58 protein-coding genes and 2 pseudogenes (1 of these 60 only partly in view) are annotated in these 54,342 nt (G+C 70.1%); 34 read left to right on the top strand and 26 right to left on the bottom strand.

The window, feature by feature from the left end; all coding sequences use genetic code 11:
* Positions 1-269, bottom strand: partial view of an alpha/beta hydrolase fold domain-containing protein gene (locus tag HNR40_RS58155; protein ID WP_246510838.1) — the 5' end (the start) only. It extends 724 nt beyond the left edge of the window; only the first 269 of its 993 coding nucleotides appear in the window; its start codon is at positions 267-269; the stop codon falls past the left edge of the window.
* Positions 270-274: 5 nt separating this feature from the next.
* A complete protein-coding gene (locus HNR40_RS50890) occupies positions 275-1,477 on the bottom strand; it encodes a Bcr/CflA family efflux MFS transporter (RefSeq protein ID WP_184975400.1) in 1,203 nt (400 codons plus the stop codon).
* A gap of 51 nt (positions 1,478-1,528) precedes the next feature.
* Between HNR40_RS50890 and HNR40_RS50885 the strand changes: the two genes are divergently transcribed.
* From HNR40_RS50885 to HNR40_RS50865, 5 genes are all read left to right on the top strand, one after another.
* Positions 1,529-2,014: a MarR family winged helix-turn-helix transcriptional regulator gene (locus HNR40_RS50885; RefSeq protein ID WP_221341838.1), complete on the top strand. Its 486-nt coding sequence runs from the start codon at positions 1,529-1,531 to the stop codon at positions 2,012-2,014.
* Between the two features lie 140 nt (positions 2,015-2,154).
* Positions 2,155-2,613 (top strand): Chromate resistance protein ChrB, encoded by a 459-nt coding sequence (locus tag HNR40_RS50880; protein ID WP_221341837.1) that lies wholly within the window; start codon positions 2,155-2,157, stop codon positions 2,611-2,613.
* Entirely contained in the window at positions 2,610-3,041 is a 432-nt protein-coding gene (locus HNR40_RS50875; RefSeq protein ID WP_184975394.1) for a chromate resistance protein ChrB domain-containing protein, read from the top strand. The genes HNR40_RS50880 and HNR40_RS50875 overlap by 4 nt, the downstream gene beginning before the upstream one ends.
* A 42-nt stretch (positions 3,042-3,083) precedes the next feature.
* Positions 3,084-4,439 carry a chromate efflux transporter gene (gene chrA / locus HNR40_RS50870; RefSeq protein ID WP_184975392.1) on the top strand — a complete coding sequence of 452 codons (1,356 nt, stop codon included), beginning with the start codon at positions 3,084-3,086 and terminating at the stop codon, positions 4,437-4,439.
* A gap of 366 nt (positions 4,440-4,805) precedes the next feature.
* Positions 4,806-5,537 (top strand): alpha/beta hydrolase family protein, encoded by a 732-nt coding sequence (locus HNR40_RS50865; RefSeq protein ID WP_184975389.1) that lies wholly within the window; start codon positions 4,806-4,808, stop codon positions 5,535-5,537.
* Positions 5,538-5,873: 336 nt separating this feature from the next.
* On the opposite strand, the gene HNR40_RS50860 is transcribed toward HNR40_RS50865, so the two are convergent.
* On the bottom strand, positions 5,874-6,821 hold the full coding sequence (locus HNR40_RS50860) for a GlxA family transcriptional regulator (RefSeq protein ID WP_221341836.1): 948 nt from the start codon (positions 6,819-6,821) through the stop codon (positions 5,874-5,876).
* A 134-nt stretch (positions 6,822-6,955) separates the two neighbouring features.
* Between HNR40_RS50860 and HNR40_RS50855 the strand changes: the two genes are divergently transcribed.
* Positions 6,956-7,594, top strand: coding sequence for an HD domain-containing protein (locus HNR40_RS50855; RefSeq protein WP_184975381.1), 639 nt, complete (start codon positions 6,956-6,958; stop codon positions 7,592-7,594).
* Here the strand turns inward: HNR40_RS50855 and HNR40_RS50850 are convergent, their stop codons facing one another.
* A complete protein-coding gene (locus HNR40_RS50850) occupies positions 7,595-8,149 on the bottom strand; it encodes a dihydrofolate reductase family protein (RefSeq protein WP_184975378.1) in 555 nt (184 codons plus the stop codon).
* A gap of 75 nt (positions 8,150-8,224) precedes the next feature.
* Here HNR40_RS50850 and pdxR point away from each other — a divergent pair, with 75 nt between their 5' ends.
* A complete protein-coding gene (gene pdxR, locus HNR40_RS50845) occupies positions 8,225-9,676 on the top strand; it encodes a MocR-like pyridoxine biosynthesis transcription factor PdxR (RefSeq protein WP_184975374.1) in 1,452 nt (483 codons plus the stop codon).
* Here pdxR and HNR40_RS50840 read toward each other — a convergent pair.
* Positions 9,648-11,003, bottom strand: coding sequence for an FAD-binding oxidoreductase (locus tag HNR40_RS50840; RefSeq protein ID WP_184975371.1), 1,356 nt, complete (start codon positions 11,001-11,003; stop codon positions 9,648-9,650). The genes pdxR and HNR40_RS50840 overlap by 29 nt on opposite strands.
* On the opposite strand from HNR40_RS50840, the gene HNR40_RS50835 reads away from it, so the two are divergent.
* Complete coding sequence (locus HNR40_RS50835; protein WP_184975368.1) at positions 11,002-11,307, top strand: hypothetical protein; 306 nt, start codon at positions 11,002-11,004, stop codon at positions 11,305-11,307. The genes HNR40_RS50840 and HNR40_RS50835 overlap by 2 nt on opposite strands.
* A 16-nt stretch (positions 11,308-11,323) precedes the next feature.
* Here HNR40_RS50835 and HNR40_RS50830 read toward each other — a convergent pair whose 3' ends face one another.
* Positions 11,324-11,827: a nitroreductase/quinone reductase family protein gene (locus HNR40_RS50830; protein WP_184975365.1), complete on the bottom strand. Its 504-nt coding sequence runs from the start codon at positions 11,825-11,827 to the stop codon at positions 11,324-11,326.
* An 89-nt stretch (positions 11,828-11,916) separates the two neighbouring features.
* Between HNR40_RS50830 and HNR40_RS50825 the strand changes: the two genes are divergently transcribed.
* Both HNR40_RS50825 and HNR40_RS50820 read left to right on the top strand, forming a co-directional pair.
* Positions 11,917-12,555 carry a TetR/AcrR family transcriptional regulator gene (locus HNR40_RS50825; RefSeq protein WP_184975363.1) on the top strand — a complete coding sequence of 213 codons (639 nt, stop codon included), beginning with the start codon at positions 11,917-11,919 and terminating at the stop codon, positions 12,553-12,555.
* 35 nt (positions 12,556-12,590) lie between these two features.
* Positions 12,591-13,100 carry a DM13 domain-containing protein gene (locus HNR40_RS50820; RefSeq protein WP_312896852.1) on the top strand — a complete coding sequence of 170 codons (510 nt, stop codon included), beginning with the start codon at positions 12,591-12,593 and terminating at the stop codon, positions 13,098-13,100.
* 65 nt (positions 13,101-13,165) lie between these two features.
* Here the strand turns inward: HNR40_RS50820 and HNR40_RS50815 are convergent, their stop codons facing one another.
* A complete protein-coding gene (locus tag HNR40_RS50815) occupies positions 13,166-13,636 on the bottom strand; it encodes a cell division FtsX domain-containing protein (RefSeq protein WP_184975360.1) in 471 nt (156 codons plus the stop codon).
* A gap of 269 nt (positions 13,637-13,905) precedes the next feature.
* Here HNR40_RS50815 and HNR40_RS50810 point away from each other — a divergent pair, with 269 nt between their 5' ends.
* Positions 13,906-15,468 carry an FAD-binding protein gene (locus tag HNR40_RS50810; protein WP_312896851.1) on the top strand — a complete coding sequence of 521 codons (1,563 nt, stop codon included), beginning with the start codon at positions 13,906-13,908 and terminating at the stop codon, positions 15,466-15,468.
* An 11-nt stretch (positions 15,469-15,479) separates the two neighbouring features.
* Here the strand turns inward: HNR40_RS50810 and HNR40_RS50805 are convergent, their stop codons facing one another.
* Positions 15,480-15,845, bottom strand: coding sequence for a winged helix-turn-helix transcriptional regulator (locus tag HNR40_RS50805; protein ID WP_184975497.1), 366 nt, complete (start codon positions 15,843-15,845; stop codon positions 15,480-15,482).
* Between the two features lie 115 nt (positions 15,846-15,960).
* Here HNR40_RS50805 and HNR40_RS50800 point away from each other — a divergent pair, with 115 nt between their 5' ends.
* A complete protein-coding gene (locus HNR40_RS50800) occupies positions 15,961-16,911 on the top strand; it encodes an NADP-dependent oxidoreductase (protein ID WP_184975354.1) in 951 nt (316 codons plus the stop codon).
* A gap of 13 nt (positions 16,912-16,924) precedes the next feature.
* Here the strand turns inward: HNR40_RS50800 and HNR40_RS50795 are convergent, their stop codons facing one another.
* The 7 genes from HNR40_RS50795 to HNR40_RS50765 form a co-directional block, all read right to left on the bottom strand.
* Entirely contained in the window at positions 16,925-17,206 is a 282-nt protein-coding gene (locus HNR40_RS50795; RefSeq protein ID WP_184975351.1) for a hypothetical protein, read from the bottom strand.
* A 156-nt stretch (positions 17,207-17,362) separates the two neighbouring features.
* The gene (locus HNR40_RS50790) at positions 17,363-18,607 is read right to left on the bottom strand and encodes an RNA polymerase sigma factor (protein ID WP_184975348.1); all 1,245 of its coding nucleotides are present in this window, start codon (positions 18,605-18,607) and stop codon (positions 17,363-17,365) included.
* Positions 18,604-18,942: a YciI family protein gene (locus HNR40_RS50785; protein WP_184975345.1), complete on the bottom strand. Its 339-nt coding sequence runs from the start codon at positions 18,940-18,942 to the stop codon at positions 18,604-18,606. The genes HNR40_RS50790 and HNR40_RS50785 overlap by 4 nt, the downstream gene beginning before the upstream one ends.
* A 30-nt stretch (positions 18,943-18,972) precedes the next feature.
* Positions 18,973-19,371 carry a VOC family protein gene (locus HNR40_RS50780; protein ID WP_184975340.1) on the bottom strand — a complete coding sequence of 133 codons (399 nt, stop codon included), beginning with the start codon at positions 19,369-19,371 and terminating at the stop codon, positions 18,973-18,975.
* A 115-nt stretch (positions 19,372-19,486) separates the two neighbouring features.
* Entirely contained in the window at positions 19,487-19,639 is a 153-nt protein-coding gene (locus HNR40_RS50775) for a hypothetical protein (RefSeq protein WP_246510832.1), read from the bottom strand.
* 333 nt (positions 19,640-19,972) lie between these two features.
* On the bottom strand, positions 19,973-20,587 hold the full coding sequence (locus HNR40_RS50770) for an HAD family hydrolase (RefSeq protein WP_184975337.1): 615 nt from the start codon (positions 20,585-20,587) through the stop codon (positions 19,973-19,975).
* A gap of 30 nt (positions 20,588-20,617) precedes the next feature.
* Positions 20,618-21,802: an MFS transporter gene (locus HNR40_RS50765; protein ID WP_184975334.1), complete on the bottom strand. Its 1,185-nt coding sequence runs from the start codon at positions 21,800-21,802 to the stop codon at positions 20,618-20,620.
* Positions 21,803-21,880: 78 nt separating this feature from the next.
* Here HNR40_RS50765 and HNR40_RS50760 point away from each other — a divergent pair, with 78 nt between their 5' ends.
* Together HNR40_RS50760 and HNR40_RS50755 are read left to right on the top strand one after the other, a co-directional pair.
* Positions 21,881-22,642, top strand: a complete 762-nt coding sequence (locus tag HNR40_RS50760; protein ID WP_184975331.1) for a DeoR/GlpR family DNA-binding transcription regulator — start codon at positions 21,881-21,883, stop codon at positions 22,640-22,642.
* A gap of 306 nt (positions 22,643-22,948) precedes the next feature.
* Positions 22,949-23,686, top strand: coding sequence for a hypothetical protein (locus HNR40_RS50755; RefSeq protein WP_184975328.1), 738 nt, complete (start codon positions 22,949-22,951; stop codon positions 23,684-23,686).
* Positions 23,687-24,354: 668 nt separating this feature from the next.
* Here HNR40_RS50755 and HNR40_RS50750 read toward each other — a convergent pair.
* Positions 24,355-25,851 carry a serine hydrolase domain-containing protein gene (locus HNR40_RS50750; protein ID WP_246510831.1) on the bottom strand — a complete coding sequence of 499 codons (1,497 nt, stop codon included), beginning with the start codon at positions 25,849-25,851 and terminating at the stop codon, positions 24,355-24,357.
* A 230-nt stretch (positions 25,852-26,081) separates the two neighbouring features.
* Here HNR40_RS50750 and HNR40_RS50745 point away from each other — a divergent pair, with 230 nt between their 5' ends.
* The 4 genes from HNR40_RS50745 (at position 26,082) to HNR40_RS50730 (ending at position 30,354) form a co-directional block, all read left to right on the top strand.
* Positions 26,082-27,392 (top strand): alpha/beta hydrolase, encoded by a 1,311-nt coding sequence (locus HNR40_RS50745; RefSeq protein WP_221341835.1) that lies wholly within the window; start codon positions 26,082-26,084, stop codon positions 27,390-27,392.
* Positions 27,393-27,632: 240 nt separating this feature from the next.
* Positions 27,633-28,253, top strand: coding sequence for a TetR/AcrR family transcriptional regulator (locus HNR40_RS50740; RefSeq protein ID WP_184975325.1), 621 nt, complete (start codon positions 27,633-27,635; stop codon positions 28,251-28,253).
* A 29-nt stretch (positions 28,254-28,282) separates the two neighbouring features.
* The gene (locus HNR40_RS50735; RefSeq protein ID WP_184975322.1) at positions 28,283-29,473 is read left to right on the top strand and encodes a cytochrome P450 family protein; all 1,191 of its coding nucleotides are present in this window, start codon (positions 28,283-28,285) and stop codon (positions 29,471-29,473) included.
* 149 nt (positions 29,474-29,622) lie between these two features.
* Positions 29,623-30,354: a dioxygenase family protein gene (locus tag HNR40_RS50730; RefSeq protein WP_184975319.1), complete on the top strand. Its 732-nt coding sequence runs from the start codon at positions 29,623-29,625 to the stop codon at positions 30,352-30,354.
* A gap of 774 nt (positions 30,355-31,128) precedes the next feature.
* Here HNR40_RS50730 and HNR40_RS50725 read toward each other — a convergent pair.
* A complete protein-coding gene (locus tag HNR40_RS50725; RefSeq protein WP_184975316.1) occupies positions 31,129-31,491 on the bottom strand; it encodes a hypothetical protein in 363 nt (120 codons plus the stop codon).
* Positions 31,492-31,915: 424 nt separating this feature from the next.
* On the opposite strand from HNR40_RS50725, the gene HNR40_RS56945 reads away from it, so the two are divergent.
* From HNR40_RS56945 to HNR40_RS57735, 3 genes and pseudogenes are all read left to right on the top strand, one after another.
* A complete protein-coding gene (locus HNR40_RS56945; protein WP_281395884.1) occupies positions 31,916-32,038 on the top strand; it encodes a hypothetical protein in 123 nt (40 codons plus the stop codon).
* Positions 32,039-32,393: 355 nt separating this feature from the next.
* Entirely contained in the window at positions 32,394-33,053 is a 660-nt protein-coding gene (locus HNR40_RS50720; protein ID WP_184975313.1) for an alpha/beta hydrolase, read from the top strand.
* A gap of 54 nt (positions 33,054-33,107) precedes the next feature.
* Positions 33,108-33,949: pseudogene (locus HNR40_RS57735) on the top strand (IS630 family transposase); the annotation flags it as partial.
* Here HNR40_RS57735 and HNR40_RS50710 read toward each other — a convergent pair.
* Both HNR40_RS50710 and HNR40_RS56940 read right to left on the bottom strand, forming a co-directional pair.
* On the bottom strand, positions 33,949-34,326 hold the full coding sequence (locus tag HNR40_RS50710) for a nuclear transport factor 2 family protein (protein ID WP_184975490.1): 378 nt from the start codon (positions 34,324-34,326) through the stop codon (positions 33,949-33,951). The pseudogene HNR40_RS57735 and the gene HNR40_RS50710 overlap by 1 nt on opposite strands.
* An 81-nt stretch (positions 34,327-34,407) precedes the next feature.
* On the bottom strand, positions 34,408-34,542 hold the full coding sequence (locus tag HNR40_RS56940; RefSeq protein ID WP_281395883.1) for a hypothetical protein: 135 nt from the start codon (positions 34,540-34,542) through the stop codon (positions 34,408-34,410).
* Between the two features lie 686 nt (positions 34,543-35,228).
* Between HNR40_RS56940 and HNR40_RS50700 the strand changes: the two genes are divergently transcribed.
* On the top strand, positions 35,229-36,545 hold the full coding sequence (locus HNR40_RS50700; protein WP_184975309.1) for a coiled-coil domain-containing protein: 1,317 nt from the start codon (positions 35,229-35,231) through the stop codon (positions 36,543-36,545).
* 100 nt (positions 36,546-36,645) lie between these two features.
* On the opposite strand, the gene HNR40_RS50695 is transcribed toward HNR40_RS50700, so the two are convergent.
* The gene (locus HNR40_RS50695; RefSeq protein WP_376773613.1) at positions 36,646-37,671 is read right to left on the bottom strand and encodes a GbsR/MarR family transcriptional regulator; all 1,026 of its coding nucleotides are present in this window, start codon (positions 37,669-37,671) and stop codon (positions 36,646-36,648) included.
* 167 nt (positions 37,672-37,838) lie between these two features.
* On the opposite strand from HNR40_RS50695, the gene HNR40_RS50690 reads away from it, so the two are divergent.
* Together HNR40_RS50690 and HNR40_RS50685 are read left to right on the top strand one after the other, a co-directional pair.
* On the top strand, positions 37,839-38,078 hold the full coding sequence (locus HNR40_RS50690) for a hypothetical protein (RefSeq protein ID WP_221341834.1): 240 nt from the start codon (positions 37,839-37,841) through the stop codon (positions 38,076-38,078).
* Positions 38,075-39,445 carry a serine hydrolase domain-containing protein gene (locus HNR40_RS50685; protein ID WP_184975304.1) on the top strand — a complete coding sequence of 457 codons (1,371 nt, stop codon included), beginning with the start codon at positions 38,075-38,077 and terminating at the stop codon, positions 39,443-39,445. The genes HNR40_RS50690 and HNR40_RS50685 overlap by 4 nt, the downstream gene beginning before the upstream one ends.
* Here HNR40_RS50685 and HNR40_RS50680 read toward each other — a convergent pair.
* Complete coding sequence (locus tag HNR40_RS50680; protein ID WP_184975301.1) at positions 39,437-40,006, bottom strand: TetR/AcrR family transcriptional regulator; 570 nt, start codon at positions 40,004-40,006, stop codon at positions 39,437-39,439. The genes HNR40_RS50685 and HNR40_RS50680 overlap by 9 nt on opposite strands.
* Before the next feature lie 66 nt (positions 40,007-40,072).
* Between HNR40_RS50680 and HNR40_RS50675 the strand changes: the two genes are divergently transcribed.
* A complete protein-coding gene (locus HNR40_RS50675; RefSeq protein ID WP_184975298.1) occupies positions 40,073-40,570 on the top strand; it encodes an FBP domain-containing protein in 498 nt (165 codons plus the stop codon).
* On the opposite strand, the gene HNR40_RS50670 is transcribed toward HNR40_RS50675, so the two are convergent.
* The gene (locus HNR40_RS50670; RefSeq protein WP_184975295.1) at positions 40,557-40,979 is read right to left on the bottom strand and encodes a MarR family winged helix-turn-helix transcriptional regulator; all 423 of its coding nucleotides are present in this window, start codon (positions 40,977-40,979) and stop codon (positions 40,557-40,559) included. The two genes, HNR40_RS50675 and HNR40_RS50670, sit on opposite strands and share 14 nt — an antisense overlap.
* Positions 40,980-41,062: 83 nt before the next feature.
* On the opposite strand from HNR40_RS50670, the gene HNR40_RS50665 reads away from it, so the two are divergent.
* From HNR40_RS50665 to HNR40_RS50650, 4 genes are all read left to right on the top strand, one after another.
* Positions 41,063-41,425, top strand: a complete 363-nt coding sequence (locus HNR40_RS50665; protein WP_184975292.1) for a hypothetical protein — start codon at positions 41,063-41,065, stop codon at positions 41,423-41,425.
* 23 nt (positions 41,426-41,448) lie between these two features.
* The gene (locus tag HNR40_RS50660; RefSeq protein WP_184975288.1) at positions 41,449-42,663 is read left to right on the top strand and encodes an amidohydrolase family protein; all 1,215 of its coding nucleotides are present in this window, start codon (positions 41,449-41,451) and stop codon (positions 42,661-42,663) included.
* Positions 42,664-42,753: 90 nt separating this feature from the next.
* Entirely contained in the window at positions 42,754-44,460 is a 1,707-nt protein-coding gene (locus tag HNR40_RS50655) for a DJ-1/PfpI family protein (protein ID WP_184975286.1), read from the top strand.
* Positions 44,461-44,554: 94 nt separating this feature from the next.
* Positions 44,555-45,826 (top strand): FAD-dependent oxidoreductase, encoded by a 1,272-nt coding sequence (locus tag HNR40_RS50650; protein WP_184975283.1) that lies wholly within the window; start codon positions 44,555-44,557, stop codon positions 45,824-45,826.
* A gap of 9 nt (positions 45,827-45,835) precedes the next feature.
* Here HNR40_RS50650 and HNR40_RS56935 read toward each other — a convergent pair whose 3' ends face one another.
* Positions 45,836-45,967: a hypothetical protein gene (locus HNR40_RS56935; protein WP_281395882.1), complete on the bottom strand. Its 132-nt coding sequence runs from the start codon at positions 45,965-45,967 to the stop codon at positions 45,836-45,838.
* 131 nt (positions 45,968-46,098) lie between these two features.
* Between HNR40_RS56935 and HNR40_RS50645 the strand changes: the two are divergent.
* Both HNR40_RS50645 and HNR40_RS50640 read left to right on the top strand, forming a co-directional pair.
* Positions 46,099-46,545, top strand: a pseudogene (locus HNR40_RS50645) (response regulator transcription factor); the annotation flags it as partial.
* Positions 46,542-47,702, top strand: coding sequence for a sensor histidine kinase (locus HNR40_RS50640; RefSeq protein ID WP_184975277.1), 1,161 nt, complete (start codon positions 46,542-46,544; stop codon positions 47,700-47,702). The pseudogene HNR40_RS50645 and the gene HNR40_RS50640, both read left to right, overlap by 4 nt.
* Here the strand turns inward: HNR40_RS50640 and HNR40_RS50635 are convergent.
* Positions 47,674-48,120 carry a MarR family winged helix-turn-helix transcriptional regulator gene (locus HNR40_RS50635; RefSeq protein ID WP_184975274.1) on the bottom strand — a complete coding sequence of 149 codons (447 nt, stop codon included), beginning with the start codon at positions 48,118-48,120 and terminating at the stop codon, positions 47,674-47,676. The genes HNR40_RS50640 and HNR40_RS50635 overlap by 29 nt on opposite strands.
* A 91-nt stretch (positions 48,121-48,211) precedes the next feature.
* Between HNR40_RS50635 and HNR40_RS50630 the strand changes: the two genes are divergently transcribed.
* A complete protein-coding gene (locus HNR40_RS50630; RefSeq protein WP_184975271.1) occupies positions 48,212-49,576 on the top strand; it encodes an FAD-binding oxidoreductase in 1,365 nt (454 codons plus the stop codon).
* Here HNR40_RS50630 and HNR40_RS50625 read toward each other — a convergent pair.
* Positions 49,573-51,849: an ATP-binding cassette domain-containing protein gene (locus tag HNR40_RS50625; protein ID WP_184975268.1), complete on the bottom strand. Its 2,277-nt coding sequence runs from the start codon at positions 51,847-51,849 to the stop codon at positions 49,573-49,575. The two genes, HNR40_RS50630 and HNR40_RS50625, sit on opposite strands and share 4 nt — an antisense overlap.
* A gap of 83 nt (positions 51,850-51,932) precedes the next feature.
* Complete coding sequence (locus tag HNR40_RS50620) at positions 51,933-52,535, bottom strand: TetR/AcrR family transcriptional regulator (RefSeq protein ID WP_184975265.1); 603 nt, start codon at positions 52,533-52,535, stop codon at positions 51,933-51,935.
* A gap of 54 nt (positions 52,536-52,589) precedes the next feature.
* Here HNR40_RS50620 and HNR40_RS50615 point away from each other — a divergent pair, with 54 nt between their 5' ends.
* Positions 52,590-53,030 carry a hypothetical protein gene (locus tag HNR40_RS50615; protein ID WP_184975262.1) on the top strand — a complete coding sequence of 147 codons (441 nt, stop codon included), beginning with the start codon at positions 52,590-52,592 and terminating at the stop codon, positions 53,028-53,030.
* Between the two features lie 11 nt (positions 53,031-53,041).
* Entirely contained in the window at positions 53,042-54,244 is a 1,203-nt protein-coding gene (locus tag HNR40_RS50610) for a cytochrome P450 (protein ID WP_184975259.1), read from the top strand.
* Positions 54,245-54,342: the final 98 nt, after the last annotated feature.

The following is a 54,342-nucleotide window of genomic DNA, read 5'->3' as shown; positions in this document are numbered from 1 at the left end:
CGCCGGGCCGAAACGAACCCGCCTCCGGGCACGTAAAGCACCAGCGGGTGCGGGCCGGGCGCCCGCGGGGTCAGGATGTCCATCCGCAGCTTGCGCCCGGGTGTGGCGTAGACGATCCCGCGCTGGGTGTCGATGCCGCGACCCGGTTTGACCTGGCTGTCGGCCTCGACCTCCAGCCGGATGCTGTCGGGGTCGTCGTCCGGCGCGGGAACGCTGGACAGGCGGATCGGGCGGCCGCTCAGCGCCGCGAGCACTCTGATCAGGCGCATGGTGTTCACGCGAAGCTCCTCTCGGTCACTGGACGCCACGGCCGCGCGACCAGCAGCGCCAGTACGGCCAGCGCCATGGCGGCCAGCACGACGACCGCCATCGCCCCCACCGTGGTGCCGCTCAGCGGGGCGGCCAGCGCGCCGAACAGGTAGGCGGCGCTGCCCGACAGCGCGGAGGCGGCACCGGCGCGGGCCCGGCCGATGATCTGGGTGACGGTGGTGACAGCGGGGAAGACGCCGCCGATGCCGAACAGCATGACGGCCAGGCAGGCCCACGTGCCGGCCAAGGTGGGCGCGAGCAGCGCCTGGACGGCCAGGCCGAGCGCGCCGAGCGCGCCGACGGCGAGGTAGCCCGACAGCAGCGCCGGCACCGCCACCCGCTTGGAGGCCAGCCCGAAACTCGCGCCGGCGACCAGCATGGCGGCGGCGTTGACGGCGAACACCAGCCCGTACTGGACGGCGCTCAGCCCGAAGCCGTCCTGGAAGATGTAGCTGGAGGCGCCGATGTAGACGAACATCGCGCCGGCGGCCAGGCCCAGCGCCAACGTGTATCCGGTGAACGCGCGCTGGCGCAGCAACTCCGCCATGGACCCGAAGGCCTGCCGCGGCCCGCCGGGTGATCGCCGCTCGGGCGCCAGCGACTCCGGCACCGCCAGCCAGGTCGCGGCCAGCATCACCAGCCCGATGCCGCTCAGCACCCAGAACACCGCACGCCAGTCGAAGACGGTCACGATCACGCTGCCCAGCAGCGGCCCCACGACCGGCGCCACGCCCAGGATCATCGCCAGGACGGAGAAGTAGAGCGGCAGCCGGGGCCCGGCCAGCCGGTCGGTCAGCACCGCGCGGGCCAGCACCAGCCCGGCCGCCCCGGCACAACCCTGTAGGAATCGGCCGGCCACCAGCAGCGGCGCCGTCGGCATCAGCGCGCAGAACGCCGACAGCAACGCGAAGGCGGCGGTGCCGGGCAGCAGCAGCCTGCGCCGGCCCAGCCTGTCGCTGAGCGGACCGATCACCAACTGGCCGGCGACCAGTCCGACCAGGAAGGCGCTCATCGACAGCTGCACCGCCGGCTCACCCGCGGCCAGCTCCCGGCCGAGTTCGGGAAAGCCGGGCACGTACATGTCGATGGCCAGCGGCGCCGCGGCGGTGAGCAGGCCCAGCACACCCAGCAGCGGGGCAGGATGTCGGAGGGTTGTGGTCTCTCCCATGCCATTAAAGGTAACCTAGTAATCAACTAGTTAACAATCCTGGAGGATGACGTGAGCCGCAGCACCGATCGGGTCCGTGCGCAGTGGGCCGCTGCCAGGCCCGACCTCGACACCTCTCCCATGGAGGTGATCGGCCCGCTCAAACGCGTCATCGCCCTGCTGGGGGAGGCGTTGGATCCGCTCTACGTCGACGCCGCGCTCACCGGCGCGGAACTCGACGTGTGCCTGCGGCTTCGGCACGACACCACCCCGACCATCGCCCGCCATCTTGCCGACCAGATGCTCCACTCGCGCGCGGCGATCAGCAAGACGCTCACCCGGCTGGAGAAACGCGGTCTGATCGCGAGAGAGCCCAGCCCGTCCGATCGGCGCGCCGCGCTGGTACGGCTGACGCCCGCCGGTGAGGCGGCCGTCGACGCGATCTTCCCTCGGCAACTGGCCAGGGAGGTCGAACTGCTGGAAGGGCTGGGGGAGGACCGGGACCGCGTGATCGACGCGCTCAACCTGCTGGCCGAAGTCCTCGGCAAGCGCGTCTGATTTCAGCTGTCGATGGCCAGAAGTCGAGTGACGCTTGGTACGTAGCAACACCGAATAGTGCCTTCGATGCGCAACCATGGTTACTGTAACTGTGGTTGCTGTTTATGAGGTTGGAGACGGCATTGACGGCAGGACAATGGGTGCTGCTGGCGTATCGCATCCCGCGCCAGCCCTCGACGCCGCGGATCTCGATCTGGCGCAAGCTGGACCGGCTCGGTGTGGCACGGCTGGGTGATGGGCTGGTGGCCCTGCCCGCCGACGCGCGTACCCGGGAGCAGATCGACTGGATCGCCGAGGAGATCGGCGAGATGGGCGGCAGCTCCACGGTGTGGCTGGCCGCCGCCGGCAGCGCGGCGCAGGAGAAGGACATCGCCGCCGAGATGCGTCAGGCTCGGGCGGCCGAATACCGGGCGGTGCTCCAGCAGGCCGAGACCGCGGCCGGGGCGCGGCCCGGTGAGCGCAGCCGCACGCTGAAGCGGCTGCAGGCCGAGTTGCGCAGGATCGGTCGTCGGGACTACTTTCCGCCCGCCGAGCGTGAGGCCGCACAGCGCGCGGTGCGGGCGCTGGCCGAGGACAGCCCGAGCGAGGTAGCGCGATGAGGTGGGCCACCCGCGCCGGCGTGCACATCGACCGGGCCGCGTGCGCCTGGCTGATCCGCCGCCACGTCGATCCCGAGCCGGAGTTCGTGTTCGTCGACGATCCCGCCTCGGTGCCCGGCGACGCGACGCCGTTCGACATGCGCGGGGCTGATCTGTCGCACCACGGCGACGACTGCAGCTTCGAGACGATCCTGCGCCGCTACGAGCTCGGCGATCCGGTGCTGTGGAAGCTCGCCGAGATCGTGCACGAGGCCGACATCGACGACGAGCGGTTCGACGCGCCGGAGGCCCGTGGCGTGGACGTGATCCTGCGCGGGCTGTCGATGATCTGCTCCGACGAACGGGTGCTGGAGATCACCGGGCCGATCTTCGACGGCCTGTACGAGTTTCACCGGCGGGCACTGCTGCTGGGGCGGGAACCGGCATGAGCCAGGCCAACCTTCGGACTTGCGCACCCCAACGAGGTCAACATGACGACTGACGTAACCCGCGATGTGATCCCGTTCCGGCAGGCGGTGCGGGCCTGGTTCGCCATCTCGCTGCAGACGTTCGGCGGCCCGGCCGGGCAGATCGCCGTCATGCAGCGCACGCTGGTGGAGGACAAACGCTGGATCGGCCAGCGACGTTTCAACCACGCGCTGAACTACTGCATGCTGCTGCCCGGACCGGAGGCTCAGCAACTGGCCATCTATGTCGGCTGGCTGCTCAACGGGGTTCGCGGCGGCCTGGTCGCCGGGACGCTGTTCGTGCTGCCCGGCATGCTCGCGATGCTCGCCCTGTCGGCGGTCTACGTGCTGTGGCAGGACACCGCGATGGTGAGCGCCCTGTTCGCCGGGATCGCCCCAGCGGTGCTGGCCATCGTCGCCCAGGCCGTCATCCGGGTCGCCAGGCGTTCCCTCACCCACCCGCTGTTCGCCGCCGTGGCGGTGGCCGCCTTCGCCGCGCTGGCCTTGTTCGCGGTGCCGTTCCCCATCGTGATCGCCGTCGCCGCCCTCATCGGCTGGACGGTCCACAAGCTCGCCCCGCAGGTCCTCGCGAAAAGCAACGGCCACGCCGACGACGGCGGCACGCCCCCGCTGATCCCCGACGACGCCCTGCACCACGCCCAGCCCAGCCGGCGCTCGGCGACCAAGATCCTCGCCGTCGGGCTGGCGGCCTGGTGGCTGCCGGTGGCCGCGGTGGCGCTCTTCCTCGGCACCGACAGCGTCTTCACCACCCAGGGACTGTTCTTCTCCGGCACCGCGCTGGTCACCTTCGGCGGCGCGTACGCCGTGCTCGCCTTCGTCGCCCAGCGCGCCGTGGAGGACTACGGCTGGCTCAGCCCGGGGGAGATGGTCCGCGGCCTCGCCCTCGCCGAGACCACCCCCGGCCCGCTCATCATGGTGGTCCAGTTCATCGCCTTCCTCGGCGCCTACCGCGACCCCGGACTCCTGACATCATGGGGCGGCGCGCTGCTGGGAGCGTTGCTGACCACCTGGGTCACGTTCGTGCCGTGCTTCCTGTTCATCTTCCTCGGCGCCCCCTATGTCGAACGGCTGCGCCACAACACCGCCATCAGCGCCGCCTTAACCGGCATCACCGCCTCCGTGGTCGGCGTCATAGCCAACCTGGCGCTGTACTTCGCCGAACACACCCTGTTCGAACGCACCTTCACCTGGGCATGGGGCCCGCTGACCATCCAGCTCCCCTCCCTGGACACGCTCAACCCCATCGCCGGCGTGATCACCTTGACGGCGCTCGTGATGACGTTCGTGCTGAAATGGCCGATGCTGCGCGTCCTCGGCATCTGCGCCCTACTCGGCGCCGGCACGATCCTGCTGCCATAGGGCTTTACCCGAACAGAAGTCAGTCGTGGCCCTTAGCGGGTGGGTGTGTCGCCACCTGGCGCATGTCGGGGTCGAGTCGCGCCCACCGTGCGGCGATGTCTTCCAGCCGCAGCACGTTCCTGCTGAAAACCTTCGACATCAGGCGAGTTGTGGGCTACACGGCCTTGGTCCTTAGGTGAGTGGCTCCGTCCGCGAAAACCCGTTGGCGCGCCACAGTGGCCGCTGCTAGTTTTCGGGAGGCCGTGCGAGAGAACGAGGAGGTGGTACCCGTGAACATTTCGACATGGGTGCTTCCCTCCGGGGTCACGGTCGGGCGATAGGTCGTCCGGGAGCGCCGTTTCAAGAGCACTCCCGAAAGGCACGACCATGCGCTTCACTTCTGAACAGCGTCTCGACGACGGCGTCCTCGAACGCGAATTCACCCTCGGCGAGATCCCCGGCATCCTGTGGACGCCCGGATCCGCCTCCGCACCGGCGCCGCTGATCCTGGTCGGCCACCCCGGCGGACTGCGCGAGATGCGTCCCCGGCTGGCGCGGCGGGCCCGGCACTACGCGGCGGAGTACGGCTTCGCCGCGGCCACCATCGAGCTGCCCGGAGCCGGCGACCGCCCCCGTTTGGCCGCCGCCGAGCAGGCCCGTAGCGACCTGCGGCGGGCGATCGAGGCCGGCGAACCGGTCGACGAGATCGTCGACGCACTCGTCCTCCCGCTGGTCGAAAGGGCGGTCCCGGAATGGCAGACCACCCTGGACGCACTCCTCTCGCTGCCCGAGATCGGCGGCCCCGTCGGGTACGAGGGCGGAGTGATCTCCGTCGGCATCCGGCTGGCAGTGGTCGAGCCGCGCATCTCGGCCGCCAACCTGTTCGCCGGGAGTTTCGTACCCGCCGCCCTGTTCGAGGAGGCCCGCCGGGTCACCATTCCGCTGCAGGTCCTGCTGCAGTGGGATGACGAAGGGAACGACCGGCAGGCGGCCCTGGACCTGTTCGACACATTCGGCACCAAGGAGAAGACGCTGCACGCCAATCTCGGCGGGCACACCGGCGTCCCGTCGTTCGAGATCGACGCCGGGGCCCGGTTCTTCGCCCGGCACCTGAGCTAGCCGCCGGCCGGCGCCGCCGTCAGGCCGGGAGCAGACAGTAGGCGGTGCCGGCCGCTCACCGAAGCTAGGTCCCGGCCCTTCTCGATGGCGTGGGCGGCAGACGCGCAACCGCCTCGATCGCGCGGGTACGGCCATCGGCGGTACCGGCCGGTCGGGGCAACGCACGGCATGATCCAGCCACCGGCCACGCCTGGGCGGTGAACGCGGCCGGCCAGATCGGCGCGGACGCTGCCCGCTCGTGGCATGCGTTGCCCAGCACATTGACGTCGGCGCGGACCTGGCTCGACCTGCCCGGCCGGTTCTGAAGGGCGGCTGTCCACTCGGCCGCAGGGCTTTCTAAACCGCTCGAGTTGTCGTGGCGAAGCGCTGCTGGTAAACGCTCGGCGGCATCCCGAGCCGGCTGACGAATACGCGACGCATGGTCTCCGCGTTCTGGAATCCCGCCCGCTGCGTGGTGACGGCGACCGATTCCCCGCGCAGAAGGAGCACCTTGGCCGTCTCCAAGCGGACCTGCTCGACGAACTTGACCGGGCTCATCCCGATCTCGGCTTCGAAGAGGCGGGCGAGGTGCCGAGGGCTGACCCCGGCGATCATCGCCAGCCCAGCCATGTCGTACGGCGCCGCCGGCCTGGCGGACACCGCGTCCACGACCCGTTTCACGCCGGCCTGGCTGCTGGGGGAGACGCGCAGCATGGTGGAGAACTGCGATTGCCCGCCCGGGCGCCGCATGTAAACCACGAGCTGCTGGGCGACCTCCCTGGCCAGCTCGGGACCGTGATCCGCTTCGACGAGCGCGAGCGCGAGATCGATCCCCGACGACACCCCGGCGGAGGAATGAACCTTCCCGTCATGAACAAACAGCGCATCGGGGATGACCTCCGCGCTAGGGCAGATCCGTGCGAGCAGAGCCGCGTGCGCCCAGTGCGTGGTCGCCCGCCGGCCGTCCAACGCGCCGACGGACGCGAGCAGGAACGCACCGGTACAGACCGATGCGACCCGATCTGCGACGCTCGTCAGATGCGCCGTCGCAGCGCGCAGTTCAGCGGAGATGGGCGCCGTCGGCAGCGCGTCACCACCAGGGATGATCACCGTGTCGGCGTGCGCGACACGCTCAGCGATGCCGCCCACCTCGACCCTCGTCCCGATCGACGTGCCGACCGGATCGCCCGTGGACGACACATATGCGAGCTCGTACGGCGCGCCGAGCCGCGCGGCCTCCGCGAACACCTCGGCGGGACCCGCCACGTCGAGCTGCTTCATCCCCTCGAACGCGAGAAACACCACCCGATGAACTCCCACACCAGAGCATGTCCATATTCGTGGGCAAGATGTCAAATTGGACACTCACACTGTCCCGCCCGCCGCCGAGATCCTGGAGTTGACCCACCCGAGGAACCCGACCAGGCAGGAGACACCCCATGTCCGAGACCATCGCCGGAATCGCGATTCCCGACACCGCACTCGTGCGCGACATCACCGACCACATCCGCGAGCAGGAGAACGACCTGCTCTACCACCATTCACGGCGCGTGTTCCTCTTCGGAGCGCTCATGGGGCAGCGCCGTGGCCTCGACGTCGACCTCGAACTCCTGTACGCCGGGGCGATGTTCCACGACCTCGGCCTCACCGACGCCTTCCACGACTCGAAACTGCGCTTCGAGGTCGACGGCGCCAACGCCGCCCGCGACTTTCTCACGTCCCGGGGCATCCAGGCGAACCGCGCCGACGCCGTGTGGACGGGCATCGCGTTGCACACCACTCCGGGGGTGCCCGAGTTCATGATCCCCGAGGTCGCCCTCGTGACGGCGGGCGTCGAGACCGACGTACTAGGCATCTGGTACCACGAGCTCAGCGACGCCCAGCGCGACGCCGTAACCACCGCGCATCCGCGCCCCGACTTCAAGAAGCAGATTCTCGCCGCGTTCAAGGAGGGCAACATCCGCCGCCCCGAAACCACCTTCGGCAACGTGAACGCCGACGTCCTCGCCCACTTCGCACCCGGCTACCGGCGCGAGGACTTCGTGGAGATCATCCTCAACAACGCCTGGGCCGAGTAGTCACTTGCTGATGGGGCGGTAGCGGACGTTGACGGTTGCCACGGGGTCGCTCTGGCCGACGTGGTGAAGGTAGATCGGCTCGCTGCCCGGATTGTCGTAGAGCCGGATGCCGTGACCGAGCATGACCGGCATGATGTGCAGGTCGATCTCGTCGATCAGCCCCAGGTCGAGTAGCTGACGCCCGATGGTCGGGGAGAACACTTCGAGGTTCTTGCCCCCGGCCGCCTCCAGCCCGATCCGCACGGCCTCGGCGACGTCGCAGTTCAGGAACGTGATCCCGGCGGCGGGCGGGGCGTCTTCGGGATGGTGGGTGAGCACGAAGATCGGTCCATCCCAGTCGCTGGAGTAGGGGCGGGCCCCGGGCAGGGCGTCATACCCGTCCCGGCCGCCCAGGATGGCTCCGGTGGTCCGCTCGTATTCGCGCTCCATGCCCGGTCTGTCCGTACCGGCCATCCAGCCCATCTCGTGGTTGGGGCCCGCCACGAACCCGTCGAGGGACATCGCGAAGTGAAAGAGCACCTTCCCACTGGCGGTCTGCGGCTCGGTGTCGTTCATCTGTGGCCTCCTGTGAGCTGCTTGCGGGTCACTCAGCCTGGCAGGAATCGGTACACGCCGATAAGGTCCGATCCCATGGGCCGTTCGAGTACCAATTCCGGGCCGGCCGAGGACCTGCTCATCGAACTGGACCGCGACGCCGGGGTGCCGCTGCACCGGCAGATCGGGGCGTCCATCCGCGCGAGCATCCGGGCCGGCCGGCTGCGGTCGGGCGCGTCGCTGCCGCCCACCCGCACGCTCGCCGCCGGGCTCGGGGTCTCCCGCGGGGTGGTCGTCGAGGCCTATCAGCAGCTCGTCGCCGAGGGCTACCTCGCCAGCCGATCGGGCGGATACACCCAGGTCGCCGTGGCGCTGCCGCCGACCGCCGCCGCGGGCTCCGCGCCGCCGACGCCGGTCGCGCGCCGTGCCGCCTTCAGGGTCGATTTCGGGTACGGCCGCACCGACGTGTCCCAGTTCCCGCGCTCGGCCTGGCTCCGTTCGGTACGCACCGTGCTCACCACCACGCCCAACGACCGGTTCGCCTACCTCGACGGGCGCGGCGTACCGGAACTGCACGAGGCCCTGTGCGACTACCTCAACCGGGTCCGCGGCACCTCGGCCGTCCCCGGCAACGTGGTGATCTGCAACGGCTTCGGGCAGGGTATCTCGCTCCTCATCCAGGTGCTGGTCCAGCGCGGCGCCAGGCGGATCGCCCTGGAAGACCCGTCGTCCGACGACGACGCCCGGGTGCTGGCCGCCGCGGCCGGTCTGGACGTGGTCGGCATCCCGGTCGGCCCGGCCGGAGTTCAGGTCGACGCGCTCCACCGGGCCGACGCCGACGCCGTCGTACTCACGCCCTCACACCAATGGCCCACCGGGGGAGTGCTGTCGGCCGCGGCGAGAGCCGAAGTGATCGGCTGGGCGCGCCGCCGAGGCGCGCTCGTGATCGAGGACGACTACGACGCCGAGTACCGCTACGACCGCTCGCCCGTGGGCGCCATGCAGGGCCTGGCGCCCGATCACGTCGTCTATTGCGGTACGGCCAGCAAGACGCTCGCCCCCGGCCTCCGACTCGGCTGGATGGTCGTGCCTCGCCACCTGGTCACCGACGTGGCGGCGGCGAAGGTGCTCGCCGATCGCGGTTCGCCGGTCATCGACCAGTTGACGTTCGCCGACTTCCTGGCACGCGGCGAGTTCGACCGCCACCTGCGCCGGATGCGTCCGGTGTACCGCCGTCGCCGCGACGCGTTGCTGGACGCTCTGCGCACACACCTGCCCGAACTGGAACCGGCCGGGATCGCCGCCGGTCAGCACGTGGTCGCCTGGCTCCCGCCCGACCTCGACGAGACGGCGGTGGTGACGGCCGCCGCCCGGCACGGGCTGGGCATCCACGGCGTCGGCCCGTACCGGATCGCCGGACCCGGACCTGGTGGCCTCATCTTCGGCTACGCCATCCTCGGCGAGCGCGCCATCACCGAAGGGGTCGCACTGCTGGCGACGGCCATCCGGGAGATACGCGTCACTGCGCCGGGCGGATGTTCTGATTGAGATGGAACACGTTGGCCGGGTCATAGGCGGTCTTGACCGCGGTCAGCCGGGCCAGCTTCGCCGCCGAGTACGCGCGCCGTACACCAGACTGCCCATCAGCCAGTTCGTCGGCCGTCAGCGCGTTGACATACACCCCGCTCGCGTACGGCGCGAGCGCCGCACCGGCGGCACGGGCGGCGTCCATCCTGGCGTCGTCTTCATGCGGGTCGGTCCAGCGGGAGCCGGCGCCGAACTCGAACATCGTGCCCCGATGGCTGAACGCGGAGTCCGCCTCCGGGACATCGGCGATCGCGCCGCCGTGGGCCTGCAGGCCGACGCCCGGCAGGTACGGGCTCGCGCTCAGGTCGGAGCCGCCGCGCAGCAGGAACGCCTCGATCGCCGAGGTGGGGAATCCCCGCAGGTAGTGCGCCTTGGAGTAGCGGCGGTAGGCGTGACCGCCGGTGGAGTCGTTGCGCCGCTGAAGTTCGAGGTAGGACGGTGTGGTGACGCGCGAGGCGACGGGACGCCCGAGCGCCCGCATCGCGGGCAGCAGCCGGCGGCCCTCGTCCGGGTCGCCGGCCCACACGAACCCCACCGTCGCGATCGGCCCGGCGGGACCGCTGCCGACATCGGCGGTGAACGTCGCCTGCCGGGGCGCGACCGCGTTCAGATCACGCCAGCCCTCGATGACCGGGACGGCGTCCTCGGCGCGGAAGTCGAACTCGGCGACCAGCGTCCGCGTACTGATGCGATGCAACGCGAACTCGAACTCGGTGACGATGCCGAAGTTGCCGCCACCGCCACGCAACCCCCAGAACAGATCGGGGTTCTCGGTACGGCTCGCGGTCACCACGTCCCCCTCGGCGGTGACCATCGTGTAGGAGACGACGTTGTCGCAGGCCAGGCCATGTTGGCGGGCCAGCCAGCCCATGCCGCCGCCGAGCGTGAGCCCGCCGACGCCGGTGTGCGACACGTTGCCGGCCGTCGTGGCCAGGCCGTACGGCAGAGACGCCCGATCGAGCGCGCCGAGCAGCGCGCCGCCCTGCACCCACGCCCGGCGACGGGCCGGGTCGACCCGCACGCCGCCCATGAGCGTCAGATCGATCATGAGACCACCATCAGGAACGGCGAAGCCGGCGACGTTGTGGCCGCCGCAGCGCACGCCGATCTCCAGATCGAGTTCCCTGGCCATCCGCACGGCGGCGACCACGTCGGCGACGCCCGCCGCGCGGACGATCATGCGTGGCCGCCGGTCGACCATGGCATTCCAGACGGTACGGGCGGTGTCGTAGCCGGCGTCGCCGGGGGTGAGGAGCCGGCCGTCGAAGCGGGTCGCTGTCGTTGTCATGCCACTCAGCCTGACAACAATTGGTACCCGCGATAAGAGCCGATCCTTCCACCTGATCGAGGTCCAATTTCAGGAATGTATCGACCTACTGACCAGACCGGGCGGGGTGGACCTGCTCGATGCGGTGGTCGGGGTCGGCGATGGGGAGCTGCCGGCCGTCGAACGCGTGGTCTTCGGCGATCTGGGCGGCTTCGCTGCGGTCGATGAGCGCGGCGACGCACAGGGTTCCGGCGTAGACGCCCTCGCCGGCGAGCTCGCCGTTCAGGCCTACACGGTGATGGGACGCCTGGCCGCTGCCGTATGACGTCCATCGCCCTCGGTCATTTCTCGGATGAGGCGTGTCCGTGGACACGCTCCAGCACGACAACCGGGATCTGCCTGCCGGAAACCGCCTCGAACTCGGCGAACTTCGGGACGAGCGCCACCTCCTTCGCCCAGAGCCGCTCGCGCTCCTCGCCCTGTGCGAGCCGAGCCATGACCGGCACTGTCTCCGTGCCCACCTCGACCGTGGTCTGCGGATTCGCCATGAGGTTGTGGTACCAGACCGGATGACGCGGACTGCCGCCGTAGGTTCCAAAGATGGCCCAGCCATCGCCGACCGGCTGGTAGAACAACGGGCTGATCCGCTCGCGCCCGGTCTTGGCCCCGATGTGGTGCACCAAGATGAGCGGCATGCCTTGCTCGTCGAACCCGGGAATCCGGGGCGGGACGGGCCGGCCTGCGGCGAAATCCTCTTCGCTGCTCCACGACACGTACCCGGCGTTCGCCCGGAACTCGGCGACGATGCGATCGTTCCAACTTTCGGTGGCAGGAGCCTCGGACATGGCATTCCCTTCGTTATCCGGAGCACTTGCTCCTCAAAGTAGCACTTATGCGGAGCAAGTGCTCCGCATGGGAAGGTATGCTCGGTCGCATGGCAGTGGCTGAACCGCGAACCACCACCCGGCGCCGCACGCCGCGCGTGGACGCGATCCGTAACCGGGAAGCGATCGTCGAGGCCGCCGCCGAAGTGCTGGCCGAACAGGGCGCAGCGGTGGACGTACGCGAGATCGCCCGCCGCAGCGGGGTGGGTATGGGCACCCTCTACCGGCATTTCCCGAAGAAGGAAGATCTGGTCCACACGGTCCTGCGCAGGGACTTCATGACGTGGGCGGAATCGGCACGCCAGGCGGCGATCGATGCCGAGGACCCCTGGGCGGCGTTGACCACCTTCTACCAGCAGGCCCTGACCGGCTACGCCCGCCACCGCGCGATCATGGAGAACCTGGCGCTGACCTTGGCGGAGCCCGACCTCGAAGGCATCCATCAGCTGCGCCTCGTCATCGAGCAACTGTGTGCCCGCGCCTGCGCCACGGGCCTGCTACGTCCCGGTGTGACCACCGATGACCTGCTCCTTCTCCTGGTCTCGCTGGGCCACGCCGTTCAGATCACCGACGAGTGCCGCCCCCGGATGTGGAACAGGCTGCTGCACATCTCCCTCGACGGCCTGCGCGCCGACCACCGCGAACCGCTTCCCTGCGACTCCACGGTGGCAGGCGTAAGCGCTCCGTAAGACCCTGGCCGGGGTCGGTGCGGTTACCTGGGAGCGTGAGTATCTTCAGGAGGCCGGTGATCTGGCTGGCCGCCGGTCTGGCCTTGGTGGTCGCGTCGGTGGGCCTGTATCTCTTCCAGCCCTGGCGGTTGTTCACCACCGTCACGGTCGATGAGGCGCTGCCGGCTGTCTCCGTGACGCCTTCCGCCACCCGGACGGCTCCGGGCGTCATGGAAGTGGCCAGTGGTGAGTTCCGCAGCCACGAGCACCGGACCAAGGGCACGGCGAAGATCCTGCGCCTTGCCGATGGCAGCCGGGTTCTGCGGATCGAGAAGCTCGACACCTCCGACGGACCCGACCTGCGCGTGTGGCTCACCGACCGGCCGGTGACCGACGACTGGTTCAGCGTCGGGAAGGGGCGCTCCGTCGAACTCGGCAACCTCAAGGGCAACAAGGGAAACGCCAACTACGCCATTCCCGCGGACACCGATCTCGACGTCTTCACCAGCGTCACCATCTGGTGCAAACGATTCAGCGTCTCCTTCGGAGCCGCCGCGCTGACCTGACCGCCCGCACATCAGCCAGGGCGGTGGCCGTCCTTCCTGAGGTGCGCCGGACAGCGGCCGGTGCTTCAGCCGGTCCCGCCCGTGCCGATGGTCTGGTCAGTGTTGGTCACGTAGGTGACCATGTCCACGCCTGGCCAGGTGCGTAGGGTCTCCTGCACGGTGTCGGGGTCGGCGCCCGGCTTGAACTTCACCAGATAGGCATCCGGATGAGTGACGACGCCCCACGGGCGTTTCCCGGGAAACCATTCGGGCAACTCGTTGGATGAAGCGTAGTAGACCGTTTCAGCCTGCGGCATCGCCAGCAGGCGCTGCTGGATCGCGTCCTTTGTCGATTGCGGGGCGGTCGGCTGCATGATGACCGCGGTCACGCCGTTGTTTGCGGGTTTGGTCAGGGCGCGGACGATCAGGAATCCGCCGACGCCCACGAGGCCCACGCCGAGGCAAGCCGCAACGATGATCACAGCGAGCATCCCCGGCCGCTTCAGGAGCGGACCATTACCCGGCGGGGGCGTCGGCTGATACGGGGTCTGGTTCACGTCAGGCAGCCTAAACCAGGGCGATCCGGCAGACGGCTCCGCGGCGGAGTTCGCCCTGCTCCTGGATGAGTGGGTCAGCTGATCGGTGGGTTCGGGGGAGCTGTCCGGTGGAGCCGCTGTTTCAGGAGATCGGTCGATGCGTCGATGGGTGCCGTGTTGGGACGGTGGAGGGACCCGGTCACCAGGGCGCCGGCGGCGGAAGGACGGGAATGGGCCGATCAGAAGGCAACCACGTGAGTCGTCGGGGGTTGCTCGCCGGCGTTGGGGTCGTGGCCAGTGGCGCGGTGGCGGCGGGGGTGGTCGGGGCGGCCTCGGTGGCCGCTGAGCCGGAGGCGCTCGGGCCGGTGCGGATCCGTCCGGGCGACCCTCGATATGACAGCCTGCTGCGCGGTAACAACTTCCGCTTCGCGGGCCGGCCGGAGGAGATCCGTGTGCTCGGCTCGACCGATCAGGTCGTGCGGGCGGTGACCGAGGCGGCACGCGCGGGGCGGCGGGTCGCGGTGCGCAGCGGTGGCCACTGCTTCGAGAACTTCACCGCCGACCCGGCCGTGCGTACGCTGCTCGACCTGTCCGGCATGGACGCGGTCGGCTACGACGCCGGCCGGAGGGCGTTCGCGGTGCAGCCGGGAGCCACGCTCGGGCAGGTGTACCGGACGCTGTTCAAGGGGTGGGGCGTGACCATCCCCGGAGGCGGCTGCCCTGCGGTGGGCGCCGGCGGGCACATCGCGGGCGGCGGGTACGGGGCGCTGTCACGGCGGTATGGCTCGGTGGTGGATCACCTGTACGGCGTGGAGGTCGTGGTGGTCGACCGGGACGGCACCACCCGCGCGGTGGTCGCCACCCGCGAGCACGACGACCCGCACCGCGACCTGTGGTGGGCGCACACCGGCGGTGGGGGCGGCAACTTCGGGGTGGTCACCAAGTACTGGCTGCGCTCGCCGGACGCCACCGGCACCGATCCGGCCAAGTTGTTGCCGCCCTCGCCTGCGGAGATGCTCGAGTGTGTGCTCGCCTGGTCCTGGGAGGGCATGACCGAGCGGGCGTTCACCAGGCTGGTGCGCAACTTCGGCGCCTGGCACGAGGACAACAGCGCACCCGGCTCACGTTCGGCCGGCCTGTACGCGATCTTCCTGCTGTCGCACCGCGCCGCCGGGTACTTCTCGCTGGCCGTACAGACTGACGCGGGTCTGCCGGACGCGGACGGGCTGGTGAGCGAGTTCGTGTCCGCGGTGACCGCCGGGACCGGCGTCGAACCGGTGGCCGACACCCGGCGTACGATGCCGTGGCTGCACAAGATGACCTGGCCGGGCACGGGTGAGGCCGGCGACGCGACCGCCCGCCGGTACAAGAACAAGGCCGCGTACCTGCGCCGGTCGCTGACCGACGAGCAGCTCGCCGCCGTACACCGCAACCTGACCGACGCCACCGGGAGCGCGAGCTCCGGCATGCTGCTCATCGGCTACGGCGGCCAGGTACGCGCGGTGGCGCCGCAGGCCACGGCGGTCGCCCAGCGTGACGTGGTCATGAAGGCCGTCTACTACTCGACCTGGACCGATGCGGCCGAAGACGCGGCCCGCCTGTCCTGGCTCCGCGCCTTCTACCGCGACGTGTACGCCGACACCGGAGGCGTCCCGGTGCCCGGTGAGGTGAGCGACGGCTCGTACATCAACTACCCCGACGTCGACCTCGTCGACCCGAGATGGAACACCTCCGGCGTGCCGGGGCGCACGCTCTACTACAAGGACAACTACCCCCGCCTGCAGCGGGCCAAGGCCCGCTGGGACCCGCGCGGCGTCTTCCGGCACGCCCTGGGCGTGGAACCGCCCGCCTGACCAGATGTACGTCAGTCGGGGGAGGGGACCTTGATGTCGTCGAGGTGCTGTTCGACCCATTCGCGCAGCAGTCCCAGCGGGATGGTCACGCTGTGGCCCAGGGGGGTGAGCGCGTACTCCACGTGCAAGGGGACGGCGGGGTAGATCGTCCGGTCGAGGAAACCGGCCTGTTCGAGGCGGCGCAATGTCTGGGTCAGCACCTTGGGGCTGACCCCCTGCAGGTGGCGTTGCAGCTCACCGAAGCGCTGCGGCCCGTTCTCCAGGGCGCCGATGGCCAGCGCCGACCATTTGTTGGCCAGCAGGTCCAGCACATCACGGCATGGACAGAGCGCGGCGTAGACGTCATGGTGGTCGTGCTTGCCGCTCTCGCACCGCATCACCACAGCTGACCTCCTTACTTCCCATCGGGTAGTAGTAAGCCTTGCAGGTCACTACCATCCGGAGGATAGCTTGCCGTCGTCAGGTCGAGAGCAGAGAAGCGAGGAGTTCGCGATGCGGGCGATCATTCAGGCGCGGTTCGGTGGCCCGGAGGTTCTGGAGACGCGCGGGGCACCCAGGCCCGAGCCGCTGCCCACCGAGGTGCTGGTTCGGGTGTACGCGGCCGGCGTCAACCCGGTGGACTGGAAGACACGGGCCGGGGGCGGCATGGCGGGGGTGCTGGGCGAGCCGCCGTTCGTGCTGGGCTGGGACGTCTCCGGGGTGGTGGAGGAGACGGGGTTCGGCGTCACCGTGTGGAAGCCGGGCGATGAGGTGTCCGGCATGCCGTGGTTCCCCAGGCCCGCCGGTGCTTACGCCGACTACGTCACCGCCCCGGCCCGCCAGTTCGCGCGCAAGCCTTCCACACTGGGCCACGAGCAGGCGGCAGCCGTACCTCTGGCGGCTCTGACCGCTTGGCAGGCGCTCGTCGACACCGCGCAGGTGGGCGCCGGGCAGCGGGTGCTGATCCACGCCGGCGCCGGCGGTGTCGGCCATCTGGCGATCCAGTTCGCCCGCCATCTGGGCGCGCAGGTCATCACGACGGCGAGCGCCGGCAAGCACGCGTGGCTGCGCGAACTCGGCGCCGAGCAGACCATCGACTACACCACCACCGCCTTCGAGGACGTGACCCGTGACGTCGACGTCGTGCTCGATCTGGTGGGCGACGAGCACGCGTCCACCAGCCACCGCTCGTTGAAGGTGTTGCGCCCCGGCGGGCTGCTCATCGCGGTCCCTTCCGGCGTGTCGCCCGACCTGCTCGACAGCGCACGAGCCGTCGGCGTGCGCGCCACACCGTTCCTCGTCGAGCCTGATGGAACGGCGCTGGCCCGCATCGCCGAGCTCATCGACCGGGGCGAGGTCGCCGTCGAGGTCGAGGCGGTGCTGCCGCTGGAGCGGGCCGCCGAGGCGCATCGGCTGGGTGAGCAGGGCCGGACCCGCGGCAAGATCGTGCTGAGCCTCCGCTGACGCGGCCTTGCCCTCAGATGAGGGGTGCCTCGGTGCTCCGGCAGGCCAGGCAGAAGCGATAGAGCTCCACGCGGGTAAGCGTGCCGGCGGGGTTGTAGCGCTTCTTGCAGTACGCGCGCCAGCGGCCCGTTGCCTCAAGCCTGGCACCCGCCGTCTGGCATTTGCCGCAGGCGTTGGGGTTGGAGTAGGAGGAGTCGTAGTAGTAACCGCCGCTGTACGGGCCGTCTCCGCAGGGCACTGCCAGTGCGGCGGTTGCGCTCGAGCTCGTCAGCAGTACAACGGTCGCGCTCAGCATGGTTATCCCGCCGAGTACGGCGGCCGCCCTTTTCAGGGGTAATCCCGTGGATCTCATCGCAGCCCTTCAGATAGTCCGGTGCCGTCGTTTACGGACCTCAAGGCATCGTTACATGGACGGCATTCAGTTCGGCTTCACCGTCATCCGAGATCGGGGTCAGGTCCAGGTGAGGCGCTCTGCCAGCAACGCCTGCTGGGCCGGGTTGGTGGTCAGCTCCAGTGCCCGTTCGTCACAGGCCCGCGCCTGTTCGACCTGGCCCAGCTCGCGCAGCAGCTCGGCGCGGGTGGCGTGCCAGAGCGCGTAGGTGGCCAGGTCGTGTTCCAGCGCGTCGACCTCGGCCAGCGCCACCGCGGGATCGTGCACGTGGCGTACGGCGACAGCCCGGTGCAGCCGGGTGACCGGCGAGGGTGCGAAGTGCGCGAGCATGTCGTAGAGCACCAGGATCTGCGCCCAGTCGGTGGCGGCGAAGGTCGGCGCCTCCGCGTGGCAGGCCGCGATCGCCGCCTGCAGTTGGTACGGCCCAGGCCGCCGATGGGCCCGCGCCGCCCGGGTCAGCAGCGCGCCGGCCTGTTCGATCGCCTGGTGGTCCCAGCGGGAGCGGTCCTGGTCGGCCAGTAGCACCAGCCGGCCGCGGTCGTCGAAACGGGCCGGCCCGCGGGCCCGGTGCAGCCGGATCAGTGCCAGCAGCCCGGTCACCTCCGGCTCGCCGGGCACCAGGTTGACCAGCAGGGCGGCCAGCCATTCGGCGTCGTCGACCAGGTCGCGCGCCTGTGCTCGCTCGCCGGTGCTGGACAGGTAGCCCTCGTTGAACAGCAGATAGACGACCGACAGCACCGAGGCCAGCCGCTGCGGCAGTTCCCCGGCCGAGGGCACACGGTAGGGGATGCCGGCCTGGCTGATCTTCTTCTTCGCCCGGGTGATGCGCTGGGCCACCGTCGCCTCCGGCACGACGAACGCGGCGGCGATCTGCGCCACCGACAGCCCGCACACCACCCGCAGGGTGAGGGCGATCCGGGCTTCCGGGGCCAGGGCCGGATGGCAGCAGGTGAAGATCAGCCGGAGCCGGTCGTCGGTCTCCTGCGGCTCCGGCCAGCGCAGTTGAGCGAGCTTGGCCCGGTAGTTCGACTCGCGCCGCAGCACATCGAGGCCCCGCCGCCGCGCGACCGTGTACAGCCAGGCCTGCGGCCGGTCGGGAACCCCCTCGACCGGCCAGCGGCGCAGCGCCGTCTCCACCGCGTCCTGCACCAGGTCCTCGGCGGCCGAGAAGTCGCCCAGCAGCGAGATCAGGCTCGCCGCCAGCCGTCCCGCGTGCTCACGCAGCACCCGCGCGAGCACGCGCCCGCTGTCGCCGTCCGGGGATTCCCCGGTACGCGCAGCGGGCGGGTCGGCAGGACTGGTCATGAGACGGGGCGAATCTCCACGATCGGGCACGCCGGCCACGAGCGGGCCAGCTTCAGCACCTCGTCCAGATCGGCGACCTCGACCTCGGCGAACCCGCTCACCACCTCTTTGCCCTCCATGTACGGCCCGTCGGTGACGATCGGCTCGGCACCGTCGAGGCGCATGGTGGTGGCGGTGTGAACCGGCGCCAGATGCACGTGGTGCGTGATCACTTCGGCGTGGTCGGCGAACCACCGGCCCACCGCCTCATAGGCCTGGCGCTGCTCCAGCTCTCCCATCTCCTCCAGCTGCCGGGCGAACTGCTCGGTCTCGATGAACATCAGCACGTACTTCATTCTCTGTCTCCTCCCGTTCGTCGATGCTGCTCAGCCGGCCGGCAACGTGGCGTACAGGTCAATGCCGCACCCGTCAGGGTCGGCGACCGTGGCGTAGCGCATGCCCCAGAAGGCGTCGAACGGCTCGGCGATCCCGCGATGCCCGGCCTCGACGAGCTCGGCGTATTTGGCATCCACCTCCGCCGGACTCTCGAACTGGAAGCACAGCAGGGTACGCGGCCCGCCTTCCGGCTTGCTCCAGCCGGGCAGGAACGGGGTGCGAAACCCCTCGGTGTCGAGCATCACGTGCAGCCCGTTCGGCAGGTCGCAGCCGGCGTGCTCCGCCGAGTACTCGTCGATCTTGAACTCAAGCCCGAGCCGGGCGTAGAAGGCGATCGAGGCCCGCAGATCGGACACCACGATGTCGATGATGTTGAGTGTCGGATTCATGATCGTGTTTCCTGTCGTTCTGGATGGTCATGCCCAGATACGGCGGCTACCGGACCTGGACCTTCACCAGCACGACGATCGGCGCAACCCTCAATACGACACGAGACCGTGATCGTCAGGGGCGGACGTCGGTCACCTCCACGCCGAGCAGGTCGGCGACCGCCCGCAGGTCGGCCAGGCGGTGACCGGTGCCCAGCGCCCAGTGGTGCGAGATGCCGGTGGCCGACCACGCGTCCGTCCACTCGCCCGGGTCGCAGCCGAAGTCCACCCGCGACGTCGTGGTGCCGATCCGTCTCGGAGGGCGAGGTCGTGCGGGGGCCACTGCTGAGACGAGGCCAGCCCCACCCACTTCGTCTTCCCCGGCCAGCGCAGCACCGGCCTGTTCGGACCGGTCGTCCTGCGCCACGGAACTCAGAGCCGGCGCTGACGCAGCGGGCCGTGCCGTGATCGTGGTGGCCACGTCCGCCGAGGACGGCACGGTAGGGTGGCCGGAGTTCGACGCCGACGGCCGCGAGGTGTTCCAACCGCACGCCGAGCGCGCCCTCCACGAGCCCGTCCTGCCCATGGTCCGCAATTCGGACCCAGGCGGGCAGCACTGGGATCAGATGTCGGTGCGGGACGGCAGCCACGTGTCGACCGCTGCCGTCAGCTCGCCGAGTCCGGTGAAGAGGTGTCCGTGCATGCCGAGCGCCTGAGCCGCGCGGACGTTCTCCACGCGGTCGTCGACGAACAGGACATCGGCGGGCAAGGCCCGCAGGGCGGCGAGGCAGTGGTGGAAGGCCGCCGGGTCCGGCTTCGCCGCCTTGATCTTTCCGGAGAAGGCGATGTGGTCCAGGTCCCGCAGCCAGGGCTGTGTGGCGAGGAAGGCGTCCGCGTGGTCCGAGGGGATGTTGGACAGCAGGGCGACTCTCGCGTGCTCGCGCAGGGACCGCGCGTAGGCGACCATGTGCGCGTCCACGCGGGACCAGCTGTCGATGTCGGCGAGTCGCAGTTCCTCGATCGTGTCGGCATCGGACGGGCGGGACAACCGTCGCAGCACCGCCGTCCAGTACTCGGTGGCGGTGTGTTGCGCGCTGTCGTAGGGCGGGCGGCAGGTCCAGTAGGCCTCGGTGAAGGCGTCGACGGGTGTGTGGCACCGGGCGGCCATCCGCGCCATGGTGCCGGGGCGTTGGGGCAGGGCGATGACCCCGAAGAGGTCGAACAGGACGATGGACATGGTGGCGAATCCTTCTGTCTGGGCAGGTGGTCAGCGGCTGCTGCGTACCGGCTCGCGAGGGTGGTCCGCATCGCGGACGCGCAGGACGCCGGCTGCGGCGGCGGTGGTCACGCACAGCAGGCTCAGCAGCAGGAAGGTGTGGTTCAGTGCGGTGAGGTGGGTCAGCCAGCCGATGACGGCGGGGCCAGCGAGCATGCCGAGGTAGCCCAGCCCGGCCACGCGGGAGACGTTGGCCCCGGCGGCAGCGGGGTCCGCGTGCCCGGCCGCGCTGAACAGCTGGGGGACGCAGCCCGACAGGCCCAGTCCGAACAGCGCCCATCCGGCGAACGCGCCTCCGGTCCACGGGGTGAGGGCCACGATCGTGATGCCGACGGCGGCGGTGGCCGAGCCGTACCGCAGGGCGGCCATCGACCCGAACCGGGCGGAGACGCGGTCGGCGAGCAGACGGCCGACGGTCATCGCCGCCGCGAACGTGCCATATCCGAAGGCGGCGACGCTCGCCGGCACCCCGAGGACGTCCTTGAGGTGCAGGGCACTCCAGTCGTTGGCGGCCCCCTCGCACAGCATGACCATCAACGCCAGGCCGGCGAGGATCCAGATCTGCCGGGGCTTGCCGCGCCGCTTGGCGGCCGGCGCGGTGTCCTCTCCAGCCGCGCGGGTGCCGGGCAGCAGGCCGCGCGCCGCGATCAGAGCGACCACGATGCCCAAGGCTCCCACAGCGCCCAGCGTCACCGCCGTGCTCAGGCCGGTGCCCGCGGCCCCCGCGGCGACCAGCGCGGCAAGCACACCGCCGACGGAAAAGGTGGCGTGGAAGGCCGACATGACAGGCCTCTGATAGGCCTTCTCCACGTGTACGGCATGCGCGTTCATGCTCACATCCAGGCACCCGTTGCAGAAGCCGAAGACCAGCAGGGCGCCGGCCAGCATCCAGGGGCTGTCGGACAGTCCCGGCAGCACCAGGGCGGCGCCGCACAGCACACCCGAGGCGGGGACCACCACACGCGTCCCGAGGCGGTCGGTCAGCCGGCCGGTCACCTGCATCCCGAGGACGGCGCCCAGGCCCAGCAGTACCAGCAGGCCGCCCAGCGTGGCGTGGCTGATGCCCACCCGCTCCTCGATGGCGGGGATGTGCACCACCCACGTGCCCATCAAGGCGCCGCAGAGGACGAAGTAGACGAAGGTCGCCACACGGGCGGCTCGCAGCGAACGTGCCATAGCAACCACAATACGTGTTGAAAAAACGCTATAACGAACAGTTTGCATGTTCGTTTCACCATGGTGTTCAATCGCCGTATGAGCAACGCAGACCGTCACGGGCTGATCGCGCAGGCCGTCCGGGACTCAGGCAGCCTCACGGTCCAGGAACTCTCCGAGCTGACCGGCGCCTCGGAGATGACCATCCGGCGCGACCTGGAAGCGCTGGCCGCACAAGGCGCCCTCGAACGTGTCCGCGGCGGCGCCCGTACCCTGCTGCTCAGGGGCGCGGAGCCGCCCTTCGCGCTACGCGCCCACGAGGCCGTGGACGCCAAGCGCAGGATCGCCGCCGAGGTGTCCGCGCTCATCGCCGACGGCGAAAGCGTCCTCCTGGACAGCGGCACCACCTGCCTGGAGGTCGCCCGCCTGCTGCGCGGGCGGCCGCTCAGCGTGATGCCCCTCTCGCTCCAGGCCATCCACCTGCTCAGCCAGACACCCGGACCAACCACGCTGATGGTGCCCGGCGGACGCCCCCGCGCCGCCGAAGGAGCCCTGTCCGGCCCTCTCACCCTGGCCTCCCTGGCAGCCCTGCGCTTCGACACCGCGATCATCGGCTGCTGCGGCCTGAGCGCAGCCCAGGGCCTGACCGCCTACGACCTCGACGACGCGGCGGTGAAGAAGGCGGGCATCGCCTCCAGCCGCCGCACCATCGTCGCCGCGGACGGCACCAAGCTCACCCGCACCGCGTACGCCTACGTCGGCCCCACCTCACTCCTCCACGCCCTCGTCACCGACACCACTGCGCCCACAGACGAGGTGACGGCGCTCGAAGCCGCCGGAACCATCGTCAAAACCGCCTGACCTCTGCACGGCGTGCTCTAGCAAACAAATGATTTCGCCGGTATTGCCCTCAGAGCTTTCCGAGGCGTGGCAGCTCACCTTGATAATGGGCCGCCTCTGGGAAGTGCACGCACGGCTGGCGCGGATCAGCTCGGCTCGACCTCGGCCGAGGCGCCGTCCCATCCGGTGTAGATGCGCTGGCGTGGCGATCTCGCGGATGTCCCGGCGCCGCGTGGGCATCGCGGCCGGATTTATCTCCCTGTCACAAGTTGTCTATCCCTCGTCGTTACGGTCTGCCGGTCAGTGTCCGATCGAGGGAGATGATTCATGACGATCACCAGAAAGCTCGCAGGCGCCGGAGCAGCCGTCGTGGTAGCGGGCTCGATGCTCGTGGCGGCGCCGGCGGCTTCGGCCGCCGGCGACTACGACAAGTACCCGTGCCAGGAGGGCCTCGCTCGTTCGCCGTTCCTGCCGGTCAACCCCGCCGCCAACCAGTGGAACCCCAACGGCAAGCACGGCAAGGGCGGGGGCGGCTCCAACGGCATGATGAGCGCCGGAGAGGCGATCGGCGGCCTCATCTCCATGATCGTCGATGAGACGAGAATGGACAGCCGGCGCGAGAAGTTCACCGAGGAAGCCCTCGCCGCCGCGGACAAGGCCTCCAGCGGCCGGTGGAACATCGCCGTCCTCTACCAGGGCCTCTCCTACGACGGCAAAACCATCGCGCCCAGCCTGGGCAACGGCAGTTCCTACTTCAAGAAGCACGACTGGGGCGGCAGTCTCGTCCAGAACGAACCGGCGGCCAAGCTGATGCTGTGCCACTGGGGGCTCGGCACCACCAACCCCGAGACCCGCAAGAAGGTCGCTCCTGCCCATGTTTACTCCGTCTACGTCTTCGACACCGCCGAGACGCTCGTGAACCCCGGCGACGGCGGCTTCATCAACTGGCGTTTCAAGGGCTGGTTCAACCGTGATGGCAACACCGTCCGCTTCGACAAGGCCCCCGGCTACCCCGAGAAGCAGAACCTTGACCCCCTCGACGCCCGCCCCGGCAGCCAGAAGTAGGTGAGGCCGAGGGCGTCGACGTAGGGGACGGGCAAGGTACGGCTCACCGCCGACCGGCCTGAAGCCTGCCCGACCCTGACGGGACACGAGAGATGGACGAGGGTGGGCCGGCGCTGTGCCCGGCCCACCGCTCGGATCGGGCGATCCGGTTCCAGGTCATTCCTGCAGTGCGCTCCGGGAACGGCTTTGTGCCTGTCGGCGTGAGGCGTCGTCCATGTGTGGTTCGCGTGCGAGCCGAGGGGGCGAGACGGACCAGGCGGGGAACTTCAACAGTTTGCTACTCCGCCATTCTGAGGTGGCGGCGGTCTCGGCCGGAACTTCTACGGTTGCGGCGAGCCGCCACTCAGCTCTGAACCATGGACGTAGTGTGCCGGCTTCGGGGTATGGACAGGTACTTTTGCACGCGATCTGCACGTCCCGCCCGTAGGGTTCTGCACGCAGCTGTGCGAGCAGATTCGGGTACTGGCGAAGTTACCCCGCGCTCGGCGCCCGAGTTCCGATGCTGACCATGAAGCGGAAGGCAGCCTGGCAACTGTTGGCCGAGCGTCTGGAAGAAGTCAGGCAGGATGCGAAACTGAGCTGCGAAGTCCAGCCAACGGACGGCTACGCGCCACCTGCGCAGCCCGGCTCCGCAAAGATCTATCAAGCGCCGCAATTGAGCAAGGTGTTCAGTTCGCCGGCTGAGCCGTGCCGCAGAACACCTCGTTGACGAGTCGCTTCTGGGCGTTCTGGAACGCTGCCGCGACGGACATGTCGGCGTCGTCCACCCAGTTGAGTACGGCGGTCAGGGTCTTGCCGCCGTCGGGCGTGGTGTACATCAGTGCCGCGGAGCCGACCGTGCCGCCGTTGTGGGTGATGACCGTGCCGCCGCAGTCCGTTCTCTGGACGAACACTCCCAGCCCGTAGTCCATGTTCGGGAGGCCCGTGGAGTGCGGGGTGCACATCTCGGCCAGTAGTGGGGCAGGCAGGAGCTTGCCGCTTACCAGCGCGGAGATGAACGTGGCCAGATCCTGGCTGGTCGAGATCATGTCACCGCCGGTGGAGACCCAGGAGGGGTTGTGGCGGGTGATGTCGATCGTCGTGTCCTCGTAGCGGTAGTAGACGTGGGCGTGCGGCTCGGGGATCTCCGGTGAGGCGTCCGGCACCACCGTTCCCGTCAGTCCTAGCGGGTCCAGGATTCGCCGCTGCATCTCCTCGGCCAGCGACCGGCCGGTGACCTTCTCGATCAGCAGCCGGGCCAGCACGTAGTTGGTGTTGGAATAGCTCCAGCCCGTCCCCGGCTCGAACCGGGCCGGCTTGGACAGCGACAGCCGTACCAGATCCTCGGGCTTGTAGGTGTGGAACCGCTTGTCCACCCACTCCCTGCCCGTGGTGCTGTAGGGAACGGGAATCCCGTGCACGATCGTCCCGTCGTCGTAGACCTCGCCGGTGAAGTTGAACAGCCCGCTGGTGTGCTGCAGCAGCATCCGCACCGTGATCCGCCGGTCCAGCCCGAGCTCGGGCAGGTAGTCCGCCGCCGGGGTGTCCAGATGGATCTTGCCTTCGGCCACCAGTTGCAGCACCAGGGTCGCGGTGAAGGTCTTGGTGTTGCTGCCGATCCGGGCATGCCCGTGGACCGGCGGCTTGGCGGTCCCGCCCAGCTCGGCCGCCCCGGCGCTGCCTGCCCATTCGCCCTGCTCGTCGCGCACGCGCAGCGCCACCCCGAGGAAACCGGACTCGACGATCTCCTCGATCGCCTTCTGCAGTTCCGGGCGATCCGGTACGGCGGCGTCGAGGGCTTCGGTGATCTTGCGGACCATCTCGGCCGCGGCGGGGCTCGGCCGGTCCTGGGGCATCTGGGCGGACTCGGCAGCTACGAGGACGGTCTTGCGGAAGTTGTCGGCCTCGGCCGGGTCCTGCCGCTTCAGCAGGTTCATGGCCGTGGTCAGGGCCGGCAGCACGCGGTCGGCGATCTCGGCCACGGACCTCCCGGTCAGGTCCTTGGCCTCGGGGTGGTCGGCGAGCACGTGCCCGATCAGGCCGGTGGCCGAGCCCAGCGCGATGCTGCCGTTGGTGGCGATCTTGTGAGGCTGGCCGGCCGCACCGGCGGCGGTCATCAAAGTCACGGCGCCATACGCGGCAATTCGCAGGGTGCTTTTGTCCTGGTCGGAAAGGGTGATCGTCATGGTGGCGCGCCTTTCGAAGGAGTTATCTTGCGCCGAGCTTTCACCCTGACCCAAGGTCAACCTCAACCGTGATCTAGCTCACAACCGCACGTTCCGACCATGGAGCGTTTCCAGCAGGCCCGGCGTGCTCCCTGACGAGCCTGTGCCGCGGGGGTTGACTGTGCCGTAACGGCATAGCTTTGCATGGGGATCGTCCACCTACGACGCCACAACCCCAGGTTGGAGCCGGAATGACCGCGATATCGCCGCAAGAGTTGGTCGACATCGAGACGTTCTTCAGTGATCCGGAGTTCTCCGGTGCGTCGATCTCGCCGGACGGAACGAGGATCGCCTACCTGGCGCCGGAGCACGGCCGCACGAATGTGTGGGTACGCGGGATCCACGAGGAGCACGCGGATGCCGTTTGCGTCACGCACGACGCTCGGCGCGGCATCAAGACGTACTACTGGACCGACGACCCGCGCTGGCTGCTGTATCTCCAGGACAACGACGGCAACGAGGACTGGCACCTTTACCGTGTCGACCTCGACGCGCCGGACGAGCCGGCGGTCGACCTGACGCCGATGCCGCCGGGATCGCGGGTGTTCGGCGCCGAGCCGATGAGGTTGGTCCCGGGCAGCGTGCTCGTCTGGATGAACCGCAGGCCGGCGTCCGTCGACGTGTTCCGGATCGAGGTCGCCACCGGCGAGACGACGGTGCACCTGGAGCAGCCCCAGCCGAACGCCACCGTGGTGGTCGATCGCGACGGCGGAGCGCCGTTCCACTCGGTGCTCACCGACGACGGCAGCTACGAGATTTACGCGGTCGGCCCCGGGCCCGGCGAGAAGCGCCTTCTTCGCCGGCTGGGCGGCCCGGAGTACCCGCTGGGGTTGCCCCTTCAGATCGCGACGCCCGACGGCAAGGGCCTGCTGGTCGGCGCGTACCAGGACTCGGACGACCTGCGGATCGTCCGCATCGACTGGGAGAGCGGCGAGGAGAGCGTGGTGGCGGCGGTGCAGGGGCGCAGCCTGTGCACCATGGGTCTGATGGACTCCCGCCTGCCTCCGACCGTGTTCATCAGCCGGCGCACCGGGGAGATCATCGCGGCCCGCTTCGTCGGTGATCGGCCGGGAATCGAGGTGCTGGATCCGCACTTCGCCGAGGTGTACGCGGCGCTGTCCACCCTGTCCGACGGCGTTTTGCACACGGTGTCCTCGGACGAGACCGAGCGGCGATGGGTGGCGACGTTCGTCCACGACCGCGAGCCGGGACTCACCTGGTTCTACGACCATGGCACGGGCGAGAGCCGGCTGCTGTCCGGCCCGGACCTGGACCCGGCCGACCTGGCGCCCATGATCGCGGTCGGCTTCCCGGCTCGGGACGGGTTGCCCCTGCACGCGTTCCTGACGCTGCCGGTCGGGGTGGAGCCAAAAGGGCTGCCGCTGGTGTTGCTGGTGCACGGGCCGCCGCGACCCCGGCCAGCAGCATCCAGAGTTTCACTACAGATTCCCATCTGGGGATCGCCCATGGACTTGAGGAAGGGGAAGTTCGTCATGTCGTAGTGAAACACGACCCATTCCCCCCCGGTGGAGCTCCACTTGTCGTTGATCCTGGCCACGCTCAGATCGAGGGCCCCGGCTGCAGGACCTCGGTGAAGGCGAAACCGCCTCGGCGTCGGTGCTGTGCCGAAGTTGGCTCGCAGCACGGCGCAGTGGCCCCAAGGGCATCACGGTTTCCCAAGGTTGACGCCCCACCCGCGTCAGCTGTTGTCAGAGGCTGAACGTTTGTTTAGTATGCTGTTCATGCGTTCAGACTCCGATCTCACGGCGCGCGCCCGGATCCGGGACGCCGCACTCGACCTGTTCGGGCGCGAAGGCGTCAACCGAGTCAGCGTGCGTGCCATCGCCGCCCAGGCCGGAGTCTCGCCCGCGCTCGTCCTGCACCACTTCGGATCCAAGGACGGGCTTCGCAAGGCCTGCGATGCGTATCTGGTCGAGATGCTGCGCGGCGACGGCACCAGCCCCGACCTGGACGACACCAGCCGGATCGGCTCGATGATCGAGGACGCCACGCCGATCCGGCGCTACCTCGCCCGTGCCTTCCTCGACGAGTCGCCCGACGCCGCGGCGCTCTTCGACTCGATGGTCGCCGGCTCCGAGCGCTGGCTGGAGCAGGGCGTCGCCGAAGGCTGGGTCAGGCCCGCCGCCGACCCGCACGCCCGCGCGGCCATCTATGTCGGCTGGCTGCTGACGCCCGTCGTGCTGCACGCCCATCTGGCGCGCGCACTCGGCGAGGACGATCTCGCCGAGACCGGCGCCACCCTGCGCTTCTCCGGCACGGCGCTCGAAATGCTCACCCAGGGCGTGTTCGCCGACGAGCGGGTGCGGAGCGCGTACGAGAAGGTCCGAAACGAACGGTCCTGAGACAGCGTCATGATCCTGAAGGGACTCGTATGAGCACCGACCTGACCGGCCTGTTCACCACTTCCGACCGGGACGCGTTCTTCGCCGGCCTCGCCAAGGCGGGGCCCGTCGTCCAGGGGCGCTACGTCGACGGCACGCCCATCTGGCTCGTCACCGGCTACGAGGATTGCCTGGCGGTGCTGACCGACTCCCGGTTCAGCAGCGACCTGGCCCGGCAGGGCAAGCTCGACGTGGCCGCCGCGGCCGGACTGCCCGAAGACGTCCTGCCCTACCTGATGCGGACGCTCGGCGCCTACGACCCGCCGGATCACACCCGGCTGCGCGGGCTGGTCTCCCGGGAGTTCACCGCGCGGCGCGTCCACGCGTTGCGGCCGCGCATCCAGGAGATTACCGACGAGCTCGTCGACGCCCTCGCCGGCCGGGAGGAGGCCGACCTGATCGAGGCGCTGGCCTACCCGTTGCCGATCAGGGTCATCTGCGAGCTGCTCGGTGTTCCGCAGGCCGACCAGGACACCTGGCGTGCGTGGTCGGCCGCGCTCCAGGCCGCCGACCTCGACGGGATCGCCGCCGGTGCGCGCGGCCTGGTCGCGTACATGGGCGGGCTGATCGAGGCCAAGCGCGCCGAGCCCGGCGACGACCTGCTGTCGGCGCTGGTCCACGCCAGGGACCGGCTCTCCGACGAGGAGCTCACCTCGGTGGCGATCAGCATTCTGATGGCCGGGCACGAGACCACCGTCAGCCTGATCAGCTCCGGTGCCCTCATCCTGCTCACCGACCCCGCCAGGGCCGATCTTCTGCGCGGTGACGCCGGGGCGATGGCGGTGGCCGTTGAGGAGATGTTGCGCGTCAGCGGTCCCGCGGAGATCTCGCCGATGCGCTTCACCCTCGAGGACGTCGAGATCGGCGGCGTCGCCATCCCCGAGGGCGAGGTGGTGCAGATCGTCAACGCCGCCGCCAACCGCGATCCGCGCCGGTTCGCCGATCCGGACCAGCTGATGCTCGACCGGTCCGACAACGCGCATCTGGGGTTCGGGCACGGCATCCACTACTGTCTCGGCGCCGCTCTGGCCAGGGCCGAGGCCGAGATCGCCCTGCACACTCTTCTGGTACGCCTGCCGAAGCTGCGGCTGGCCGTACCGGCGGAAGAGATCATTTGGAGGCCGGGGCTCGTGCGCGCGCTCACCGCGCTGCCGGTGCGGATCGCGCCGGGCTCGCCGTAACGGTAGATGCAGAGCGCCACCTACCGCTCGGCGTAGCCCTCACCGGTGTCCGGCCGATGAGTGGGGCGCGCTTCCGCGACGCGCTGACGATACGCGACGACGCCGTTTCGTAAATCTGGCTCTCAGGTGTGCAGCGCACGGTGGAGAGCATGGAACCAAGTCGCAGAACAGTCCTGACCGCGATGGCGGCGGCAGGGCTGACCGGCGCGTGCGCCGCCGAGGACACCCCGCGAGCACCCGCCGCGGCCCCGGGCGCGGCGGCTGCGGTCTGCGTGACCACGCCCGAGGCCATCGAGGGGCCGTACTACCTGTCCAGGCAGTTCGTCCGCCGCGACATCAGGGAGGGCAAGCCGGGCCTCGTCCTGGACATGGCCCTCACCGTGGTCGACATGAGGCAAGGCTGCGCCCCTGTGCCCGGAACGCCCGTCGAGATCTGGCACTGCGACGCCTACGGCTACTACTCCGGCTTCGTGGAGAAGTCACCCGGCGAACCGGTGCCGCCCGAGGACGGCGTGGGCGACGACCGCACGTTCCTGCGTGGCGTCCAGGTGACGGGCGGTGACGGCGTCGCCCGCTTCACCACGATCCTGCCCGGCTGGTACGGCGACCGCGTCACCCACATCCACGTCAAGATCCACAAGGGCGGCCAGGTCGGCCTGGTCTACGAGGGCGGCAGCACGGTGCAGACCACGCAGATCCTGTTCCCCGACCACGTCATAGAGGCGGCCAAGGGGCGCGAGCCCTACAGCCGCCACGGCCTCGCACCCGTGAAGCTCGCCGACGACATGGTCTACGGCCGCACCGACGACCCGGACACGCTGGTCCCGGCCATGACCGCAACCGCCGACGGCTACACGCTGACCATGACCCTGGGCGTCTGACCGGGCCGACGAGGCTCGGTCGCGGGGTGGCGGGGGTCTCGCGAGCCCGGCGATCGGGTACGGCGCCAGCCTTGTCGGCGGCCACCACCCTGGCCGGCCGGGCTCGATCCGCCGCCACCGCAGCGGTGTCCTCGACGCCCGCTCCCTCGGCCGCATCGCCGATGTCGCGCTGGACGCGGCCCGGCGTCGCCGTACCGGTCGAGAGCCTCGCGCCGGAACACCTCTTCCGGCTCCGTCGCAGACGCGTTTGTGCCGGTCGGGGCCGGGGTGTCGGGGCAGCCGCCGCGGGCCTGGTCCTCGAGCCGAGCACCGTCGTCGGAGGAGCTTCCCCAGGTCGACAGGGGTGCTGCTCACGGCCGGAAGTGTCCATTGCCTGCCTCCACAACTGGGCGCTGGAGTCGACGCCCGGTCTGGATCACGCCGGAGTTGTCCCGCACCCCGGCCACGTCCGCTTCGTCATCCGCGCAACCACATGTCCATGGTGACCCGCCAGCCCACCGGCTCTCGGTGTGCGGCGCATTGCGACCAATCCGCTACGTGCGCTCCCGGCCCATCAAGGTGGAACGCCAACGGCTGTGCGCCCTGGCGAGGGCGCCTGCCGGGGACGGGACAGAACAGCGCCCTGCCGGGTGAAGGAAATGATCTTGAGTGCTCCCGCCACGCACAACGCCTGGCGGGTGCCGACCCCCCTGGTCACCGTGGCCAGGGGGACGGGGTGAGCGAGGTGGGCTTCTGTCTCGGCCCGGCGCGGGCCAAGACAGAAGCCGAGGAGGATCAGTCGGCGCAGATGGCGTAGACGCTGATGCCGACGTCGTTAAAGCCGTCCTGGCGGCCGATGCCGATCCAGCCGCGTCCGTCGGTGGTGGGGAAGGAGCCGACGAGGATCGCCCGGTTGCCTTGAGCTTCGGCGCCGCCGCCGAGGACGCGCTTGGTGCCGGGGCAGAGCAGCGTGCGGCGCTGGAAGTTGGGGACGTTGGCGTTGGGCAGCGTGACGAGCTGATAGCCCGGCGGCAGTGCCGTCTGGCGGGCCGAGGCCGGCTTGGCCGCGGTGCTGGCGGTGGCGGTCGTGGCCGCGCACACGCACGCTCCGGCCGCCAGGAGGGCGATCGGAAGGGCGATGAGCTTCTTGGACAGCATGGCTTCTCCTTCGTGGTGTCCTTGGCGGACGCACTTTGGGCAGCACGAAGCACACCGGTGACGGTGAGGCTGCGAGAAGTGGCCGCCGGGGGGGAGGACCTGTCGCCCAGAGTGTTCACATCATTACGCCACGCTGTCTATAGGTGTTCTGTCTGACGGCCCGAGCAGTTGCAGGATGGATGTCCGCGACGTATGCGACCACGCCGCCGGACCCTCCCAGCCCGGTTCGGGCCTTCCTTGCCCGGCCGCCCGGCAGCGGCGGCATCGTGAGCAGGAACCGCGAGCCAGTTCTTTTCGCAGGTCAGAGCAAGATGATGTGATCAGGCACGTTAGGCATGTAGAGCGACCGCATGAGCCGGGGCGCGTCACGGCTCGGAACGTCTGTGGCTGTGTGCCGACGGCCATCGGCTCGGCTGCGGGATGCATGCTGGACACCGCGTTCGTCCTGGCGGAATCCGGTCCCGGCCAGACGGTGGTCGTTCCTGCCTCCGGGGAGTCGGCGCTGCGGCTGGTGGTGACCGCAGGGCACAGGGCGCCCGATGGCTGAGAGCCCCACGCTCACAGGCGCGAGAAGCCGTCCTCCTCACCTCGTTCGAGCAGCGGCTCCGCCACTTGCGAGAACCGCGGCCCAGCGCGGCTTTGAGGGCGCATCGCTTCCGCCGGCGCCCCGACCCCCGGGCAGAATCGGCCTCCAGCGCCTCCTCGACGGCATAGAGGTCCTCATCACCCAACACACGCAAAGCAGGTCGAATGCTCCTTTTCTCGTACGGCGCGGCTCCTCGCGCTCCGGCGATGCCCGTAGCCTGACGGTGTGCGGATCTGAACGGTGCTCTCGGCGACAGGTGCGACGAGCGCCTGTGGGTCCGGTGGTGGTCGCCGAGATCTGAGGACCGGGATTCGACATGCATGACCAGGCAGCAGCCGGCGAGTTCGTCACCGAGACGTTCGATCACGACGGTGGCCGGCAGGTCACGGTGTACGTCCCGCCGGATCCGCCCGAGGCGGTCGTGTTCGCCGGGGACGGTCAGTTGATCTCGCAGTGGGGCGGAGTCCTTGAGGCGGCCGGCGCGCCGTCCACGATAATCGTCGGTGTACACCGCGCGACCGATGAGACGCTTCGGCTCCACGAGTACTCACCGGGCTTCGACCAGCAACGGTTCGCGGCGCACGAGCAGTTCTTCGTCGCGGACGTCCGGCGGTGGGTGCGGTCGCGGTTCGGCGTCGCGCTCCCGGCCGAACGCAACGCGGTGTTCGGTGTCTCGGCGGGTGGAGAGCTGGCGCTCGCGATGGGGCTTCGGCATCCGGACGTCTATGGTGTGGTCTTCTGCGCCTCGCCGGGCGCGGGGTTCCGGCCGCCTGGCGTGATGCCGGGTTCGATTCCGCGTACGTACCTCGTCGCCGGCACGCAGGAGCCGTTCTTCCTCGAGAACGCGACCCGGTGGGCGGTCGCGCTGCGCGATACGGGTGCGGAGGTCGTCATGACGGAGCGGGCCGGGTCGCACGGCGGTGCCTTCTGGCGTGAGGAGTTCCCGCTGATGGTGTCATGGGCGTTCGGGGCATGAGGCAGCGTCGGCTAGTGCTGTGACCGCGTAGGTTCGCCGGGTTGGTGGTCGTGACGGTTGGCGATGATGCTGCTCGCTTCGGCGGGCGGAAACCGGGTGCGGGTGATCACCCAGCTGGTCCAGGCCGATGAGGACACCGTGCGCGAGGTGATCCACCGCTTCAACGGGATCGGTCTGGCCTGCCCGGGCCCTCGGCGGGCGGGAGTCCGTCCCCGCCTGCTCACCCCTGACGACGAGGACTTCGTCATCCGGACGGCCACCACCCGCTGGTGGATCCGCAAACTCGCCGTCTACCTGCGGGAAGTGCACGGACGTGTCATCCGCATCGGCCGTGAAGCCTTACGGTGCCTGCTCCGGCGCCGCGGCATCACCTTTCCAGCGCACCAAGACATGGAAGGAATCACCCGACCCTTCATCGCGACGTCAAGATCGACCGGATTGAGCAGGTTCTGGACCGCTTCCCGGACCGGGTCTTCGCCTTCGACGAGTTCGGGCCGTTGGGGATCCGGCCCACCGCAGGCTCCTGCTGGGCGAAGCAGGGCAAGCCCAACCGGCTGCCGGCGACCTACCGCCGCACCCACGGCGGCACCTACTTCCACGGCTGCTACTCCGTGGGCGACGACCGCCTGTGGGGCGTCAACCGCCGCAAGGGCATCGCCAACACCCTGGCCGGGCTGGAGTCGATCCGTGCCGCCCGACCCGACGGCACCCCGATCTACCTCATCCTGGACAGCTTCTCCGCCCACACCGGCACCGACATCCGCCGCCGGGCGAAGAAAAACAAGGTCGAGCTGTGCTTCACCCCGACCTACGCATCTTGGGCCAACCCGATCGAGGCCCACTTCGGCCTGCTGCGGCAGTTCACCCTGGCCAACTCCCACCACCGCAGAACGACTCAGAAGGCGGACGGCTCGATCTCCCCCGCAAAGACGATGACCTGGTCGATGAGGCTCCGCCGCAGATGGACGACGTCCGTTCCCGCCAGGCGGGGGCCTCCATCCGGCGTAGTGAAGACCCACTGGTACCGGGCCCACTCGTCAGGCATGTCCACCGCCGAGCAGCGCACCATCGTGCCGGTCCCCGCCGGGTGGCGCCGAATGTCCAGCACGAACCGCTCGACCGCCGCGATTCCTTCGCTGCGACCCAACGGCCCCCAGAAGACCACGTCTGAGGTCAGGGCGTGGGAGAGCAGGGCAGTCACATGGCTGTCGTCCGAGGCGTTGAACGCGGAGATGAACGTGTCGATCGCGGAGCGTGCCGTCTCTTCCTGCATGCCCCAGTAATACCAGCCGTTGCGCGTGCGCTCCTCCCGCGAGCCGCCTTCCGATCACGGTGGACCATCCCGGTCACAGCACTAGACCTCATGGTTCCCCGTGGTGCGGGTTTCGCCGGTCGGGGGTGAGGGGCTGATGGCGTACTCGGTCAAGTGCTTGCAGGCGGTGAAGCCGAGGCGGCGGTAGACGGGTTCGCCGTCGGCGGAGGCCTGCACGACCGCGGTCTCGTAGCCCGCGTTTAGGCGGTGTGCGGGGTGATGGCGCCGCCATGGTCGCGGCGGCGGGCGGCGGTGGCGATGTTGTAGATCCCGGCGGCGCCCGCGGACAGGAAAGCCTCAGCCGAGCAGACGGGACGGTTGTCGGCGCAGCCGACCAGCTACCGGGCTGGGCAGTCGGCGGCGAGCGCCCGTGGAGCGGTGCCGGCGAAGAACCGGCGCGCGGGATCCAGTCGTCGGCCAGCTGGGTGGGGGTGGTTGGCGGGTTCATGTCCAGGCCGTCGGCGTACGCCTCCGGGAGGGGTGCGCCCAGGTCGCCTCTCTGTGGCACAGACCACTGGCTTGAGATGGCAAAGCAGCAGCTCGTCGGGCGATTCGCCGCCAGCGAGCGGCATATCCGCCAGCGTCGCCCCGTCATGTCCCACGTCGCAGGCCGTCCGATAGCTGGAAGGTTCACGCCCGCGGACCCCGCGAGGTGGCAATCTTCCGCTGGCGGCATGTGGCAAAACCGCAGGACAGCTTCGTGGCGATCTCCGCGGACAGCGCCTGATGCGGCAGGAGCGCTCTCTGGATGGTTACTTGCGGGAATTCTCCATTCCCGCAAGTTAGCCCAGCAGTGCTGGACGCAACGGATCTTATTTTCTGATTTTGATTTTCTGGAAAATAGAAAATGCTAGGGTGCTGTTGTGAGCGGGGAGATGGGCGTGGTTACGCCGTGTAAGCACTGTGGGACGCCGATTGAGCAGCGGGCGGGGCGGGGGAGGCCCAAGGCGTACTGTCCTGAGGGGGATTGTCAGGCGGCCGCCAAGCGGGAGCGGGAGTTGCGGAGGGCTACGCCGGGGCTTGAGGGGGCGTTGGCCAGGGCTGAGCAGCTTTATGACCGGATGGAGATTGGGCTGGCGGCGGCTGTTGAGCCGTTGGCTCGGGCGCTGGCGCAGGAGTTCAGTCCTGCTGGGGTTGAGGCGAAGCTGAGTGCGGTTCAGGCTGAGGCGCATACGCGGGTGGCGATCGCGCGTACGGAGCGGGAACAGGCCTTTGAGCAGGTACGGCTGGCCCGCGAAGCCGTTGAGGAAGCGCAGCGGGAGACCGAGCGCATGCGGGGGCGGGTGGATGAGGCCGAGGGGGAGCGGGATGCTGCCCTTGGGGATGCTGAGCAGGCTCGGGAGCAGGCGCTGGCTGCTTTGCGGGAGGCGGCTTCCACCGAACGGCAGGCCAACCAGCGGGCTGATGAGGCTGTGCGGCAGGCCAAGGAGTTGGCGGACGGGGCGGCTCGGCGGGCTGAGGAAGTAGCTGAGGAGGCTGCTCGGCGGGTTGAGGCTGCTGAGCTGGCTCGGGAGGAGCTGGCTGGGCGGGTTGACGTTGCTCTGGGGCAGGTTTCGGTGGCGGAGGCGCGGGCCGTACGGGCTGAGCAGGAAGCTGAGGTTGCGCGGGCGGATCGTGAGCGGGCACTCGGGGGTGCTGCGGCGGCGGAAACTGCGCGGCTGGAGGCTGAGCGGGGGCGGGAGGACGCTGAACGGGATGTCGCGGCGGCTGGGGCGCGGGCCTTGGCGGCGGTGGAGGAGCGGGAGCGGGCGGTCGCGCGGGCCGATGCCGCGGAGGAGGGGCGGCGGGTTGCGGCTGCGGAGCTCTTCAAGGCGGAGGCGGCTCGCGATGAGGCTCTGGTACGGCTGGCCGAGGCGCAGGACGCCCGGGATGTGGCTCGGGCGGAGTTGAGCGCGGTTGAGGCTCGGGTGGTGGCTGCCGGTGGTGGGCCTGAGTTGGACCAAGCGCGGGCTGAGCTGGATGAAGCACGGGCTGGGCTCGACACGGCTCGGGCTGAGCGGGATCACCTCGCGGGCGAGAACGAGCGTCTTTCGGCGGAGAAGGATCGGCTCAGAGGGGAGTCGCTGGTGGATCGGGCTCGGCTGGAGGATCTGCGGGCCGAGCTGGAGACGGTCAGGGCGGAGGCGGCGCAGCTGCGGGAGCGGGCCGTCGTGGCTGAGCTAAGGGCCGGTGGAAACTGAAGGCCGGTGGGAGCTGAGACAACCGCAGGTGGAAGCCAAGGGGCCAAGGGGCCCGTGGCAGCTGAGCCAAGCGCTGGTGGGAGCTAAGGACCGGAATGGGCTAAGGGCTGGACGGTGATGGACCGCCCGGGTCGGGCGGGGACCCACCGTTCGAAGAGGACGGTGACCCGCCGGTCGGGCCCGACGGTGACCCGCCGGTCGGGGCCGATGGTGATCTGCCGCTTGGGGTGGTTAGGGCTGCGCGTTGGGCTGGGGTTAGGCGGTCTGGGCGGGTGGTGATGGTGTAGGTGCCGGTATCGGCGTGCCGCACGGTCAGGGGGTCGGCGATGGCTGGGCGTTGGATGAGCGCGTTGAGGCCGTCGGCGACGCGTTCGCGGGGGAGTGTCAGGGCTGCGGCGAGTTCGTCCACGGTCAGCGGCCGGGCGGCATGGACGAGGGCGGCGAGTACCGTCAGCGCGTTGTGCACCGCCGGTTCGGTCAGGACGGTGCTGGCCATCTCCTCGCTGATCCAGGCGAAGAACCTCCCCATACGAGCCAGCCGGATTCCGGCCGCCGTGTCGGCCCCCAGGATCTCGATGCCGTCCCGGGTGGCCTCCGCCACCTTGTCGTGCGCGCGGGTGTCGGCCGTCCAGGCGCGTAGCCAGGAGTCCTCGTGGACGACGTAGCGTTCGCGGCGGCCGCCGGGGTCGGGTTCGCGGCCGACCAGGCCCAGGGGATGGAGGTAGGCGATGGCCTTGGAGACCGACGCGGGGCTGACCTGCAGGCGCGTGGCGAGTTCGGCGGCGGTCAGGCTTCCTGACTCGGTGGTGAGCAGGCAGACGAAGACCCGGGACGGCATGCGGGGCAGTCCGGTTTCGGACATCAGCGCGGCGAGTCGTTCCGCGAAGTCGTGGGTCGCGGTCGGTGACACCGTCCGGTACGGCCCGCGCCGCCGCGCCCGCCGCCCGGTTGCCTGCTGGGCGGGGTCGGCGAGGTAGCCGCCGGGTCCGCCGTTGCGGGCGACCTCGCGGCTGATGGTCGAGGTCGGCCGGCCGAGCCGTCTGGCGATCTCGGCGTATCCGAGGCCGTCGGCGACGTGGGCGGCGATCTGGCGGCGTTCGTCGTGGGTCAGCCTGCCTCCGGGCATCGGTTCGCCTCCTGGGTGCGTTCGTCGACAAGTCATTGCAACACTCGTTGCGTTTCCCGTCAATACCATTGCAATTATCAGGGAAATTGCCGCACTTTCGTTGACGATTTATGAAACGCAACGTAGCCTTTCCGCGATTCGAAAGGGGTGCGACAAGCATGCACGTAATGGCGATTTCCACGATCAGCGACGAGCCGGGATTCTGGGACACGCTCAAGATGGCGCACGGCCGGCTGCCCGCGGGCGCGCGGTGGCTGGTGGCGGTGGCGAGCACCGACGGGACCAGGGCGGTGAACGTCATCGTCCACGACTCGATCGACAGCGTGAAGGCGATCCTCGACGGCCCGCACGCCACGACGGAGTACTTCGAGGCCGACGGCGCGAACGCGGTCGGGCTGCCCGGATGACCCCGGAGCGGCTGCTGGAGATCCTCGACGAGTTCCAGACCCCGAGCGCCGCGGTGGGCATCCTGCACAACGGTGAGATCACCGAGTTCGCCGCCGGGGTCAGGCATGTCGTGACGCGGGAGCCCGCCACGCCGGGCACCATCTACCAGTGCGGGTCCATGACGAAGACCTGGACCGCGCTCGCGTTCATGCAGCTCGTCGACGAGGGCAAGGCCGCCCTGGACGAGCCGGTGCGGAGCTATCTGCCCGGGTTCGCGGTCGCCGATCCGCAGGTCAGCGCCGCGGTCACGCCGCGCCATCTGCTCAACCACACCAACGGCATCGAGGAGTCCTTCGGCGATCCCGGTGAAGGCGACGACGTCTATGAGCGCATGGTCGCCAACATCGCCGGGGCGCCGCAGGTGCACCCGCTGGCGTACACCCATGGATACAGCGCGGCGTTCGGGTACGCGGCGCTCGCGCGCGTCATGGAGGTGGTCGACGGGCGCGGGTGGGACGACATCATGAAATATCGGCTCTTTGAGCCGATGGGGTTGACCAGGACGAGCAGCCGGCGTGAGCACGTGGACCTCACCCGGGCGGCCACCGGGCACGTGGTCCGTTCGCCGGAAGAGGGGCCGATCGTCTCGCCGGTGGACTACCTGCCGCGCTCGTTCGGTCCCGGCGGCAACCTCTGCTCGACCGCCGGGGAGGTGCTCGCGCTGGCCCACGTGCTGCTCAACGATGGCACGGCGGCCAACGGCACGAGGATCGTCTCGGCCGAGAGCGTGCGGGAGATGATGCGATCACGCGTGCCGGTGCCTGATCCGTACATGTTCGGACCTGAATGGGCGCTCGGGCTCATCGTGTGCGACTGGCACGGCGAGACCGTCTACGCGCACGACGGCAGCACCATCGGCCAGAACGCCCGGCTGCGCGTCCTGCCCGACTCCAACCTCGCGATCACCATGCTGACCAACGGCGGGCCGCGCGACGGCCTGTACCGGAAGGTGTTCAACGAGATCCTGGCCGAGCTCGGCGCGGTCACGATCCCCGCCCTCCCGGCGCCCGTACCGGATCTGAAGCTTGATCTTTCCCGGTACGACGGCGTCTACGGGCGGCCGGACCTCCGCTACGAGGTGAAGGCGGAGGGCGAGAAGCTGTTCATGACCCACTTCCTCAACCCGATGGAGGCCGCCTTCCTCGGCAAACCGGACCGCCTGACCTACGAGCTGCTGCCGGTGAGCGACACGCACTTCCTCATGCCCACCGAGGAGGACACCCAGACCGTCGCGATCTACGACTTCAAGGACGGCGTGGCCCAGTACCTGCACACCAACTGCCGGGTGACCCCCAGACTCCCGGAGGATGAGGCGGGCTCAGTCTGAATGCCAGGTCGTGAGGAGCGTGTGGAGGGTGTCCAGGATGCGGGCCCACGAGGCGCCGGAGTCGCGGGCGCCGTGGCTGAAGCTGCCGGCCCGCTCCAGGCTGACGAAACCGTGGAAGGTGCTGTGCAGCAGGCGCACCGCGTCGGTCTCGTCGGGCTCGGGCAGCGCGTAGCCGCGCAGGATCGCGCGGGTCATCGCCGAGTGCCGCCGGGCGGCGTCGGCGGCCGGGCCATCGGAGTCGATTTCGATCTGGGCGGAGGTGTACCGGCCCGGGTGTTGCGTGGCGTAGTCGCGGTAGGCGTTGGCGAAGGCGGCCAGCGCGTCCCGGCCCGAACGGCCGGCCAGCGCGGCGGCGGCCCGGTCGGCCATCTCGGCCAGCGCCAGGGCGGCCATCCGCACACGTAGGTCCTGGGCGTTCTTGATGTGGGAGTACAGGCTCGCGTCCTTGACGCCGAACCTGCGCGCGAGCGCCGAGACGGTCACGTTCTCGAAGCCGATCTCGTCGGCCAGCTCCGCTCCCGCCCTGGTCAGGCGGTCGGCGCTCAGTCCAGCGCGTGCCATGTGGCCATCTTCCTAGAGGGATTAATCATTTGCATAGTACCTCTAGGAAAAGTTAGCTTCGCCGGTATGAGACCACTGACCGAGCGTGAGATCCGCGCGTCCTTCGTCAACTGCACCAAAGGGGAGGCCAAGCGGCTGGCCGTACCCAGGGATCTGGCTGAGCGGCCGTGGGATGACCTGGACTTTCTCGGCTGGCAGGACCCCGCCGCGCCCGAGCGGGCCTATCTAGTCGCCGACGACGGCGTGGCGTTCGTGGGGGTCGCGCTGCGCCGTGCCGCGCCGAACGCCCGGCACGTACGGCGCAGCATGTGCTCCATCTGCCTGACCAGCCACACGGGCGACGGCGTGTCCCTGCTGACCGCGCGCAGAGCCGGGAAGGACGGCCAGCAGGGCAACTCCGTGGGCGCCTACATGTGCACCGACCTGGCCTGCTCCCTCTACCTGCGTGGCAAGAAGGACGCCGGGCCCGGCTCACGGCTGCACGAGTCGCTGACGCTGGACCAGCTGGCCGAGCGGACCGTGGCCAACGTCAACGCATTCCTGGAGAAGGTCACCCTGTCGTAGTCCGCAGCCGCTCGACGAGGTCGCGCAGCTGGTCGCGTTCCCCGGCGCTCAGCGGAGCGAGAAAAGCCTCCTGCGCGTCGGCCAGCGCCCGCGCCGCCTCCTTGAACGCGCGCTCGCCCGCACCGGTGAGCGTCACCACGTGCTTGCGCCGGTCCGCCGTGCTGCGCGAGCGGCGCGCGTACCCGCGCTGCTCCAGGTCGTCGAGCACGGCCACCATCGTGGTCCGGTCCAGGCCGGTGGCCTGGCACAGCTCCTGCTGCGAGTGGCTGGCGCCGCGCATCTCCTCGATCACCCGCACGTGCCGCCCGCGCAGGCCCAGCGGCGCCAGCACGCCGTCGAACCGCGCCCCGGCCAGGGCTCCGAGCTTGACGAGCAGGTAGCCCGTCTGGGTGTCGAGGCGTGGCTCCATGAACCCAAATCTAGGGCCTTCACGCGGACACATCGATTCCTTATGCTGATAATCAGCTCTACTGATAATCAGAGTGAGGGAACATGTTGGACAGGATCATCCTGGTGGCCCTCGGCGTGATCACCGCCACGCCGGTCGCCGCCCTGCTCGTGCCCGCGTCCCTGACCACCGCGTACGGCATGGCGGTGCCGTCCGATCCGATGGCCCTGACCCTGCTGCAACACCGCGGCATGCTTCAGGCGGCGCTCGGCGCCGCGCTCGTCTGGGCCGCCTTCCAGCCCTTAGCCCGGATCCCGGTCGCCGCCACCGCCATCGCGACCAAGGCGACCTTCCTGATCCTGCTCGGGCCGGAGCGGTTCGGGGCCGCGCCCGGCGCGCTGTTCGACGTGCTGGCCATCGTGCTCCTGGTGGTCGTGATCGTCCGCAGAAAATTCGACACCAGATAGTTTGAGGTCTTACTATCTGACGTATGCGTACTTTGATCCGTGGTGCCCGCGTCTTCACCGGCGAACGCACCCTCCCCAAGGCCGACGTCCTGATCGTCGGCGACCGGATCGCCGAACCCGACGGGCTGCGCGCCGACGTGGAGATCGACGGGACGGGCAAGACCCTGCTGCCCGGCCTCATCGACGCCCACGTACACGTCTCCGACGGCATGCTCGCCCAGGCGCTCACGTTCGGCGTGACCACCGAGCTCGACATGTTCTGCCTGCCCGGCAACCTCGCCCGCCAGCGCCGGCTGGCGGCCGAAAGCGACAACGTGGCGGACCTGCGCAGCTCCGGCGTGCTGGCCACCGCGCCCGGCGGGCACCCGAGCCAGATCATGGCCGCCGAGGGCGGCGCGCTCGACTGGCTCGGCGACGCGGTCGGCCCCTTCGACACGATCGCGGACGCCGGGCAGGCCAAGGCGTTCGTGGCGGCGCGTGTGGCCGAGGGCGCCGACTACCTGAAGATCGTGATCGACAGCGGCGAGAGCGCCGGGCTCGACCTGCCGGTGATCGGCCCGGACGTGGTCGAGGCCCTGGTCGAGGCGGGACATGCGGCGGGCCTGCGGGCGATCGCGCACGTCGCCACGGCCCGCGACACCGCCATCGCGCTGGACGCCGGCATCGACGGCCTGGCCCACGTCTTCCACGACAGCGCGCCCGGCGACCCGGTGACCGAAGAGCTGGCCGCCCGTGCCGCCGGACAGGGCGTGTTCGTGGTCAGCACGCTGGCGTACATCGAGGCGATCACCCAGGACCCGCGCGGCGCCGAGCTCGTGCGCGACGAGCGGATCGCCGCCCGCCTGCCCGAGCAGGCCAGGGCCGCGCTCGACCGCGACCGCTCGGTGGTCCCCGTCCACCCGCAGGGCGTCGTCAACGCCCTGAGCACGGCCGCCGTCCTGCACCGCGCCGGCGTCGCCCTGCTGGCCGGCACCGACGCGAACTTCTTCGCCCCGCTGCACGGCGCGAGCATGCACCGCGAACTGCTGCTGCTGGTCGAGGCCGGGCTCACCCCCCAGCAGGCGCTGGCCGCCGCCACCCGGCTGCCCGCGCTCCACTTCGGACTCACCGACCGCGGAAGCGTCCTGCCCGGCCTGCGCGCCGACCTCGTCCTGGTCGACGGCGATCCGACCCGCGGCATCACCGCCACCCGCGCCATCGCCGAGGTCTGGCGCCGCGGCGTGCGCCAGAAGCGCTGATCCACGGCAGGAAAGACCGGACACCCAAGATTCCGGACCTACACGCGCCCATCCCTGGGGCACGGCCCCGCCCGCTCCGATAGTCGAGCCATGACACAGACGAAGAGATGGCTGCGATTCGGACTGCACTACCTCGAGATGGTCGTCGCGATGCTCGCCGGCATGCTGCTGCTCGGCCTGCTGTGGGACGCGATCCTGCCCGGAACCCGCAGAACCGACGTCGACGTCCTCATCATGGCCGCCGACATGACCATCGGCATGGCGCTGTGGATGCGCGTACGCCACCACGCCTGGCCCGCCATCGCCGAGATGAGCGTGGCCATGATCGCCCCGTTCCTCCTGCTGCTCGTCCCGTACTGGTTAGGGGTGATATCCGGCCATCTGGTGATGACGATCGGGCACGTGCTCATGTTCGTCGCCATGGCCACGGTCATGCTGTGGCGGCGCGAGCAGTACCTCGACCATGACCATCGGCTGGATCCGCGGTGGTTCGGTCGGGCGGGGATCGTGCTGGTCGCGCTGCTGCTCCCCGCGTCGGTCTCGGGGGTGAACACCGCGGGCAAGTTCGCCGGCCTGTACGCCGCTCGCGCCGACGCGGTCACGGTACGGCCGGCGGGCAACCAGGCCAGGCACGACCCGGCCAAACCCACCGTCGCCCTGCTGGTCAGCGGCGGCGGCACCAACGCCGGCGACCTGCTCGGCCCGTACGAGGCGCTGGCCGGCTCCGGCCGCGTCAACACCTACGTCGTCTCGCCCGGCGCCCGGCTGGCGCCGCTGACCGGCGGCCTGGACCTGGTGCCCGACCTCACCTTCGACGAACTGGACCGGCTGCTTGCCGAGCGGGGCGACACGCTCGACGCCTTCGTCGTGCCCGCCCTGAACGACCCGGCCGAGCTCGGCCAGATCACCGCCTGGCTGCGCAGGCAGGCGGCGGCCGGGGCGCTGGCCGTCAGCGTGTGCGCGGGGGCCCGCACGCTGGCGGCCAGCGGACTGCTGGACGGGCGGCCCGCGACCTCGCACTGGTGGCGGCTGCCCGAACTGCGCGCTGACTACGGCAAGGTCGGCTGGGTCAGCGGCCGGCGCTACGTGGACGACGGCGAGGTCATCTCCACGGCCGGCGTCCTGTCCGGGATCGACGGCGGACTGCGCATCCTGGAACGGCTGGTCGGCATGGACGCCGCCCGCGAGGCCGCAAGCCGGGTCCGCTGGCGCCACTACACGCCGGGCGCGTCCGGGCCTATCCCGGTGTCCGGCTGGGAGCCGGTGGACGTGGCCGTCGTCGCCCTGAACTCCTCCTACCAGGTCGGTCCTTCCGCCATCGGCGTCCGGCTCGTCGAGGGGACGGGGGAGCTGGAGCTGGCCTCGGCGTTCGCGACGTACACGGAACACTCCATGGTCGGGCGGACGGTCGCGGTCGGCGAGGGGCCGATCAGGTCGCGGCACGGCCTGACGTTCGTGCCGCGCGTCCGGGACGCCGAGGGCCTGGACCGGCTGCTGGTGCCTGGGACGGCTGCCGCTGCCCGGGGCCGGGAGGCGGGCGCGGTGTATCTGCACACCGGCACGGAGTTCGCCTTCGACCCGGTGCTGCGTGACGTCGCCCGCACCTATGACGTGCCGACCGCGCGGTGGGCGGCCAAGATGCTGGAGTACCCCGTGATGGACGTGGACCTGCGCGGCAGCGGCTGGCTGTGGCCGGCGACGATCGTCGCGCTGGTGCTGCTGCTTGTGGGCGCGGTCGCGGCCGTCGCCGGGGGCCGGGTGGTGCGCTGGGCGCTGCACCGTAGGGGGAGCCGGTAGGGCCAAGGCGTGGGCAATTCCGCATAAGCGGCCTAGTGTGGTGGGTTGACTCTTCTTCTGACTGTCCGTCAGAGGCCTGCCATAGGGGTGACACATGCGGATCGCGATCGTGGGAGGCGGCCTGGCGGGTCTGACCACCGCGTGGCTGCTGGACGACGAGCACGAGGTGGTCGTGCTCGAAGCGGCCCGGCACGCCGGCGGGCACGCCCACAGCGTGCGGGCGCAGGGCGTCACCGTCGACCTCGGCGCGCAGTACCTCTCACCGACCGGCTTCCCCGCTCACGGCCGGCTGCTGCGGCTGCTGGGACTGTCCGGCGCCGACCTCATGCCCGCGCCGCTGACGCTCACCGTGACCGGGCCGGACCGGGCGGCGCCGATGCTGGTCACTCCGCACCTGCCCGACGAACGGCGCGGCGATCGCGAACCGGTGACGGGACGGCCGTGGAAGGCGCTGAGCACGTTCCTGGCCGCCGCGGCGAAGTTCCAGGCGACCGATCCGAGCTGGGAGATCCCGCTGGCCGACCTGGTCGAGCCGCTGCCGCTCGCGCGCGAGACCAAGGACTGGCTGCTCTACCCGCTGCTGGCCCACCACGTCCGATGCGCCAACGAGCAGGCGCCCGGGGTGTCGGCGCGGGCGGCGATCGACTTCTGCCTAAGCGTGTCGGCCGCCTCGGGCGAGCACGCGCCGCTGTGGTCGGCGCTCGTCCCCGGAAGCCAGGACGTGGCCAGGCGGCTGGCCGACGCGCTACCGCATGGAGCGGTCCGCACCGGCTCGCCCGTCGGCGCGCTGCGCCGCGACCACGGCCGGTTCGAGGTCGTGGACGCCGCGGGCCGCGCGGTCGTGGCCGACTGCGTGGTGCTGGCCGTGCCCGCGCCCGCGGCGCTGTCGCTGCTGTCCCCGCTGGCGGGCACGCATCGGCTACGGCTGGCGCTGGGCGCGTTCACGTACACGCCGGCCGAGGTCGCCGTGCACCTGGACCCCGCCTACCAGCCCGCCGACCGGCGGCACTGGTCGGCGGTGAACCTGCAGGTGCACGACGGCTGGGCGGAGGCCGCCCACTGGTACGGCCCGGCCCTCGGGGTGGACGTGTTCAAGAGCTGGATCACCTACCGCGACCGCCCGCCCGCCGAGGTCGTCGCCCAGCGCTCCTTCCGCCAGCTCGTCGTCACCCCGGCCGCCGTACGGGCCCGCAACACGCTCGCCGCCCGCCAGGGACACGGCGGGATCTACCTGGCGGGCAGCCATCTGACCGGCAGCGACAGCCAGGAGAGCGCGGTCAGGTCGGCGCTGGCCGTGGCCGAGCTGCTGACGCCGCACGCCGCCCGGCTGCGCGAGCTGACCGACGGAATCGTCTCCCCGGCCTGACCGCCCGTTTCAGGCGCCGCCGACGTACAGGTCCATGTGCGTGTAGTCGAAGGTGATGGCGAACTTCCTGAGGAAGTCGTGGCTGTAGTTGGCGATGACGTCGAATCCGAACGGGCGGGACTGACCGGGTCCCGGACCCATGGACGGCGGTTCGGCGATGCCGGCCGCGTCGTGCCGGACGGTGTCGCCGAGGCTGATCCGGTCGGGTTTGATGGGAAAGCGGGTGCGCGTGTCGTCCGTGGGATGGTCGTAGGCGGCTGGCCGAGCAGGGCGGGGCGCGGATTCTCATGCTCACCGCCTCCGCCGAGGTCGCCGACCGGGTGGACGGGCTCGTCCTGGGCGCCGACGACTACCTCGGCAAGCCGTTCGCCTTCTCCGAGCTGATCGCCCGGGTCGGCGCGCTGGTCCGGCGCAGCGCCCCCGCTCGTCCGCCGGTGCTGCGCGCCGCCGACGTCGCCCTGGACCCCGCGCGGCGCGGCGCCGAACGGGCAGGCCGGTCGCTGGCGTTGACGCCGAAGGAGTTCGGCGTGCTCGAACTGCTGCTGACCGCCGGTGGCGACGTGGTGAGCGCCGAGACGCTGCTGGACAAGGTGTGGGACGAGCACGCGGACCCGTTCACCAACGCGGTCCGGATCACGGTCGGCACGCTGCGCCGCAAGCTCGGCGATCCGCCGCTCGTCGAGACCGTGACCGGCGCCGGCTACCGGATCGGGGCATGACCGCCCGCTTCCGGCTCGCCGCTCTCTACACGCTCCTGGTCCTGGCGGCGGGCGTCGTCCTGACCGGGCTGACGTACTTCCTGATGAGCCGCAACCTGGGGCGCCGCCTGTCGCTCGACGTCGTCGGCACCTCCGCCGATCCCGGCTATGCCGCGATGGCGCGGCAACGGCTCTGGACGATCGCCGGGCGGCTGGAGGCGGCCACGTTCTCCGAGTTCCTGAACCAGGCGCTGATCTCGCTCGCGGTGGTGACCGGGCTGGCCGCCGCGCTGGGCTGGTTCGTGGCCGGGCGGGTGCTCCGGCCGATCCGCACCATTTCGGGGACCGCGCGCCGCCTGTCCGCTGAGAACCTCTCCGAACGGGTGCCGGTCACCACGCCCGCGGACGAACTGGCCACCCTGGCCCGCACCATCAACGGGATGCTCGACCGCATCCAGACCGGCCTGGCCGAGCGTGACCAGGCCCTGGACAGCCAGCGGATGTTCACCGCCAACGCCGCCCACGAGCTGCGCACCCCGCTGGCCACCATGCGCACCGCCATCGACGTCACCCTCGACGACCGGCCGGGCACGGCCGAACTGCTCGCGATGACCCACGACGTCAGCGCCGCCGTGGACCAGAGCCGGCGCATCCTCGACGGCCTGCTCACCCTGGCCCACACCCAGAGCGGCCGGATCACCGGACGCGACGTGGACCTCGCCGAGGTCGCGACCGGCGTTCTCGCCGGGGTCGCGGGGGAGTCCCGGGACATCGCGGTGCGGCGCGAGCTGCGGCCCGCCCGGATGACGGGCGATCCCGTCCTGCTGGAACGCATGATCGGCAATCTGATCGACAACGCCGTCCACTACAACCACGCGGGCGGCCGGGTCGAGGTGGTCACCGGGGTCGAGGGCGGGCAGCCGTTCGCACGCGTCTCCAACACCGGCCCGCCCCTGACGCCGGACCAGGTGGAGCGCTGGCGGGAGCCGTTCGTGCGCGGGGAGGGCGTCCGCACGCGCGGCGACGCGGGCCTCGGGCTCGGCCTGTCCATCGTGTACGGCATCGCGGCCGCGCAAGACGGTTCGATCTCCACCACGGCCCGCCCGGCAGGCGGCCTGGACGTCACCGTCCGCTTCCAGGTCGAACAGGTCAGGGGCGCTCGCCGACGAGACGAGTGAGCAGGTCGATCAGGTGCCGGCGGTCGGCGGCGGGCAGCGGGCTGAGGAACTCGTCCTGGGCGTCGGCCAGCAACCGGTCGAGCTCGGTGAGGTGGCGCCGGCCGCCGGAGGTGATCGTGATGATGTTGCGCCGGCGGTCCTCCGGGTCGGGTTCGCGGTTGACGAGGCCCTTCTCGGCCAGCTCGTTGACGGTGGCCACCATGTCGCTGCGGTCGATGCCGGTGCGGCGGCCGAGTCCGGCCTGGCTGGCCGGCCCGAACTCCTCCAGGGTGGCGAGCAGCGCGTAGTGGTAGCGCCGGACGCCGCCCTTGGCGAGGGCCTGGTCCACGATCCGGTTGGCGGTCAGCGCGGCCTGGTTGGTCAGCCTGCTCGGCAACATTCGCAGCCGCTCCGGCGGCTTGCCCTCTGAGGTGTCCACGGCGGCAATCTACCAAGCCGTTGGCCAGACCCACGATTCTGTGTATTGTTGGTCGCGCCAACGTTGGGTTGGCCAATGAAAGTGAGGGCACATGACTGATCTGGACATCCGGGGCCGCACGCTATATCCCGGTGACGATGGTTTCGACGAGGCGATCTCCGGCTGGCTGCTCACGGTCGAGCACCGGCCCTCGGTGGTCGTGGTCGCCGCAGACGCCGACGACGTGGCCGCCGCCGTACGGCTCGCGGCGTGGGAAGGACGCCCGATCGCGGTGCAGTCGACCGGGCACGGCAAGTCGGTCCCCGCGGACGGCGCCGTGTTCATCGCCACCTCGCAGCTGCGCGAACTGTCGGTGGACCCCGCTGCCGCCACCGCGCGGATCGGCGCCGGGCTGCGATGGGGCGAGGTGATCGCCGCGGCGGCCGAGCACGGCCTCGCGCCGCTGTCCGGCTCCTCCGGCGAGGTCGGCGTGATGGGCTACCTCACCGGCGGCGGGCTCCCGCTGACCGCCCGCACGTACGGCTTCGCCGCCGACCACGTCCGCTCCCTCGACGTCGTCACCGCCGACGGCCGGCTCCGCACCGTCTCGCCCGGCCGGGAGCCGGACCTGTTCTGGGCGGTGCGCGGCGGCAAGAGCAACTTCGGCGTCGTGGTCGCCGCCGAGATCGAGCTGAAGCCGCTGCGGGCCATCTACGGCGGCGAGCTCTCCTATCCGGGCGAGGACCCCGGCCACGCGGCCCACGTGCTCGGCTCCTACCTGGCCTGGGCCAAGAAGCAGCCGGATGAGATGTCGTCCTCGGTGACGCTGGTGCGCTTTCCCGACCTGCCGCAGCTGCCCGGGGAGTTCCGCGGGCGCTCGCTCGTGCAGGTCAGGGTGGTGTTCGCGGGGGCGGAGGAGCGGGGTGCGCGGCTGGTGGAGCCGTTGCGGGCGCTCGGGCCGGACAAGGACACCGTGCGGGCGATGCCGTACACCGAGATCACCGGGATCTACCAGGACCCCAAGAACCCCGTCAGGGCGCACCTGCGCAGCGCGTTGCTGAACGAGCTGGACGACGAGGCCGTGGCGGAACTGGTCTCGTTCATCGACCCGTCGGCGGACGGCGGGCCGTACCCCGGGATCGAGCTGCGCCACCTGGGTGGCGCGCTGAACCGGCCGCCCGGCCGCGCGCACGCGGTCAGCACCCAGGGCGCGGCCTTCCACCTGTGGATGCGGATGCCGGCCCCGCCGGGGCAGGCCGGCGTGACGCGCGAGGTCTCCGACGCGGTGCTGCGGCGGCTCCGGCGCTGGGACACCGGAGCCATGCTGCCGGGGTTCCTGTTCGACCCCGACTCCGCGCCCGAGCGGGTCAGGCTGGCCTACACCGAGGAGAACTACCGGCGGCTGGCCGCGCTGAAGGCGGTGTATGACCCGGAGCACCTGTTCCGGGTCAACCACACCATCCCGCCGCTCGCTTAGCCGGCGTTCACGTACTTGCGCAGGTGCTGGGCGGTCAGGGAGGCGCCCTGGCCGATCAGGTCGGCCGGGGTGCCGGAGAAGACGATCTGGCCGCCGTCGTGGCCGGCGCCGGGCCCCAGGTCGATGATCCAGTCGGCGTGGGCCATCACGGCCTGGTGGTGTTCGATGACGATGACGGTGTTGCCGTCGTCGACCAGCCGGTCCAGCAGGGCCAGGAGCTGGTCGACGTCGGCCAGGTGCAGGCCGGTTGTGGGCTCGTCCAGGATGTAGGTGGAGCCGTTCTTGGCCATGTGGATGGCGAGCTTGAGCCGCTGGCGTTCGCCGCCGGACAGGGTGGTCAGGGGCTGGCCGAGGCCGAGGTAGCCGAGGCCGACCGCGTTGAGGCGGTCGAGGATCGTCCTGGCCTGGCCGGTGGTGAAGAAGTCGCGGGCCTCTTCGGCGGACATGGCCAGGACCTCGCTGATGTTCTTGCCGCGCAGCCGGTACGACAGCACCTCGGCGGTGAACCGCTTGCCGTCGCACTCGTCGCAGACCGAGCCGACGTCGGCCATCATCATCAGGTCGGTGTAGATCATGCCGATGCCCTTGCAGGCCGGGCAGGCGCCTTCCGAGTTGGCGCTGAACAGGCCGGGCTTGACGCCGTTGGCCTTGGCGAAGGCGGCGCGGATGGGGTCCAGGACGCCGGTGTAGGTCGCAGGGTTGCTGCGTCTGGAGCCGCGGATCGGCGACTGGTCGGCGACGACCACGCCGTCGCCGCCGGACACGTAGCCGTGGATGAGCGAGCTCTTGCCCGATCCGGCCACGCCGGTGACGACGGTCAGCACGCCCAGGGGGATGTCGACGTCAACGCCCCTGAGGTTGTGCAGGGTGGCGCCGGTGACGGGCAGGTGGCCGGTCGGGGCGCGGAACGTCTCGCGCAGCCGTACGCGATGGTCGAGGTAGCGGCCGGTCAGGGTGCCCGAGGCGCGCAGCCCGTCGAGGTCGCCCGCGTAGCAGAGCTCGCCGCCCGCTGAACCGGCGCCGGGGCCGAGGTCGACGACGTGGTCGGCGATCTCGATGGTCTCCGGCTTGTGCTCGACGACCAGGACGGTGTTGCCCTTGTTGCGCAGCTGGAGCAGGAGGTCGTTCATGCGCTGGATGTCGTGCGGGTGCAGGCCGGCGGTGGGCTCGTCGAAGACGTAGGTGACGTCGGTCAGGGGCGAGCTGAGGTGCCTGACCATCTTGACGCGCTGCGACTCGCCGCCGGACAGCGTGCCGGATTCGCGGTCGAGGCTGAGGTAGCCGAGGCCGATCTCGACCAGCGAGTCGAGGGTCGTGCCGAGGGTGTCGATCATCGGGCCGACGCCGGCGCCCTTGAGCCCGCGGACGAACTCGGCCAGGTCGTTGATCTGCATGGAGGAGCAGTCGGCGATGTTGCGGCCGTCGATGAGGCAGGACAGGGCGGCCTGGTTGAGCCGGGAGCCGCCGCAGTCGGCGCAGGTGCCGAGCTTGATGGCGCGGTCGGCGAAGGCGCGCGCGGCCGACTGCATCGCGTCGCGCTCCTTGCCGATGAACTGCTTCCTGATCTTGGGGACCAGGCCCTCGTAGGTGAGGTTGCTCGTGCCGACCTTGACCTTGGTGACCGGCGCGTACAGGAGGAGCTGCCACTCCTCGGGGGTGAAGTCCCTGAGCTTGCGGTCGGGGGAGAAGTAGCCGGAGTTGACGATGATCTGCCAGTACCAGGTGTCGACGCCGTAGCCGGGGGCGGTGACCGCGCCCTCGTTGAGCGTCCTGTCCTTGTCGATCAGCTCGTCGACGTCGATGTCGGTGACCTTGCCCAGGCCCTCGCACGCCGGGCACATGCCCTCGGCGCGGTTGAAGCTGAAGTGCGGGGCGGGCCCGACGAAGGGCTCGCCCAGCCGGCTGAACAGGATCCGGAGCATCGTGTACGCGTCCGTCGCCGTGCCCACCGTCGAACGGGCGTTGGCCCCCATCCGCTCCTGGTCGACGATGATGGCGGCGCTCAGATTGTGCAGCGACTCCACCTCGGGCCGCGACAGCGGCGGCATGAAACCTTGGATGAACGCGGTGTAGGTCTCGTTGATCAGCCGGCGTGACTCGGCCGCGATCGTGTCGAAGACGAGCGAGGACTTCCCCGACCCGGACACACCGGTGAAGACGGTGAGCCGGCGCTTGGGCAGGTCGAGGGAGACCCCCTTCAGGTTGTTCTCTCGGGCTCCGCGGACCTGGATGAAGTCGTGGTTGTCTGCGGCGTCGTAATCCGAAGGCTGCATGTAGTGAATTATTCCATTGACCCTGCCGTGAAAGGTTTGCCGGAAAACACCGAGGTGAATCCCGGAAAACCCTCAACCTGCCATCAAAGTCGGGCACCGCCGAGCAGGTGGGTGATCGTCAGGAGATAGTCGGCCTTCACCCGCTGCTTGTCCGCCTCCGGCGTCTCGGCCAGCGCGATCCCCGCCGCGCCCAGGATGTGGAAGGTGATGCGCGTCATCGGCTCCATCGGCATGGCCGGAACCTCTCCAGCTTCGACCAGCGAGGCGATCAGCATCTCGATCAGCCCGTAGGCGTACTCCGCCTCGAACTCCTTCCAGCGGTGCCAGCCCAGCGCCTGCGGCGCCTCCTGCCAGGCGACCCGCCCGTAGACCGGGTCGCAGCAGCACTCCAGGAACTGCTCGGTCGCCGCCATCGCCGCCTGCCACGGGCCGTCGGCGTTCGCGCTCGCCTCGACCACCTGGCGGACCATCTCCTTCTCCAGCAGGTCGAGCACCGCCTCGAAGAGCGCCGACTTGTTGGCGAAGTGGTGGTAGACCGCACCGCGACTGGCGCCGATGTCGGCCGCGACGTCTTCCAGCGCGGTGGCGGCGAAGCCGTGCTCGGCGAATCGACGGGTTGCCGCTTCGAGCAGCGCGGCCTTGGTCGCCTGGGAGTACTGCTCCCGGCGGCTCTTGACAGGAGGCATACGCAGAGTATACGACATACGCAGTGTATGTTTCCGACGCTAAGTAGGTCACCGATGTCGTGGGAATCGTCGCGCCAACGCCATCAGCTCGTGCACGCCGTACTCGCCGACATCGCCGCGACCGGCCGCCCTCACGTCACCGGCGAGCTGGCGACGCGGGTGACGGCGGAGTTCGGGGACTTCGACGGGCTCCTGCGCGAGGTGCAACTGCGCTGGTACCGGGCCTTCGACGCCCGCCTCGACGCCCTGCTGGAGGACTGGCCGCCCGACATCGACGCGGCGCTGACCGCGCTCTGGCTCGACCTGTCCGCCGCCATGCCCGGGGCGCGGTTCCTGCTGGACGCCCACGCGGGCCGTCCCGCCCTCGCCGACCTGGACGCGCACCACCGCCGCACGCTGCACGCCGCGACGGGAGTCCACGAGGTACGGCTGCCGCGCATCCCGCCCCCACGCCGCCGCTGCCGGTGGCTGGTACCCCGCACGTCCACCGCTTGAGGAGTGCTCCGATGACGGAACTGCTGTTCAACCCGTTCGAGCCCGGCTTCACCGACGACCCGTACCCCGCCTACCGCAGGCTGCGCGAGAGCGAGCCGGTGCACGAGAGCCCGTTCGGCTTCTGGGTGCTGAGCGGGTACGAGGACATCGCCGGGCTCCTGCGCGCCGGCCTGTCCGTGGACGACCGCAAGCTCGACCCCGGCCCGGTCCGCGACCAGCGCGACCAGCTCGTCCACGCGGGCGACAACGTGCTCGGCATGTCCATGCTCGACCGCGACCCGCCCGACCACACCCGGCTGCGCTCACTGGTCGGCAAGGTGTTCACCCCGCGCAAGGTCGCGGCGCTGGAGCCGGAGATCACCGCGCTGGTCGACTCCATGCTCGACGAGATCCAGGCGGCCGGCCGGGTCGACCTCATGGCCACCCTGGCCTTCCCGCTGCCGTTCGCGGTGATCTCCAAGCTGCTCGGCATGCCCGCCGCCGACCACGCCCGCATCCGCGACCTGAGCGGCCTGCTGGTCCGCACCCTGGAACCCGTCGCCGACCAGGACCTGCTGGCGCAGGTGTCCAAGGCCGGCGGCGAGATGACGCAGGTCATCAGGGAGGCGCTCGCCTGGAAGCGCACCCACCCGGCCGAGGACCTGCTCACCGCCCTCATCGCCGCCGAGCAGGACGGCGACAGGCTCTCCGACGACGAGCTGATCGCCCAGGTCGCGCTGCTCTACATCGCCGGCCACGAGACCACGATGAACCTCATCGCCAACGGCGTCACCGCCCTGCTGCGCAACCCGGCCCAGCTCGCTCTGCTGCGCGAACGCCCCGAGCTGGCCGGCAACGCGATCGAGGAGTTCCTCCGCTTCGACAGCCCGGTCCAGCAGACCCGGCGGATCACGCTGGAGCCGTACACCGTGGGCGGCAGGACGATCCCGCCGCGCGCCTTCGTGCTGGCCTGCCTCGCCTCGGCCAACCGCGACGTCCTCTACTGGGGCCAGGACGCCGAGGAACTGCGCATCGAACGCGAGCAGGCGCGCAACCACATCTCCTTCGGCGCCGGCGCCCACTACTGCCTCGGCCCCGCCCTGGCCAGGCTGGAGGGCAGGGTCGCGATCGAACGCCTGGTCAGCCGTTTCCCCGCCCTCTCCTTCGACGGCGAGGTGGAGATGAACGGCCGCATGAACCTACGCGGCCCGGAACGCCTCCCGATCTCCGTCTAGCCCCAATGCCGGGTAGTTAAGGCGCTTGGGCGGTTGTCGATTCGGGTTCGGTAAGGACGTCGATGGCGATGGCCGCTCGGTGGTTGGTGCGGTCGGCC

This window comes from Nonomuraea endophytica (assembly GCF_014203235.1).
Lineage (GTDB): Bacteria > Actinomycetota > Actinomycetes > Streptosporangiales > Streptosporangiaceae > Nonomuraea > Nonomuraea endophytica.
This window is presented reverse-complemented; position numbering and strand designations above follow the sequence as displayed.

Bases quoted from the DNA above. Each gene is read 5' to 3' on its own strand.
- HNR40_RS50690 (WP_221341834.1), top strand. From the start codon at position 37,839: ATGGCGATTTCCACGATCAGCGACGAGCCGGGATTCTGGGACACGCTC.
- HNR40_RS50750 (WP_246510831.1), bottom strand. From the start codon at position 25,851: ATGACGATCACCCTTTCCGACCAGGACAAAAGCACCCTGCGAATTGCC.
- HNR40_RS50685 (WP_184975304.1), top strand. From the start codon at position 38,075: ATGACCCCGGAGCGGCTGCTGGAGATCCTCGACGAGTTCCAGACCCCG.
- HNR40_RS56945 (WP_281395884.1), top strand. From the start codon at position 31,916: ATGCTGGACACCGCGTTCGTCCTGGCGGAATCCGGTCCCGGCCAGACG.
- HNR40_RS50875 (WP_184975394.1), top strand. From the start codon at position 2,610: ATGAGGTGGGCCACCCGCGCCGGCGTGCACATCGACCGGGCCGCGTGC.
- HNR40_RS50725 (WP_184975316.1), bottom strand. From the start codon at position 31,491: ATGCTGTCCAAGAAGCTCATCGCCCTTCCGATCGCCCTCCTGGCGGCC.
- HNR40_RS50835 (WP_184975368.1), top strand. From the start codon at position 11,002: ATGCCACTCAGCCTGACAACAATTGGTACCCGCGATAAGAGCCGATCC.
- HNR40_RS50800 (WP_184975354.1), top strand. From the start codon at position 15,961: ATGCGGGCGATCATTCAGGCGCGGTTCGGTGGCCCGGAGGTTCTGGAG.
- HNR40_RS50695 (WP_376773613.1), bottom strand. From the start codon at position 37,671: ATGCCCGGAGGCAGGCTGACCCACGACGAACGCCGCCAGATCGCCGCC.
- HNR40_RS50670 (WP_184975295.1), bottom strand. From the start codon at position 40,979: ATGGAGCCACGCCTCGACACCCAGACGGGCTACCTGCTCGTCAAGCTC.
- HNR40_RS50770 (WP_184975337.1), bottom strand. From the start codon at position 20,587: ATGTCCATCGTCCTGTTCGACCTCTTCGGGGTCATCGCCCTGCCCCAA.
- HNR40_RS50825 (WP_184975363.1), top strand. From the start codon at position 11,917: ATGGCAGTGGCTGAACCGCGAACCACCACCCGGCGCCGCACGCCGCGC.
- HNR40_RS50625 (WP_184975268.1), bottom strand. From the start codon at position 51,849: ATGCAGCCTTCGGATTACGACGCCGCAGACAACCACGACTTCATCCAG.
- HNR40_RS50785 (WP_184975345.1), bottom strand. From the start codon at position 18,942: ATGAAGTACGTGCTGATGTTCATCGAGACCGAGCAGTTCGCCCGGCAG.
- HNR40_RS50675 (WP_184975298.1), top strand. From the start codon at position 40,073: ATGAGACCACTGACCGAGCGTGAGATCCGCGCGTCCTTCGTCAACTGC.
- HNR40_RS50830 (WP_184975365.1), bottom strand. From the start codon at position 11,827: ATGTCCGAGGCTCCTGCCACCGAAAGTTGGAACGATCGCATCGTCGCC.
- HNR40_RS50855 (WP_184975381.1), top strand. From the start codon at position 6,956: ATGTCCGAGACCATCGCCGGAATCGCGATTCCCGACACCGCACTCGTG.
- HNR40_RS50740 (WP_184975325.1), top strand. From the start codon at position 27,633: ATGCGTTCAGACTCCGATCTCACGGCGCGCGCCCGGATCCGGGACGCC.
- HNR40_RS50745 (WP_221341835.1), top strand. From the start codon at position 26,082: ATGACCGCGATATCGCCGCAAGAGTTGGTCGACATCGAGACGTTCTTC.
- HNR40_RS50660 (WP_184975288.1), top strand. From the start codon at position 41,449: ATGCGTACTTTGATCCGTGGTGCCCGCGTCTTCACCGGCGAACGCACC.
- HNR40_RS50780 (WP_184975340.1), bottom strand. From the start codon at position 19,371: ATGAATCCGACACTCAACATCATCGACATCGTGGTGTCCGATCTGCGG.
- HNR40_RS50805 (WP_184975497.1), bottom strand. From the start codon at position 15,845: ATGCGGTGCGAGAGCGGCAAGCACGACCACCATGACGTCTACGCCGCG.
- HNR40_RS50720 (WP_184975313.1), top strand. From the start codon at position 32,394: ATGCATGACCAGGCAGCAGCCGGCGAGTTCGTCACCGAGACGTTCGAT.
- HNR40_RS50610 (WP_184975259.1), top strand. From the start codon at position 53,042: ATGACGGAACTGCTGTTCAACCCGTTCGAGCCCGGCTTCACCGACGAC.
- HNR40_RS50755 (WP_184975328.1), top strand. From the start codon at position 22,949: ATGACGATCACCAGAAAGCTCGCAGGCGCCGGAGCAGCCGTCGTGGTA.
- HNR40_RS50850 (WP_184975378.1), bottom strand. From the start codon at position 8,149: ATGAACGACACCGAGCCGCAGACCGCCAGTGGGAAGGTGCTCTTTCAC.
- HNR40_RS50865 (WP_184975389.1), top strand. From the start codon at position 4,806: ATGCGCTTCACTTCTGAACAGCGTCTCGACGACGGCGTCCTCGAACGC.
- HNR40_RS50630 (WP_184975271.1), top strand. From the start codon at position 48,212: ATGACTGATCTGGACATCCGGGGCCGCACGCTATATCCCGGTGACGAT.
- HNR40_RS50620 (WP_184975265.1), bottom strand. From the start codon at position 52,535: ATGCCTCCTGTCAAGAGCCGCCGGGAGCAGTACTCCCAGGCGACCAAG.
- HNR40_RS50795 (WP_184975351.1), bottom strand. From the start codon at position 17,206: ATGCTGAGCGCGACCGTTGTACTGCTGACGAGCTCGAGCGCAACCGCC.
- HNR40_RS50765 (WP_184975334.1), bottom strand. From the start codon at position 21,802: ATGGCACGTTCGCTGCGAGCCGCCCGTGTGGCGACCTTCGTCTACTTC.
- HNR40_RS50640 (WP_184975277.1), top strand. From the start codon at position 46,542: ATGACCGCCCGCTTCCGGCTCGCCGCTCTCTACACGCTCCTGGTCCTG.
- HNR40_RS50890 (WP_184975400.1), bottom strand. From the start codon at position 1,477: ATGGGAGAGACCACAACCCTCCGACATCCTGCCCCGCTGCTGGGTGTG.
- HNR40_RS50650 (WP_184975283.1), top strand. From the start codon at position 44,555: ATGCGGATCGCGATCGTGGGAGGCGGCCTGGCGGGTCTGACCACCGCG.
- HNR40_RS50710 (WP_184975490.1), bottom strand. From the start codon at position 34,326: ATGCAGGAAGAGACGGCACGCTCCGCGATCGACACGTTCATCTCCGCG.
- HNR40_RS50680 (WP_184975301.1), bottom strand. From the start codon at position 40,006: ATGGCACGCGCTGGACTGAGCGCCGACCGCCTGACCAGGGCGGGAGCG.
- HNR40_RS50730 (WP_184975319.1), top strand. From the start codon at position 29,623: ATGGAACCAAGTCGCAGAACAGTCCTGACCGCGATGGCGGCGGCAGGG.
- HNR40_RS50760 (WP_184975331.1), top strand. From the start codon at position 21,881: ATGAGCAACGCAGACCGTCACGGGCTGATCGCGCAGGCCGTCCGGGAC.
- HNR40_RS50790 (WP_184975348.1), bottom strand. From the start codon at position 18,607: ATGACCAGTCCTGCCGACCCGCCCGCTGCGCGTACCGGGGAATCCCCG.
- HNR40_RS50840 (WP_184975371.1), bottom strand. From the start codon at position 11,003: ATGACAACGACAGCGACCCGCTTCGACGGCCGGCTCCTCACCCCCGGC.
- HNR40_RS50665 (WP_184975292.1), top strand. From the start codon at position 41,063: ATGTTGGACAGGATCATCCTGGTGGCCCTCGGCGTGATCACCGCCACG.
- HNR40_RS56935 (WP_281395882.1), bottom strand. From the start codon at position 45,967: ATGGGTCCGGGACCCGGTCAGTCCCGCCCGTTCGGATTCGACGTCATC.
- HNR40_RS50655 (WP_184975286.1), top strand. From the start codon at position 42,754: ATGACACAGACGAAGAGATGGCTGCGATTCGGACTGCACTACCTCGAG.
- HNR40_RS50615 (WP_184975262.1), top strand. From the start codon at position 52,590: ATGTCGTGGGAATCGTCGCGCCAACGCCATCAGCTCGTGCACGCCGTA.
- HNR40_RS50735 (WP_184975322.1), top strand. From the start codon at position 28,283: ATGAGCACCGACCTGACCGGCCTGTTCACCACTTCCGACCGGGACGCG.
- pdxR (WP_184975374.1), top strand. From the start codon at position 8,225: ATGGGCCGTTCGAGTACCAATTCCGGGCCGGCCGAGGACCTGCTCATC.
- chrA (WP_184975392.1), top strand. From the start codon at position 3,084: ATGACGACTGACGTAACCCGCGATGTGATCCCGTTCCGGCAGGCGGTG.